The sequence below is a fragment of the Acetobacter oeni genome, from assembly GCF_011516825.1.
Classification (GTDB): Bacteria; Pseudomonadota; Alphaproteobacteria; order Acetobacterales; family Acetobacteraceae; genus Acetobacter; species Acetobacter oeni.
Map to the genome: position 1 here is coordinate 1 of NZ_WOTA01000026.1, position 41,408 is coordinate 41,408.

The 41,408-nt window shown below is 58.1% G+C and carries 37 protein-coding genes and 1 pseudogene; 25 read left to right on the forward strand and 13 right to left on the reverse strand.

The window, feature by feature from the left end; all coding sequences use genetic code 11:
• Positions 1–213 precede the first annotated feature (213 nt).
• Genes GOB90_RS14550 through GOB90_RS14560 form a run of 3 tightly spaced genes read right to left on the reverse strand, consistent with a single transcriptional unit; the run spans position 214 to position 3,673 of the window.
• A complete protein-coding gene (locus GOB90_RS14550) occupies positions 214–1,293 on the reverse strand; it encodes a purine nucleoside permease (protein WP_373322032.1) in 1,080 nt (359 codons plus the stop codon).
• A 46-nt stretch (positions 1,294–1,339) separates the two neighbouring features.
• Positions 1,340–2,905, reverse strand: a complete 1,566-nt coding sequence (locus GOB90_RS14555; RefSeq protein ID WP_146890800.1) for an adenosine deaminase family protein — start codon at positions 2,903–2,905, stop codon at positions 1,340–1,342.
• Between the two features lie 42 nt (positions 2,906–2,947).
• Positions 2,948–3,673 carry a DUF72 domain-containing protein gene (locus GOB90_RS14560; protein WP_146890797.1) on the reverse strand — a complete coding sequence of 242 codons (726 nt, stop codon included), beginning with the start codon at positions 3,671–3,673 and terminating at the stop codon, positions 2,948–2,950.
• 240 nt (positions 3,674–3,913) lie between these two features.
• On the opposite strand from GOB90_RS14560, the gene GOB90_RS14565 reads away from it, so the two are divergent.
• Together GOB90_RS14565 and GOB90_RS14570 are read left to right on the forward strand one after the other, a co-directional pair.
• Positions 3,914–5,989 (forward strand): M1 family metallopeptidase, encoded by a 2,076-nt coding sequence (locus tag GOB90_RS14565; RefSeq protein WP_242012067.1) that lies wholly within the window; start codon positions 3,914–3,916, stop codon positions 5,987–5,989.
• A gap of 382 nt (positions 5,990–6,371) precedes the next feature.
• A complete protein-coding gene (locus tag GOB90_RS14570) occupies positions 6,372–7,640 on the forward strand; it encodes a DUF6250 domain-containing protein (RefSeq protein WP_146890791.1) in 1,269 nt (422 codons plus the stop codon).
• An 809-nt stretch (positions 7,641–8,449) separates the two neighbouring features.
• On the opposite strand, the gene GOB90_RS14575 is transcribed toward GOB90_RS14570, so the two are convergent.
• On the reverse strand, positions 8,450–10,879 hold the full coding sequence (locus tag GOB90_RS14575) for a glucose/quinate/shikimate family membrane-bound PQQ-dependent dehydrogenase (protein WP_146890788.1): 2,430 nt from the start codon (positions 10,877–10,879) through the stop codon (positions 8,450–8,452).
• Between the two features lie 472 nt (positions 10,880–11,351).
• Between GOB90_RS14575 and GOB90_RS14580 the strand changes: the two genes are divergently transcribed.
• The 6 genes from GOB90_RS14580 to GOB90_RS14605 all read left to right on the forward strand — a co-directional run bounded on the left by GOB90_RS14580 (position 11,352) and on the right by GOB90_RS14605 (position 16,584).
• The gene (locus tag GOB90_RS14580) at positions 11,352–12,677 is read left to right on the forward strand and encodes a carbohydrate porin (RefSeq protein ID WP_264812357.1); all 1,326 of its coding nucleotides are present in this window, start codon (positions 11,352–11,354) and stop codon (positions 12,675–12,677) included.
• A 100-nt stretch (positions 12,678–12,777) separates the two neighbouring features.
• A complete protein-coding gene (locus GOB90_RS14585) occupies positions 12,778–13,956 on the forward strand; it encodes an aldose epimerase family protein (protein WP_146890785.1) in 1,179 nt (392 codons plus the stop codon).
• A 230-nt stretch (positions 13,957–14,186) separates the two neighbouring features.
• Positions 14,187–14,405 (forward strand): hypothetical protein, encoded by a 219-nt coding sequence (locus GOB90_RS14590; protein ID WP_146890782.1) that lies wholly within the window; start codon positions 14,187–14,189, stop codon positions 14,403–14,405.
• 60 nt (positions 14,406–14,465) lie between these two features.
• Positions 14,466–14,957 (forward strand): kinase inhibitor, encoded by a 492-nt coding sequence (locus GOB90_RS14595; RefSeq protein WP_146890779.1) that lies wholly within the window; start codon positions 14,466–14,468, stop codon positions 14,955–14,957.
• 102 nt (positions 14,958–15,059) lie between these two features.
• Positions 15,060–15,839, forward strand: a complete 780-nt coding sequence (locus tag GOB90_RS14600) for a DUF2076 domain-containing protein (RefSeq protein WP_146890775.1) — start codon at positions 15,060–15,062, stop codon at positions 15,837–15,839.
• A gap of 505 nt (positions 15,840–16,344) precedes the next feature.
• A complete protein-coding gene (locus GOB90_RS14605; RefSeq protein ID WP_173572116.1) occupies positions 16,345–16,584 on the forward strand; it encodes a (2Fe-2S)-binding protein in 240 nt (79 codons plus the stop codon).
• Positions 16,585–16,747: 163 nt separating this feature from the next.
• Here GOB90_RS14605 and GOB90_RS14610 read toward each other — a convergent pair.
• Both GOB90_RS14610 and guaD read right to left on the reverse strand, forming a co-directional pair.
• Positions 16,748–18,292 (reverse strand): annotated as a pseudogene (locus GOB90_RS14610) (OprO/OprP family phosphate-selective porin).
• Between the two features lie 482 nt (positions 18,293–18,774).
• The gene (gene guaD / locus GOB90_RS14615; protein WP_146890770.1) at positions 18,775–20,109 is read right to left on the reverse strand and encodes a guanine deaminase; all 1,335 of its coding nucleotides are present in this window, start codon (positions 20,107–20,109) and stop codon (positions 18,775–18,777) included.
• Between the two features lie 288 nt (positions 20,110–20,397).
• Here guaD and GOB90_RS14620 point away from each other — a divergent pair, with 288 nt between their 5' ends.
• Complete coding sequence (locus tag GOB90_RS14620; protein ID WP_373322087.1) at positions 20,398–21,399, forward strand: ion channel; 1,002 nt, start codon at positions 20,398–20,400, stop codon at positions 21,397–21,399.
• A gap of 93 nt (positions 21,400–21,492) precedes the next feature.
• Here GOB90_RS14620 and GOB90_RS14625 read toward each other — a convergent pair whose 3' ends face one another.
• From GOB90_RS14625 to GOB90_RS14635, 3 genes are all read right to left on the reverse strand, one after another.
• The gene (locus GOB90_RS14625; RefSeq protein ID WP_146890764.1) at positions 21,493–23,253 is read right to left on the reverse strand and encodes a glycosyltransferase 61 family protein; all 1,761 of its coding nucleotides are present in this window, start codon (positions 23,251–23,253) and stop codon (positions 21,493–21,495) included.
• 155 nt (positions 23,254–23,408) lie between these two features.
• Positions 23,409–23,840, reverse strand: a complete 432-nt coding sequence (locus GOB90_RS14630; protein WP_146890761.1) for an EVE domain-containing protein — start codon at positions 23,838–23,840, stop codon at positions 23,409–23,411.
• Complete coding sequence (locus tag GOB90_RS14635) at positions 23,837–24,130, reverse strand: YciI family protein (RefSeq protein WP_146890758.1); 294 nt, start codon at positions 24,128–24,130, stop codon at positions 23,837–23,839. The genes GOB90_RS14630 and GOB90_RS14635 overlap by 4 nt, the downstream gene beginning before the upstream one ends.
• A gap of 216 nt (positions 24,131–24,346) precedes the next feature.
• Between GOB90_RS14635 and GOB90_RS14640 the strand changes: the two genes are divergently transcribed.
• Genes GOB90_RS14640 through GOB90_RS14675 form a run of 8 tightly spaced genes read left to right on the forward strand, consistent with a single transcriptional unit; the run spans position 24,347 to position 30,048 of the window.
• Positions 24,347–25,153: a heme ABC transporter permease gene (locus tag GOB90_RS14640; RefSeq protein WP_146890754.1), complete on the forward strand. Its 807-nt coding sequence runs from the start codon at positions 24,347–24,349 to the stop codon at positions 25,151–25,153.
• Positions 25,150–25,320, forward strand: coding sequence for a hypothetical protein (locus GOB90_RS14645; protein ID WP_173572117.1), 171 nt, complete (start codon positions 25,150–25,152; stop codon positions 25,318–25,320). The genes GOB90_RS14640 and GOB90_RS14645 overlap by 4 nt, the downstream gene beginning before the upstream one ends.
• Complete coding sequence (gene ccmE / locus GOB90_RS14650) at positions 25,317–25,835, forward strand: cytochrome c maturation protein CcmE (RefSeq protein ID WP_146890751.1); 519 nt, start codon at positions 25,317–25,319, stop codon at positions 25,833–25,835. The genes GOB90_RS14645 and ccmE overlap by 4 nt, the downstream gene beginning before the upstream one ends.
• Before the next feature lie 55 nt (positions 25,836–25,890).
• Positions 25,891–27,870, forward strand: a complete 1,980-nt coding sequence (locus tag GOB90_RS14655; RefSeq protein WP_146890748.1) for a heme lyase CcmF/NrfE family subunit — start codon at positions 25,891–25,893, stop codon at positions 27,868–27,870.
• Positions 27,867–28,466 carry a redoxin domain-containing protein gene (locus GOB90_RS14660; protein WP_146890745.1) on the forward strand — a complete coding sequence of 200 codons (600 nt, stop codon included), beginning with the start codon at positions 27,867–27,869 and terminating at the stop codon, positions 28,464–28,466. The genes GOB90_RS14655 and GOB90_RS14660 overlap by 4 nt, the downstream gene beginning before the upstream one ends.
• Positions 28,463–28,939 carry a cytochrome c-type biogenesis protein gene (locus tag GOB90_RS14665; protein ID WP_146890742.1) on the forward strand — a complete coding sequence of 159 codons (477 nt, stop codon included), beginning with the start codon at positions 28,463–28,465 and terminating at the stop codon, positions 28,937–28,939. The genes GOB90_RS14660 and GOB90_RS14665 overlap by 4 nt, the downstream gene beginning before the upstream one ends.
• Positions 28,940–28,981: 42 nt before the next feature.
• Complete coding sequence (gene ccmI, locus GOB90_RS14670; protein WP_146890739.1) at positions 28,982–29,713, forward strand: c-type cytochrome biogenesis protein CcmI; 732 nt, start codon at positions 28,982–28,984, stop codon at positions 29,711–29,713.
• Entirely contained in the window at positions 29,710–30,048 is a 339-nt protein-coding gene (locus GOB90_RS14675) for a hypothetical protein (RefSeq protein WP_146890736.1), read from the forward strand. Before ccmI ends, GOB90_RS14675 begins: the two co-directional genes overlap by 4 nt.
• A 172-nt stretch (positions 30,049–30,220) precedes the next feature.
• Here GOB90_RS14675 and GOB90_RS14680 read toward each other — a convergent pair whose 3' ends face one another.
• Positions 30,221–31,057: an aldo/keto reductase gene (locus GOB90_RS14680; protein WP_146890733.1), complete on the reverse strand. Its 837-nt coding sequence runs from the start codon at positions 31,055–31,057 to the stop codon at positions 30,221–30,223.
• A 363-nt stretch (positions 31,058–31,420) separates the two neighbouring features.
• Between GOB90_RS14680 and GOB90_RS14685 the strand changes: the two genes are divergently transcribed.
• The gene (locus tag GOB90_RS14685) at positions 31,421–32,059 is read left to right on the forward strand and encodes a cupin domain-containing protein (protein WP_242012064.1); all 639 of its coding nucleotides are present in this window, start codon (positions 31,421–31,423) and stop codon (positions 32,057–32,059) included.
• Positions 32,060–32,815 carry an NADPH-dependent F420 reductase gene (locus GOB90_RS14690; RefSeq protein WP_242012065.1) on the forward strand — a complete coding sequence of 252 codons (756 nt, stop codon included), beginning with the start codon at positions 32,060–32,062 and terminating at the stop codon, positions 32,813–32,815.
• A 37-nt stretch (positions 32,816–32,852) separates the two neighbouring features.
• Here GOB90_RS14690 and GOB90_RS14695 read toward each other — a convergent pair whose 3' ends face one another.
• Entirely contained in the window at positions 32,853–33,140 is a 288-nt protein-coding gene (locus GOB90_RS14695) for a hypothetical protein (RefSeq protein WP_146890730.1), read from the reverse strand.
• A gap of 299 nt (positions 33,141–33,439) precedes the next feature.
• Here GOB90_RS14695 and GOB90_RS14700 point away from each other — a divergent pair, with 299 nt between their 5' ends.
• Together GOB90_RS14700 and GOB90_RS14705 are read left to right on the forward strand one after the other, a co-directional pair.
• Positions 33,440–34,912: a sodium:solute symporter gene (locus tag GOB90_RS14700; RefSeq protein WP_146890727.1), complete on the forward strand. Its 1,473-nt coding sequence runs from the start codon at positions 33,440–33,442 to the stop codon at positions 34,910–34,912.
• A 182-nt stretch (positions 34,913–35,094) separates the two neighbouring features.
• Positions 35,095–35,382: a GNAT family N-acetyltransferase gene (locus GOB90_RS14705; RefSeq protein WP_146890724.1), complete on the forward strand. Its 288-nt coding sequence runs from the start codon at positions 35,095–35,097 to the stop codon at positions 35,380–35,382.
• A gap of 156 nt (positions 35,383–35,538) precedes the next feature.
• On the opposite strand, the gene GOB90_RS14710 is transcribed toward GOB90_RS14705, so the two are convergent.
• On the reverse strand, positions 35,539–35,997 hold the full coding sequence (locus GOB90_RS14710) for a hypothetical protein (protein WP_146890721.1): 459 nt from the start codon (positions 35,995–35,997) through the stop codon (positions 35,539–35,541).
• A gap of 179 nt (positions 35,998–36,176) precedes the next feature.
• Here GOB90_RS14710 and guaA point away from each other — a divergent pair, with 179 nt between their 5' ends.
• Together guaA and GOB90_RS14720 are read left to right on the forward strand one after the other, a co-directional pair.
• A complete protein-coding gene (guaA, locus tag GOB90_RS14715; protein ID WP_146890718.1) occupies positions 36,177–37,781 on the forward strand; it encodes a glutamine-hydrolyzing GMP synthase in 1,605 nt (534 codons plus the stop codon).
• A gap of 305 nt (positions 37,782–38,086) precedes the next feature.
• The gene (locus tag GOB90_RS14720; RefSeq protein ID WP_146890715.1) at positions 38,087–39,283 is read left to right on the forward strand and encodes a tyrosine-type recombinase/integrase; all 1,197 of its coding nucleotides are present in this window, start codon (positions 38,087–38,089) and stop codon (positions 39,281–39,283) included.
• On the opposite strand, the gene GOB90_RS14725 is transcribed toward GOB90_RS14720, so the two are convergent.
• On the reverse strand, positions 39,280–40,122 hold the full coding sequence (locus tag GOB90_RS14725) for a winged helix-turn-helix transcriptional regulator (RefSeq protein ID WP_146890712.1): 843 nt from the start codon (positions 40,120–40,122) through the stop codon (positions 39,280–39,282). The genes GOB90_RS14720 and GOB90_RS14725 overlap by 4 nt on opposite strands.
• Positions 40,123–40,231: 109 nt before the next feature.
• On the opposite strand from GOB90_RS14725, the gene GOB90_RS14730 reads away from it, so the two are divergent.
• Positions 40,232–40,453 (forward strand): helix-turn-helix transcriptional regulator, encoded by a 222-nt coding sequence (locus GOB90_RS14730; RefSeq protein ID WP_146890708.1) that lies wholly within the window; start codon positions 40,232–40,234, stop codon positions 40,451–40,453.
• 24 nt (positions 40,454–40,477) lie between these two features.
• Complete coding sequence (locus GOB90_RS14735; RefSeq protein WP_264812743.1) at positions 40,478–41,320, forward strand: replication initiator protein A; 843 nt, start codon at positions 40,478–40,480, stop codon at positions 41,318–41,320.
• Positions 41,321–41,408: the final 88 nt, after the last annotated feature.

The window sequence follows — 41,408 nt, forward strand, 5'->3', positions numbered from 1 at the left end:
CATCTGATGCTCAGATAGCAAAAACAAATCACTCACTGGCTTACCCTCCGTCGGGAAACCTGTGAATCACAAAGTGCCGGTTACTTCAATGAATTAACAGGTCCTGAGCCTGAAGGTTTGCAAAGGCTAGCCTTTGCCGGGGCTTCGGGGCTGCGCCCCGCTCTGCCGGATTCCCGTGCCCGACGCACTCCCGTTACAGGAACTCTCTGAACTTCAGGGGCTGACCGGCACGTTCGTCTCGTACCGGTCCCATCGGGTGGCCAGTTCACGGACCACCACGCTCCCGACGCGATAGGCCGCGTCGAGCGACGGCATAAATCCCGAGAAACCGGATTCCTGAGATTCTTCCTGCAATAATCCGGCTGCGCTTTGCCCCGGGTGTGGCATGTCATAATTGCTCGCCGTGCGCAGGATCAGGACCCGGTTGATATCCACGCGCCCTGCCCGTGCCTGAGCCGACAGCGCCTGCATGAAGCCGATATCCTCTTCCGCGCTGGTCGCGAACACGCCTTTGCCTTCGGTCCAGTATTTCACCCAGCGTTCCGCCCAGCGGTTCATGCGTTCGCCAACCCAGAATGTCTCTCCGGATACCGTATCCCCGAGCATGACTTTTGGCGGAAGCTGTGCCTGCGGATATCCGCGATAACGCGCCCGGCTGGCCTGCAATCCTTTTGTGTCCGGCAAGAGAACGTCGCGTGTGAGCTGGTATGCCCAGGACACGAGACCTGGGTTGAGCGTGTAGCCCATGTCGCCCCATTGCGAATGCAGCGCCGGGACCGGATGCAGATCCGGCGAGGCGCCCTGAACCGGCAGAAGACCGTCTGGCCAGTTTTTTGGAATCTCACGCGCGTCCACCATATGCGCCAAGCCGCCATTGATGACGCGGGGCGCCCACACAGCCGCGCCGACCGGCCCGAAATTCGGGTCGATTCCGCCGATCCCGGCCAGCACGAAATAGGCTTTCCGCAGGTCAAAACGCGGATCGAGTACCAGCCCCGTCATGGCGGAGGCCATATGCTCCGGTCCTTCTCCGGTCACCAGTCCCAGAACCTGAAGCGAAGGATTGTAGCGCATCACGCCATGATCCGTGCCCGGCGCCGCAATTTCCTGGCTGAGCGGCAGTTTTCCGACCCAGTTCTGAAACTCGCCCGGAATGTCGCCCGTGTCCCTGCCCAGTTCGAATGTCGTTACCACCACGACACGGACCGAGATTTTTGTGTCATCCGCCCATGCCGAAGGAGGCCGGAACAGGCTCAGGGCAACGGTTGCGAGCAGCGGGACAATCCGGCGCACTGGCGGACTCCTTAATCTACGAAACGAAAAAATATTCCTGTGTTTGTCAGTCCGCCGGGGCTGCGCCGGCCGCGATTGCGTGTTCGAATCCGGCGAAATCTCCCTCCAGAGCCCATTGCAGCCGCGCTTTCTCGCTGTGCGCCAGAAAGTCATGACAGGCTCCGTCATGCGGTGCGCTGCCCGGGGCGATGCCGGAGCAGACTGCCGTCACATGATAAGGCTGCGCGGAACTCCACAGACTGTCACCCGGCAGGAAGGCGTGTTCCAGGCCGGTGCGGGAGAGATCGCGGAGATCATCGTAAGAGAGCGGGTATGTCAGCGCAGCCCGCACGTATTCATTGGTGAGATTGCTTCTTGACACGCCTTCGTCGTCTGTCGAAAGCGCGACGGGCACATGTGCCGCGCGATAGGCCATCAGCGGATGCGCTTTGCCCCGCACACCCAGGATCTCGTCATTGCTGGTCAGATTGATTTCGACCATCACTCCGCGCTTCGTCATTTCTGCCAGCAGCCCGTAAGGATCGCGTTCCTGCATGATGTCCACGCCGTGTCCGATCCGTTTTGCGCCGGCGATTTCAACCGCCTGACGGATATGCGCGCGCATGCCTTCCGGCGGAACGAGGCCGCCAGTCAGTTCACCGGCATGCAGTGACAGCTTTACATCGGGCGAATGTGCCGAGAGCGCCCGGAACATCTGCATGTGTAGCGTGTAGTCGCGCATCGCGACCGGATTGTCCTCGGGCGCGACAATGTTGATTCCCACGAAGCGTGTATCTGCCCGTACCAGCGCGTAGCCGAAGCTCAGCTGCGCCATTACCATGCCCGGCGGCATCGTGCGGAGCGTCTGGTAAAGATAGCGGACTGACACGCCACACCCCGGCGTTGCGTCGGGTGTGCCGCATTTCATCAGGGTCCGCGCGCCGTTCTCCATGTTGTCGGTCTCGTTGCGGGCCACCTGGATCATCGGCGCGAAGCGCGGGGAGAAAGTATCGATCGCTCTGGCGAAATCGGCTTCTCCGGCGATCTGTGTTCCGGCACCCAGTCCGGCGACCGGCATGATCTGTGGCGAGATCATCAGTTCGACATACTTCACATGATCGTAGCCCGCCTGATTCAGCGCGTCCGCCAGCATGTCGGCATCGTGGGTCAGGGTCGCGGGCATGAAACGATCGAATGTCGCGAAGAAATGGTCGTGTCCGGACCGGTCGGTTGCGGTCGGAACAAAATTCCGCATCGACAGCAGATCGATCTCATGGCCGTAAAGCGCCGGATCATCGGTGACCGTGCGGGCTGCCACGCCTTCCCGCGTGCTGCGGATTCCCGGCGTGCACCGGGTCGGGCCGATTGCTCCCGTTTCCGGGTTGACGCAGAACTGATCCTGCGTGGCCCAGGCGAGCATGTGCTCGGCATAGATGGCCCCGACCAGGTGATTATGCAGGTCGCTTCCTTTCGGGAAAGCGCGCAGGAACGGCAGAAGCTGCTCGGGATCGGAGCGGATGGCTTCGAAATGACGGGTCGTGGCGTCAAAATCGCTCTGGGTGGCAGCCGTGGCGGCAAGAGCACCGTGCGCGACGGTGAGACTGAAAAGCGCGGTAAGGGCGTGTCGGATCATGGCTTTATGGTGTTCGTTCTGATGTCGGAAGACAATGGCCTTTCAGCGACCCTGAAGGCAATCCTCTGTCAGGCTGAGCGCATCCGGCAGGGCGTGGCCTTCCGCTGTGTTGTCGAAAATGCACCAGACCTCTTCGGCGGGATCGTCCCGCAACATTGTGGCAATCTCCCGCAACTGGCCGGTGGAATAATCCGAGTAATACATCTTCGGCGCGCCATGCAGGCGACGGTAGGTCAGGCCGCGCCACCCGCCAGGGTCTCCGGCTCCTGGCGCGGGCGCCGGATCGGCCGCCACCCGTGCGATGTGCCGGGCGGCAAACAGCGCCTCAGCTTCCTGCCCGAACCACTCTGCATGGCGAGGCTCACAGGCGATCTGCCCGTCAAACCGCTCCCGCAGATCCGTGAAAAAGGCTTCAGCCACTCTGGCATCGAATGTACATCGCGGGGGGAGCTGAATCAGAACCACGCCGAGCTTTTCTCCGAGCCCTCCGGTCTCATCCAGGAACCGCGCGACATCATCGCCTGTTCCGGTCAGACGCTTCTCATGCGTGATGACCCGCGGCATTTTTACTGAAAAGCGAAATTCCGGCGGGACACTTTCCGCCCAGCGTTCATAAGTTGTTCGTCGGTGCGGGCGATAAAAGGAACTGTTGATCTCCGCGCAGGACAGGCGCTTCCCGTAGCGCGCAAGATGCGTGCCCTCACCAGGAAAGGACGCCGCCAGTGGCGAGGCAATCCCCCAGCCTGCGGTGCCGATGTGCCAGACCATGATAAAACAAACCCCGTCTGTTTCAGCCCTGCCACGGAACCCGTGTCTTGACGGGACCCGTCAGTCGGGTAGCACCTTACGCGTAAATAGAGCCGTGTCGCCTGGTCAGGAGTGTATCTGTTGAAGTCCCTGCCTGTTTCCTCCCGCATCTGCCTTCTTCCGGTCGCGCCCCGCACATCGCGATGTCCCGGCCGCGTTGCCCTGCTTCTGGCAGCGACTGCTTTTGGCGGGGCTGTATGGCTGGCGCACACGCCGGCCCGCGCAGCTGATCCGGGCTTCAGCGTGCCGGCGCCCGATCCGGCGCGGATCTTCGCCCCGCTGGCCTATCCCGACGTTTCCGGCGTCTATCGTTCCGCGAGCGGGCTGCGTGGCCCCGCCGCCTGGCAGAACCGCGCTGATTACGACATCCGGGTCACCATCGACCCGGCCAATAAAACTGTTACCGGTAATGAGGTCATTACCTATACCAATAACAGCCCGGACGAGCTTGCCGTTCTCTGGCTCCAGCTCGATCAGAACATCTATCGCGAAGGCTCGCGCGCCGATTTCTCCTCGCCTGAGCGGCATGTTCATCACACTGACGGCATGGTGATCGAAAGTGTCTCCGTTGGTGAGGAAGGGAAGTCCTCTCCTGTCGTGCCGATCCTCTCCGATACCCGGATGCAGGCCGTGCTGCCTCAGCCTCTTCAGAAAGGCAGCAAACTGAAACTGCGGGTGGTCTGGCATTACACCATTCCTGGCCCCTGGGGTGGCCGGACGGCGGTAACGCCGAGTAAAAACGGTGATATTTACGAAATCGCCCAGTTTTATCCCCGGATGGACGTTTATGACGATATTCGCGGGTGGGACACGGCGCCTTATCTCGGGCAGGAATTTTATCTCGACTATGGCGATATCGATTACAGTGTGACGGTGCCGTCGAATTTCATCGTTGCCGGAGCCGGTGCTCTTCTCAATCCGGATGAAGTGCTGACAAAAGAGCAGCAGGAGCGTCTGGCTCAGGCCGGCAAGAGTGACGAGCGCGTTATGATCCGCACTCAGGCTGATGTTGAAGCCGCGACGACGCCGCAGCCTGCACCTGTTCCCGCTCCTGAGGTGGAGACGAAAACAGCGAAACCCGCGGACAACACGCATAAGGACAACTCTGCTGTCACACCGGCGGCGCCCGTTGTGAAAACCTGGCATTTCCGGATGAACAACACCCGCGACGTTGCTTTTATGGCATCCGCGGCCTTTCTCTGGGATGCGGCAAAGCTCGACCTGCCTCCGGTCTCGCCTGCCCCCGACAAACCTGTGGCCCCGCGTCTCGCCATGTCTGTTTATCCGGTTGAAGGCGTGGGCTCTCACGGCTGGGACCGTTCGACGTCCTATGTGAAGCACGCCATCGAGTATTTCTCGGAAAAATGGTATCCATATCCGTGGCCGAACGCGATCAACGCCGCAGGTCATGGGGCCGGGATGGAATATCCTGGGATCGTCTTTGACGGGATGGACGATCGCGATCCCGAATTGTTCTGGATTACCACCCATGAGCTCGGCCACGGGTGGTTCCCGATGATTGTCGGCTCCAATGAACGGCGTAATGCCTTTATGGATGAAGGCTTCAATACTTTCATTGATGCTTTAGCCTCGGATCACTTCAATCACGGGGAGTTTGCACCGAAGCGGGATGCCGAATATGCGCCCGATACGGGGAAACCTGCTGATGATATCATCAAAACTCTGAAAGACCCGGCGGCCCCGGTTCTTATGGCTCCGGTGGAGACCGTTTCTGAAAAATACCGGCATGCGGTTACTTATTTCAAAGGTGCTTATGGTCTTACGCTCCTGCGTGAACAGATCCTCGGACCGGAACGCTTCGACCGCGCTTTTCGTCGCTATATCGCGACCTGGGCATTCCATCACCCGACGCCGTCCGATTTCTTCCGGCTCATGAGCAGTGAGGCCGGTGAGGACCTGTCCTGGTTCTGGCGCGGCTGGTATTTCAACAACTGGTCTCCCGATTACGCGGTCGGGAGTGTCACTTATGTTGATAACGATCCGCACAAGGGTGCTCTTGTCCGGGTTGTGAATAAAGGCTGGCTTCCGTTGCCTGTTACCCTTCAGGTGACATGGATGGACGGCAGTTCGGCCCGCATCATCATCCCGACTGAAACATGGTTGCTGCGCAACGAAATTACTTTGCAGATCGCAGGCAGCCAGTCCATCCGGACGGCCATTCTCGATCCTGACCGTGTCATTCCGGACGTGGATCGCAGCAATAACAGCTTCAGTGAGGTGCCCACGGCTGTTGTCCCCTCTTCTGCTGCACAGTGAGGGATGTCGGGACAGGCTATCAGTTTTATAGTCTGTCCCGACGGGTATTGTCCGGGCCCTCCCGCTTTATTCGGATTTTTCAGATTCGTGAGGGAATGCTTTATTTTATGTAAAGGCACAGGTTTGCATCTGATGCCAAAACTGTGGGTTCGGATTTGAATATAAAAATTAATAGTATTCTACTTCGATTGGCCTGAGGAAATAATTTGTATTGTAATACATCGGATATTTCATAATATTAAAATAATAATATTTCATTGATTTAGGTTTTCTGGCATATTTTTATTTTAGCGTTGCTTTAATCGCATAAACTATTGACTTTTTGTTTTAGTCGAAACTATAGATAAAATTATAAACTTATTGTCTTCGGGGTGATGTCAGCATGGGAAAAGTAATATTAATAACCTTTGCCGGTCGGGAAGATCGCATGGAGTTATTAAGAGTTTATGCGCTGAAACTCATTGAGAAGGGGTTGCTGGATGAATGGCATATCTGGGACTTCACGCGTGCTGCCAGTGATCGTGATTATATTCGGGAAAATTACGGACCTGTAGCCTATATTCGTCCTGCTGCCGGATATCAGAAAATTGCTACAGTTGCGCGGGGGAAATACTTCAAACTTCCCTTTATGATAAAATCAGATTTTCATCTTGCTATTAAAGCGAAAGGTCAGTCGGGGTTTGTCGAATACGTTGCTGGTGGGTGGGCAAACGGCAGGTCTGCTATCCGTCGGCTGGATGATGGTGAGTTCACGACTCAGGAGCGTTCACCCGAAAGCGAGGTTTTCGCGATGGATACACCTGGTATCATGAATTCCTGTCTTGAAAATAACGCCACAATAAATTTCACAGATAAGGGAGAGGTCAGCGTTTCTCTGGATGGATTTAATTTCCCAGACGTCGATTATTTCCGAAAGTCGGGTGAAATTGAAATATATGTCAGAGGTGGATTCGGTCACTCTCTGGAAATGCTGAACACTCCGCCGGGAATTAAACGGTTTATAGGCGATATTGGCCTCAGTGCACCTTATTTTCAGTCATTTAATTATTATGCAGATCGATATTCTACTTACAGAGATGATGTATTTTTGAAGTGTGATGATGATATAGTCTATCTCGACACTGAACATTTTTCCGGATATGTTGACGCTATCAGGAATAATCCACAATACTTTTTGATTTCTGCAAATGTAGTGAATAACGGGATTTGTGCTTACTTGCAGCAGAAGGGCGGGAGCCTTCCTGAAAGCGTGGGAGTTTTTGAAAGCCCTCCAGGCGGACTTTACGGAAGTTTGTGGGAAAGTGGTTATAAAGCGTCCAAACTGCATGAATATTTTGTAGAGCAGCGTGCCAGAATATTTAATCTGGAAAAAGAAGTGGTCGAATGGGATGCGCGAATATTTATCAATTTCGTCGGCTGGCGAGGTGAAAATCTGCGTTATATGAACATACCGCAGGGTGATGACGAAGGTATGATTTCTGTACAGATTCCAAAATATCTCAATAAAAAAATAGCTGTGTATTCAAAATTCATGGTGGGTCATCTGAGTTTCTTCCCGCAGGAATACAAAGAGGATCCGCAGAAGGATGATCCGGGAAAGATCGATCCGAAAAAAATTATTGCGCTTTACAGAACTTTATTGCCGGTATGATTGAAAGAGGTCTGCGGTAAGATGATGTTTTCTTCGTTTGTACTTTTGGGGGTCTCCCGGATTAAGGCTCAGGTGGTAAGCTGATAGTCGTTTCTTCATTGTCTGCTTAACTGTTTTTTGCCTGAACTGAACAGACGTCAGAAACCAGAATCTGACTGACAATCGGACCGGATGATTCACAGAGTGATCCCAGATCGAACTCATGATCAGGGATCACTCTGTGAATATCGTTTTCTACGGCCTCAGGGCATAACGGTGTATCTGGCTATTCAACATCCCTGAAGTTTATGAGGAATGTGTACGGCACCCATGTCCGCAATACATATTGTCGCTGCCCTGAAGATTTTTCTTCGAGCGTTCGGGAATGTATTGTCTGCCTGGAAAACAGCCTCATTATCATGATGTTTTTTTGTCGATGTGCAGACACTATGAGCGCTCTCAGAACTGACCGGCTATCCGAATACTCCGGAATTTGATCTATCCAGAGCCGGAAGATGAAAAAACCACCGTTCGGGAAGCCTCCGGCTGTTCAGATGTGCGTGCTGGTCATTACTGACAAAGAAGGCAGGTTGTCTCATTCCGCCCATCCTTCCCCGGACATAGGAAAGAGTAAATAAAAACTCTGAAATGAGGCATTTTCAGATCGTGCGGAGTTATCCTGTTAGCCGATCTTAGAATGACACATACTATTTCCGTTGGTCATTACATGCTCTGTACAGAAAAGCCCCGATCCGGTTATTCCCATCCGGATCGGGGCTTTTTGATATATTAATCTGTCCGCGAATATGAACAGATTATCGTCAGATACCTCAGTGCGTTGTGTTCTGATCCGGCAGTGCATAGGCGACAACATAATCCCCTAGTCTGGTGCCGAATGATCCGTGGCCACCGTCAACCGTCAGCACATACTGACGGCCGTTCTGCTCATACGTCATCGGTGTGGACTGACCGCCGGCTGGCAGACGGTCTTCCCAGAGCTGCTGGCCTGAAGTCAGGTCATAGGCACGGATATAGTAGTCTGCCGTGGATGTCAGGAACGCGACACCGCCGGCTGTCGTGATCGGGCCTCCAAGCGATGGGATGCCAACTTTAAAGCCGAATGGCAGCGGTGAACTGTCACGTGTCGTTCCGTTCCGATGCATCCACATGATTTTGTTGGTTTTCAGATCGATACCCGCGACGTAACCCCAGCCCGGCTGCTTACATGGTACACCGAACGGCGAGAGGAAAGCGTGGAGGTCGACACCGTAAGGCGTGCCATACTGCGGCTGGACACCGCTTTCCGACCCGGATGGCCCTGCCGTCTGATCCGGGCTGGCCGGGTTGTTCGGGCCGCGCGGGATCAGGTGTGAAACAAACGGGATGGCAATCGGGTTGGCAAACGCCACCTGACGCACCGGATCAACCGCGAGACCACCCCACTCGAACATGCCGAGATTGCCCGGGAAGACCAGCGTTCCCTGGAGAGAAGGCGGGGTGAACGGTCCGTCATAACGCATTGACTTAAACATGATCCGGCAGATCATCTGGTCGAACATCGTGGCGCCCCACATGTCGGCGTCCGTCAGGTTCTTTTTCGGGCGGAATGTCAGCTCTGAGAAAGGCTGCGTGGGTGAAACATGGTCTCCCGGAGCCGCACCCTGCGGCACAGAGGTTTCCGGCGCCTGCACGATCGGCTGACCTGTCCGGCGGTCCAGCACGAAGATATTGCCCGTCTTAGCCGGCGCATAGAGCGCGGGGACAACCGAGCCGTCCGGACGGTGAATATCCACAAGGCTTGGCTGGGCCGGGATATCCATATCCCACAGATCGTGATGAACGGTCTGATAGAACCAGACTTTTTCGCCAGTATCCGCGTTCAGGGCGAGGATGCCGGACGCATAGCGTTCCTGAATCGGAGTCCGCTCACCACCCCAGATGTCCGGAGTGGTCACACCCGTCGGGATGTAGATCAGGTTCAGCTTGCTGTCATAAGACGAGGTAATCCAGGAATTGGGCGAATTTGCCGTGAACTGATGCGTCGCGGACGGCATCTCGTTCGGGTTCGGATTGCCCGGGTCGAATGCCCAGACAAGCTGACCGGTTCGCAGATCGAAAGCCCGTGTCACACCGGATGGCTCATGCGTCGAATAATTATCCGTTACAGCACCGGAGATGATGACGACTTTGCTGGTTACTACTGGCGGTGAAGTCGGCTCATAAAAGCCCGGCTTCTTCATCGGCATGCCCTGACTCAGATCGACAACGCCGTCTTTCCCGAAAGCGTGGCAGAGCTCGCCACTGGCTGCGTTCAGAGCGAACAGCTGTCCGTCATTGGTCGGCAGGAAAATCCGGTCCGGACAGTTGTCCTGTGTCGCGGGGGCGGCCGGTGTGCCATCGGGCGCCGCATCCGGCGTTGCCGCCGCAGTGTCGAGGGGTGTCGATGCGTAAGACACGCCACGGCACGTCATATGCTGAAAAGTCGGGTTGAACGAAATCTTAGGATCAAACTTCCAGCGCTGTGTGCCGGTCGCGGCATCGAGCGCGAACAGCATCTGATGCGCGGAGCAGAGATAAACGGTGTCGCGGATTTTAATCGGCGTCACTTCGTTTGTAATTTCGACGGGGTCCTGCGGCCCCTTGAGGTCATGAGTGCGGAAAACCCATGCTACTTTAAGGTTCTTTACGTTTGCTGGCGTGATCTGATTCAGCGGCGAATAGCGATCACCGAACTGCGTGCGGCCATAAGCCCCCCAGTCCGCGTTCGCGACCTCTCCGGCGTCTCCTGGCGTGACCTGCCCGCTGGCCTGCGGCAGATTGCCTGCCAGATCCTGGGGATCCTGCGTGAGAGCGAAACCGAAGATCACGATTCCGGCAACAATTCCGGCTCCCAGTGGCAGACGGGCCGCGGTGGCGCGCGCGCCCAGATCGCGTGTGACGAAAGGGAGGAGCAGCCACAGGCCGAGCGGCAGGATGATGTCGCCGCGCGGCGCGAGCGTCCAGAAGTCGAAACCGGCTTCTGCGACAGCCCAGATCAGCGTGACGAAAACTATGCCGGCATAAAGCCACCATGCTTCCACGCGCCGCTTCCAGAGAAGGCCTGCTGTCACGAGCAGTGCGATACCGCACAACACATAATAAAAAGATCCGCTCAGTGATGCCAGCCAGGCGCCGCCGCCTGTCAGGATCAGCCCGAGCACTCCTGTTACGATGGCTGTTGCGGCCAGGACAATCCCCGGCCTGTCAGCTCTTGTTGCCATGAAAAATGAACCCATTCAGAATAGTGGTTGCTGGCTGGAAAAAAGATGACCGGTGTATCGTTTGTCAACGAGAACTTTTCAGGCCACTGACTTTGCACGTTTTTGTTTGTTTCGATTGTGAAACGTGATATTCCGGGAACCTGGCACATCGTGCGGGGTTTAATTTTATATCCCGTAGATTATTACAACTTCGCCTTTGTGTCGTGTTCTCATCCTGGTTAGTTCTCCAGTCTGAAAATCAAAATAATGTATAGCGGCGTCTGGAGGTAGTATATTGTTAATAAAATTTGTAAATTTAGCAGTATATACTATTCCATTCTGTTTTATTTACGCAACTTATTCAAGAGCTGATTCGATTGATCCTGACAGTTCCGTGAAATCTCTGCCTCGTAAGGGTGGATATGCTTATCATACCCCTGCGCGCAGGCAGCCTCTCACTGAAAGACCATCTTCCGCGGTCTCTGCTCCTGCCGTGGTGGAAACGTCCCCCGTGCCGGTTCCGAATGACTACCATGGAATTTTTCCGCAGAGTTACGACGAGTGGATTCATGGCAGCACCATGACGGGCGACTGGGGCGGGCTTCGTCAGTGGCTTGAAGATCGCGGAGTCACTATTCTGGGTCATTATCTGGAAGACACATCCGGAAATCCGATTGGCGGGAAAGCGCAGGCTGTGCGGTATGCTCATGAATTCGGGCTCGGAACGGATATCGATTTCAAAAAACTGACCGGTCACGATATCGGCACCATGCATCTTATGATCACGGAACGCGCGGGGCTGGGGCTTGGTTCCTCCATTTTGCCTGCCCTGGACTCCGTGCAGCAGATTTTCGGTTCGGGTGAGACCGTGCGCCTGACGCGGTGGTCCCTGGAGCACCATTTCGGCAGATACGTCGATATGGAGGCAGGCTGGGTCAACACCGAGAACGATTTCGCCCAGTCCACAACGCACTGGGGTATGTCCATCTACTGTCAGTTTCAGACCAACGCGGTCTGCGGCATGCCGCAGTCGCTGGCGATGAACTCGGGTTACGGCTGGTATCCGACTGCTCATCCCGGCGCATATCTCAAGCTTTACCCGCTGGGCACTGAACGTCTTCTGGTATCCGCCGGTATCTACAACGTCGATAATACGATTTCGAATACCCATAATGGCTGGAAACTCGGTCTAGGAGATTCCACCGGCACGTACCTGCCTTTTCAGCTCGGGTGGAAAACAGGCAATACGGACGAGCATGGCGCGCTGCCTGGTAATATCAAGATCGGCGGTTACTGGGACACATCCGAAGTCAAAATCGTCACGACGCGCATCACGACGTTCGAGCCGTCTTCCGTCGATCTGGTCAATCTGCCTGAAGAATCCGTCCGGGGGCGTTATGGCGGATGGTTCGAGGGCGATCAGATGATCCAGCGCGATCATGATGGCAGTTCGCAGGGAACCGTCATCTTCGGCAGTTTCATCTGGGGTGATCCGCGCACCGCGCTCGCGCCTTATTTTGCGACATGGGGCCTTATTCGCAAAGGCACGTTTGCCGGGCGTCCTGACGATACGGTCAGCCTGGGCGGCAAGTTTCTCGTCGTGAATCCAAAGCTGACGGATTATGCGCGTTATCTGCAGTCTCTTGGTGAACAGGCCTATAAACCGTCTCAGGAAAACTCGCTGGAACTGAACTATGGCTGGCGCCCGACACACTGGGCCACGATCCGTCCGGGCATGCAATATCTCTGGCATCCGGGCGGAACGAACCGTTATCCGAATGCTTACATACTCGATTTTGAAACAGGTCTGACCTTCTGAAGGGAAATCTGTCTTCCGATCTGCCGGACACGACAGCGTCAGCGGATGAAACATTTCCTCGCATGCTGCGTCTTCCCTCTGCATCAGAGGATTTCAGTTCATGCGTTTTCCCGGTTTCTCCTCTCCCCGACGCGCTTTTCGCGCTCTGACAGCAATGCTCCTGGGGGGGGCCGCACTCACCGTGCAGGCTGAAGCCGCGTCCCGGTTTGAAAGCGCGGTCTTCGGTAATCTGCCCGACGGAGGGAAGGCCCGGATATTCACACTCCGCAACGCGCATGGTGTTACCGTCAGGTTTACGTCTTATGGCGGCATTATTACCGCGATCGACACACCGGATAAAAACGGAACGATGGCCGATATCGTGCTTGGATTTCCCGACCTGAAGGGCTATGCGGTCGACAGCGCGAAAGGGGGCCTGTTTTTCGGAGCGCTGATCGGGCGTTATGCGAACCGGATCGCAAAAGGCACCTACACGCTGAACGGCGTGGAATATCACGTTCCGGTCACAGCACCGCCGAACTCGCTCCATGGTGGTCTGCACGGGTTCGACAAGAAATTGTGGAAAGTGCGCAGACTGGACGGGCTTTCGCACGCCTCCGGCGCGGAACTGACTCTGGTGAGTCCTGACGGCGATGAAGGGTTCCCCGGTACACTGACAGTCCGTGTCGACTATATTCTGGACGACACAAATCGTCTGACGCTGCATTACCGTGCAACCACGGATAAGCCGACTGTCCTGAATCTGACCAGTCACAGTTATTTCAATCTCGGTGGCGAAGGTTCCGGCAACATCGAGCACCAGATCCTGACGATCAGCGGAGATCACTATACACCGACGGACAGCACCTCGATCCCGACAGGCGAGATCGCGGCCGTTGCGAATACGCCGTTCGATTTTACGACGCCTCATGTGATTGGTGAGCGGCTGCGCAGCAATGTTCCCCAGATGATGTATGCGCGGGGCTATGACCATAACTGGGTAATCAACGGTGAGTATGGAAAAGAGCCGCGTCTGGCCGCGCATCTCACCGATCTGGCCACGGGCCGGACGCTGACGATGTTCACGTCCCAGCCTGGTTTGCAGGTTTATACTTCCAATTCGCTGGATGGCGCTTACGCGGGACCTTCGGGCCGGGCTTATCGTCAGACCGACGCCATCGCGTTTGAGGCGGAACATTATCCGGATTCACCGAACCATCCGGAGTTTCCGACCACCACACTCCAGCCGGGGCAGACGTTTGATTATACGACGGAGTTCCGGTTTGGGGTGGCGCAGTAACAGCGGCAGACCGGCGGGCTGTGTCACTCTATCACCGTGCTGTGCGGTGAAAGATTAAGGTCAGAAGTCGGTGTGGCGATCCTGTCCGGCGCGGGTCGTCATGGTCGGATCGCAACTTTACCTGTGCGCCCTGCGTCGATCCGCATTCCGGTAAACGGGGTTGAACCTCTTCCTTCGCGGGGCCATTTTCGCACATGGACGGAATAATCCGGACATGAAGAGGAAAAACTATGTCTTATGCCCTGCTTGACGCTGCACGGGTTGCAAAAGCGGCGAAAACGTCTCTGGACGTGCTGAAAGCCGCTAAGGAGTCATCTGAGGCCCATCAGCGCAAGATGATCATGGTTGAACGCATTGCCGCTCTGGCCGTTGCCGCCTCGGAGTCTCCTCAGAACGACGGTGTCACTCTGACTTCGGAAGAGTTCTGGCTCATCAGTCTGAACTGGTAACAGACAGAGCGCGTTCCACGGCGGAGCCGGTCTCGCGGTGCAGGAAAGGAACTGGGTGTTATGGCGTTTACTCTGACCAGTACAGCTTTTGTCAACGGCGCGACTTTGCCGCCGGCACAGGTTTATTCCGGTATGGGCCAGACGGGTGGTAATCTGTCGCCGCCGCTGCGGTGGGACGGCGCTCCTGCGGGAACAAGGAGCTTTGTGGTGACGCTCTATGACCCGGATGCTCCGACGGGGTCGGGGTGGTGGCACTGGGTCGTCATCAATATTCCGGCGGATGTGGCGTCTCTGCCGGAAGGCGCGGGCTCGGGGAAAGCCGGGCTTCCTGATGGCGCATTGCAGATACGCACCGATTTCGGGGTGGCCGGGTATGGTGGCGCCGCTCCTCCGCCGGGGCGTGTTCATCGGTATATCTTTACAGTGACGGCGCTCGATGTTCCGAAACTTGAGGTGCCTGCCGATGCGTCCCCTGCTCTGATCGGCTTCATGCTCAATCATCACCGACTGTCCTCAGCGCAGCTGACGGCGCTTTACGGAACATCGCGATAACGCTGTGCTGGCGGGGCCTTATGAGACCAGCCTTGCGGTTTACCGGGTGCAGCGCCACATTGTGATATAAGCCGTTTTTTCACGGGCTTGAGGGGTAAACAGATGAACACCGAAGAACGCGATCTGATCGCTAAATTCATCGCCCGGGTTGGCGGCGCGCCTCAGGCCGGGTTCGGCAGCGTGCCAGCTACCAATCCGTCTCTGCCGCCGGTTGATCCTCAGGCAGATCAGTTTATCGCGGAGAACTTCCAGAAATATCCGGAAGCTCGTTATCGCATCACCCAGATGGCTGTTGTGCAGGAAGCAGCTCTGGTCGAGGCTCAGAACCGTATTCGCGAACTTCAGTTCCAGTTGCAGCAGGCTCAGCAGGCGCTTCAGCAGCAGTCGCAGCAGAAAGGTTCCGGCGGTGGTTTTCTGGGAGGCCTCTTTGGCGGGGGACAGCAGCGTTCTCAGGCTGCTCCTCCTCCGGGATGGGGCGGGCAGGGGCAGCAGCAGGGTTACGCCCAGCCGCCTCAGATGCAGCCCATGCCGCCCGGGTTTCAGCCCGGCATGTTTCAGCAGCGCGGCACCGGTTTTCTGGGCTCGGCGCTTACCACGGCCGCGGGTGTTGCCGGAGGCATGATGGCGGCGAACGCTCTGACGGATCTTTTTAGCGGTCATCATGGCGGGGCCGATGCGGGTGGCTGGGGTGCGGGCACCCCGGGCGAGACCGTTATCAATAATAACTATGGCACTGATCCTTCCGTGACATCTGATCCGTTCGCGGGGCAGGGCACGACAGCCGATCCGAACTTCGATGCCGGCGGCGACTCGGGTGGCGACTGGGGCGGCGGCGGTGGTGGCGATGACTGGGGTGGCGGCGGGGACGATCAGTCCTTCTGAGGTTCCGGGCCTGGTGTCTGCTCCGCCGGAGCAGACACCAGGCGGTTACAGGATTTTCCCCCGTGTCAGCCCGGCCGTGATTTTCCGCCGCTCGGGCTGAATAGCGCGTTGTTCCAGGGCCGTTAATACTCTGCGACGCTACTGTTCAGGCGGGATCTGCATTCTCCCGCGCAGAGAAAAAATAATCTTAATTCATGTGATGTACGGATCTGTTTCATCAGAGGCGGACGTATGTCCGGCTTCATGGAAGAGATTCGGCTCTCATGCCGGAGTCAGGCTTTGCTGCCGAACCCTGGTCTGATTTCCGGAAGTCCGGGCGGCCTGGCTGGCGCCCGTCTGGCTGAAAGGTGGCTCCGCTGCCGTGTGCCGATTGCCCCCGACAGATTGTAAAATCAGTATCCGCCATAAACAGAGCCAGCGTCACAGCGTCGTGTTGAGAATAGGATTGCGAAGCGTTCTCATTTGTGGTTGTTTGCCGTGTACCGGTTCGGCAAGAGGCATTTGGATGTTCATCTGTTCCTGTAATGGTCTGACTGACAAAGATATTCACGCAGCGGTTGATGCGGGAGCGACGCGTCCGCAGGAAGTCTATGCGGCGAAGAAATGCCGCGCCAGGTGCGGTAACTGCGTGCCGGGTGTTGTGTGTATGCTGCGACAGGCTCTCCGGGATCAGAAGGCGCTGGTGGCTCTGAGCAATGCTGTGGAGATGGCCGACAGGGGAGGCCATCTGCGGGCTGTGGCCTGAGAATGGCGTGGCCTGCTTTTTATCCGTGGCGGAGAGAACTGATTAAGACAGCGGCGACATTGCTGATCTGCTGAACGGGGCGGATTATCCCGTGAGACGGCAGATCAGAGGCATCGCGGAGGAGATAAATCCGCGATGCTGATATCGGGAGCGGGCCGCAGGCTCAGAATGTGGCCTGCACGCGCGCGGCGAGCGAGTTGCCGTTCCGCCCGAAGATATCCACTGAACCGTCGTTGCTGTTACGGCTGACGATGAAGTGGTTGAAATCAACCATCACACGGAAATGCCGGTTGGGATACCAGTTCACGCCGCCCGACCAGACGGTTTGCTGACCGCCGCGAAGACCGTTCACGCTGTCAGGATGGCTGTTGAGATCCGAGACGCTGTAACGTCCGGAGATTTCAAGCGCTCCCCAGTGTCCTGTCGCCGGGTTGAATTCCTCCGCCTCGGGGACGCCCGGTGCGGCGAAGGCGCCCTCTTTGATGTTCTAGGCGCGGGGCTTGCCGAACAGGGTATAGTTCGCGGCCGCATACCAGCCCTGGAAGCCCAGAGTCGGCATGGAGGCGCCTCCGTTCTGGCGGGCGCGATCAACGCCGATGTGGTAATATTCACCTTTGAGCAGCAGATTTCTCCAGCGCAGCCCGACTTCGGGACCCGCTGCCCACACATTCGCGACGTTTGTGATGGTTCCCGTGGAGAGAAGACTGTCTTCTCCGAGATTAACTTCCGGACGCTGGCTCAGCTTGATGGTGCGGCCACTGGTGCCGTCACCTGGCTTAATGGACGACAGGGCCGAGATGCCGAGATGCAGATCCCAGTTTCTGGTCGCCACCGGACGGCCTGCGGCGCGGATCATTCCGCCGGTCTGGCTGTCGCCGACATTGCCGTCGCCGCCATAATAACCGCTGGCGTTACGTCCGCCGAACTGCTGCCCGGTAAAGTAAGCGGCGACCCACCAGCGTTTCTCGTAATGCAGCCCGCCCACCGAGAACCGCGCATCACCTGCGGCGATGCCACGTACGATATCGGTGATACCCGGACGTTCCATCATTTCGAAGTCGTTGGAACTCTCTGAATCTTCTTCTGTCACGCGCGGCTGGAAATAGCCGACTGTCAGGATCGTGTTTTTCAGACCGGCATAGTTGAGGTTGGCTTCATAAAGCCCGACCACACCGTCATTGTTGCTGCCTCCGTAATCAGGCGTGACGTTTGCAACCCAGTCCTTGTAGCGCCAGGTCAGCGGCACGCGCAGACGGCGGGCATTGGAGGTGAAGCTGTTGAATTTACCCTTCTGTTCGCTGCCACGCGGCGTAACGCCGATGAATCCGCCGAAATCCTCATGGAAGGCAAGGCCGATCGAGAAGGCGTATTTGCCGTCTTCGGACTGGATCGTCGGGCGACCGTTGGGGAAGCCGATCCGCATACCGCCGACATGTACTTCTTCGCTGTCAGTGGATGAATGCTGGAAGTCCTGCCAGGAGCTGACGATGCCGCGATCCGAGACGGGGCGTCCGTCGCCGGAGGCGTGATACGAGGCTGTCTGTGCCACGGGTTGCCCGAACTGAATTCCGGCATCCGGTTTGCCACTGTAGTTCGGCTCCACTGGCGTGGAGGACGCGACTGAATGGCGTCCCGGAACGTATTTCTGCCGTGGCTGTTTGTGGAGTTCGGTGCGCATCACCGCCATCTCGCGCCGCATATCCGCCATTTCGCGACGAAGTTCGGTCACTTCGGTATCGCTTGCGGCGGCCTGTGCGAGGGAAGGGCAAAAGATGGAAGCGCTGGTGAGGATGGTGACAGAAAGCAGTTGTAAGCGGGTTTTTACGGGCATCGACCTCTGTCCGGCGCGGTTTGGATGACGGTCTGTTAATCCGTTGTGATGCCGGACGGGGTGAAGCTTGGGTGACAGTGTCGTTGCAGTTTTATGACGCTCTGTTTTCCCGGGTTTCAGCTGAAAACCCGGGAGTTTGTCTGTTGTGCAAACAACACAGATTTAAAGTGGGTTTTTTCAGAATGTTGTCCTGAATGCATCGGCGGGAACCGCAGGTTCCTGCGGCCTGTTCCGTTGATCGGCAGACAGGTTTCCGGAGGCCGTCAGCCTTTGGCGGGTTTCAGGGCAGAGCCCTGGGAAAGGCTGCAATATTTACCGGGAACAGAATGCAGGATGACAGAAATCTGTCAGGTATAGCCTCAGGCGAAGGTATTACTGTCACGGTCGTAGACGCACCGGCCATCTGACCATGTGGCCCGCACGCAGCGCTCATCGCCGAGGGTCATCAGCACGAAGAGAAGCTCTTCCATGCTTTCGCAGCGCTCCGTACGATAAGTCAGCAAAGGCGTGGCGCGCGGATCGAGGATGCAGAGATCGGCCTCGAACCCTGGGGCAACCGTGCCGATGGTCTCGCCAAGATGCAGCGAACGGGCCGCACCGGCCGTGGCAAGCCAGAGGGCCTGCGCGGCATGCAGACGATGGCCGGTCATCAGCGCGACCTTATAGGCTTCTCCCATTGTGCGCAGTTGTGAGAGTGAGGTTCCGGCGCCGATATCGGTGCCGAGACCGACCCTGACCGGGCGACGCGGGTCCAGGGCATCGAACAGGCGGAACGCGCCGCTGCCGAGAAAGAGATTCGAGGTGGGGCAATGTGACAGCGCCGCGCCGGTCTCATGGCAGCGACAGAATTCGGTTTCGCCGACATGGATCGCATGGCCGAAGATACTGCGCGGCCTGACGAGCCCGGCGTGGTCGTAAACATCAAGATAGGATGAGCGATCGGGATAAAGCCGGCGTACCGCTTCGATCTCATCCGTGTTTTCGGCGAGATGGGTCTGCATGAAGACATCCGGCCGGGTGCGCAGCAGATCTCCGGCGGCCTCAAGCTGTTCGGGCGTGCTGGTGATCGCGAAACGGGGCGTGACGGCATAGAGTTGGCGCCCGTTTCCGTGCCATCGTTCGATCAGAGTCTGCGAGTCATCGTACCCCTGTTTCACGGTGTCGCGCAGGGCATCGGGCGCGTTCCTGTCCATCAGAACCTTGCCCGCGATCATACGCGTGCCGATCCGCGCGGACTCAGCGAGGAACGCATCGACGGAATGGGCGTGGACCGTGCAGTAAACCGCGGCTGTGGTCGTGCCGACGCGGAGCAGTTCGGTCATGAAGCGCTTTGCCGTATCTTTTGCGATCTCCGGGTCCGCGAAGGCGGCCTCGGCCGGGAAGACATACCGTTCCAGCCATTCGAGAAGCTGTTCGCCCCAGGATGCGATGACGGGAAGCTGCGGGTAGTGGACGTGGGTGTCGATAAAACCGGCTGAAATCAGAGAGTCGCCGTAGCTGATGATTTCGGTGTCCGGGGGCAGGGTTTCGCGCAGTGTCGCGGCCGGGCCGGCCGCGATGATTTTGCCGTCCCTGAGCAGGACTAGGCCGTCCTCTTCGATCAGCAGGCTTTCAGAGGGCGCCACTTCAAAGGGGCTGGCGCGAAATGTAATCACGCGGCCCCGGAGAGCAACCGGAGGGGATGATGGGTTCACGACAGGTATGCTCCATGAAAAAACGGTGTGCCGGCAGAGTACCCGGGGACACAATACGTTGAGTCCTGCCTGTTAACCCGAACAAACGCGGGGGTTCCATGCATAAACGACCTGTGGTCGTCATTTTCCTTGCCGCTTATTGGGGGTGATGACTAAAGCAGGCCCGCCGGACGAGGCTCTGCAGCGACGGGAGACGAGGCAGTGAAACGGATCTGGCGGCGCCTGAATACCCAGCAGGCTCCTGCTCATGGCAGGACATGGGGGCAGTCCGATGAACCGGACCGGGACGTGGAAAAACCTGCCGATGCGGAGGACGAGAAGCTTGGTTCTTCTGAGGGGAAGAATAAAAAAGCGCGCTCAATCAGCACGAAGGAGGCGGTGCGGCGTTTCAGGAAGCATGCCCTCGATGAGAAAGAGCACGGCGATGTTGTCCGTGTCGGGCTGAAGGATGCTCTCTGGTCCGATCTTTATCATCATGCCCTGACTGCCAACTGGTTTATGTTTACGCTGTGGGCGGTCGGATTCTATATCGCGATCAATCTGTTTTTCGCCGTGCTGTTCGCAATGGTTCCGGATCAGGTGACGGCGCCGCATCCACCGTCCCTGCTCGATCTGTTTTTCTTCAGCGTCCAGACGCTGTCCACCGTGGGATATGGCGTTATGGCGCCGTCCGGTCCCGTGGCGAATACGATTGTCTCGCTGGAAGTGCTGATCGGCATGATGATCAATGCGCTTGCCACAGGCGCTGTTTTCGCAAGGATCGCCCGGCCCCGCGCCCGGATCATTTTCAGCAACAAGGCTGTGATTTCGGATGAAAACGGTGTGCCGGCGCTGTGCATCCGGATCGCCAACTGTCGTCGCAGCGTGATCCTTTCGCTTGATGTGGAGGTGGCTCTTTCCCGTCTGACGGTCACCCATGACGGGCACCTTGTGCGGCAGTTCGAGCCGCTGCTTCTGGTTCAGGCGCATGTGCCGGTCCTGCGCTTTGCGTTCGTCCTCGCGCATGTCATCACCGAGGCGAGTCCGCTGCATAAGCACACGGTCAGAGAACTCGATGCTGAAGAAGGCGAGATTATCGTGACCGTGACCGGAACGGATGAGGCCATGGGGCAAACCGTTTTCGCGCGGACCTCCTATGCTTTCGATCGGGTGATGAACAATCATCGCTTTGTCGATATCGTTGCCAGTCACCCGAATGGCGGGATCTCCGTGGATTATTCCCGTTTCCACGACATCGAGACCCATGCTCCGAAGGATGCGGCCGCTGCGGAAGCGGCGCATGCTGAATGACGCCCGGCTCCCCCTGCCGGCGCATCTGAAACTCAGGTAAGGGCGGGTTTCCGGCGGGCCGGCATTTCGTAACGGTGGCTCATGCGGGCATCGTCAGAAAACATCATCGGGCAGCAGCCCGGAGAGCGGGCCTGTCTGCCGGGGTTCCGATGACGTTGAAGTGCCGGCCGGAGTGCCATAGACTTGGACCTGGCCGAGGCTCAGAAGATCCTTGCTCTCCAGAAAAACCTTTACCAGGCTCGCCGTTATTTCGTCGCCCTGGCGGCCGGTCTCAGGATCGCGGAAGTCCGCTGCCTGCCAGATAAGCGGGTCACCGTCCGCGCCGCCGAAAATCCCGTGATCCGCAGGACCCATGATCTTCCGCCAGGTGATTCCGTCCGTTGACAGAGCGATCCCCAGCGCCGCGACGCGTGCCATTACGTCCGTGGTGCCGGTCCGGTTGAAAATCCGGATGCTGTAGAGTGTGAACTGCGCGCCCAGATCGACCTGCCACCAGGGCTGGTCTTCCAGCTTTGTCTGAAACCAGTTTTTCGCGTCCACGATGCCGTTGACGCCCCGTTCGGCCTCGCGTTCAGGCGTTGTCTCGGCGGACCAGACCGATATGGAACTCTGCGTGGCCGGCCGGTTGAGGGCGATATTGACCGGGCTTTTCGTCATGTCCGGTTTCGGAGGGACGGGCTTCAGAAAATTGGGGTGGCTGAACTGTTCGGCCAGGCATGTGCGGAAGGCGGTTTCCTCGAAACCGATGCTCTCCGGATCATCAGGGAGGGACTGGCCGAAGATATACCCGGCAGGCTGACCGAGGCGTTCGCCGATACCGGACTGAAGGGCATCGAATGCGTGCGGGAGCTGTCCGTGGATGGCGGCGATTTTTACGCCCGGACGACAGAAGATCGAAGCGTGAAGGGCCGATCCGTATGATCCGAGGATTTCCCGCGCGCCTCTGAACAGGGCGATCTGGCTGGTGATCGGCAGTTGTTCGGGACGAATGGCCGTGAAGTCGTGTTGCGTGGCAATGGTTTCAGCCTGCTCGCCACCGAGTAGCCTGCGGCCGAAGCGGGGGTCGCGCGCGATATAAATACGTCGCAGGGGAGAGGCCGGCACGGCGCCTGTCCGGTCGATCATCTCGTTGAGCGTTGCAACTGCGTCGGCGAAGATCGGGTGGCATCGGCCCGCCCGCCGAAGCATCGTGGGCACGATCAGCGTCCGGCAGCGGAGAGTTTCTTTTTCGGGGTCGTGGAGCAGGATCTGCTCATCGCCAATGTCCAGAGCCCGCAGCAGGTCCCTGCCGAACGGTCCCATATTGGCTGGCAGGAGGATACGCACCGATTTAAGGCTGATTCCGGCGAGGCTCAGGAGGTGGAGCTTCGGCAGGAAGTCCACCATCCAGTGGCCGAAGATCTGATGGCCGTTCGTCGCCAGCAGGATGACAGGCTCATCGATCTGCCGGAGCACGCGGGCACCGGCCTTTCGTTCGGCGGTATCCTCGGTGAACCGTGCAACGGAGGGCGCGTCTTCAGGGTTCAGGGCGAGATCGTCGCATTTCAGCCGGATGCCGTTCTGCACGAGCAAGGCGCCGGACTGAAACCAGGGTCCGATTACGGTGACGTCGCGCAGCCCGTAGACACAGACCTGCGGCAGGACATCCTGTCTGCGAAAATATTGCAGCGAATCCCACGGGCAGTAACCATAGGTAAAATCCGGATCGGGACGCGAGGCGCGCAGTCCTGCAGCCAGCATCAGGCCTTCGGCAGCAGGCGGTTCCGCCGTAACGGGCGGGCAGGTACCGAAATGGATCATGTTGTCGCCGACGATCTCGCGGATGTCGGCAACACCATTAAAACCCTCCGTCACGACTTTCTCCCTGACAGGCTGTTTATGGACCCCGGGCCTGTGGGAGGCCGTTCGGGCATTACGCTTCGGACACAATCCGGCGGCGGAGGCATGCCCGGTTTAAGGCAGCCTGTCACGCCATGTCTTCGTAACAGATGATGCTATAGTCCGGCTGTTCAGCCTTTCCATCCGGCCGCCCGGCAGAGATGGTCCCAGTGTCCGGCGGACACCGGCACGACCGACAGACGTGACTGGCGCACAAGTCCGAAATCGGCGAGAGCCGGATCGGCTTTGATTTCCGCCAGGGTGACCGGGCGGGGCATCGGCCCGACGGCTTTTACATCCACGCACACCCACGAGCCGCTTTCCGCGGTCGGATCGGGATAGCCTTCGCGCACGATTTCCACCACGCCGACAATTTCGCGCCCTTTATTCGAATGGTAGAAGAAGGCGAGGTCGCCCATCTTCATTGTCGCGAGGTTTTTTTTCGCCTGATGGTTCCGGACCCCGGTCCAGGGTTCGATATCACTGGCGACCTGCTCGTCCCATGAGAACGCATCGGGTTCCGATTTGACCAGCCAGTATGAGCGTGTGGCGGGCTGGCTCATTCGACAAGTGCTCCGTCCCGGAAGACTGTACGCAGCGGGCGGACGATCACGCTCTCGAACAGGCCGACCTTCGCGTAAGGATCGCTTTCGGCGAAACCATCCGCCGTGGCGCGGTCCGGCACATCGACAAGGATCATGCTGCCGGAGGGTTTTCCGTCCGGTCCCATCATGGGGCCGGCGAACTGAATCTGCGTGGCAAAGGTCCTGAGATAGGCCAGATGCTCCCCACGTGTGGCCGACCTGGTTTCGAACAGGCCGGGTTTATCGGTGCAGATGATCGCGAACAGCATGCGGGACTCCATAACATAAGTGCTGGGGTTGAGATCACGGAGGGCCGCCTATGCGCCGGACGACCCGTGCCAAACGTTTCATGATAGTGTAGTAGAAGCCTCCGCACGACCCCGGCCCTGTTCAACGTTCCGTCTTTCGCGCATGGCGGCGGTTTGTCATACAGGAGCAATTTTCTAACGGGCGTCCTCTCTCGCCCTGGCAGGAACGGACAGAATTTGAGCGCGACGCCGACACTGACGGAGCGGGCCGGAGCCCTGTTTCACCGCTATGCCAATCCCGGTCGTTTTCTGCGTCTGGGCGTGAAGCTGCAGCCGTGGCTGACCTGGCCGGCCCTGATCCTCAGCCTGACCGGTCTCGTCTGGGGGCTGTTTTTCTCGCCGGCGGACTGGCAGCAGGGTGATTCCGTGCGGATCATGTATGTTCATGTTCCCTGCGCCTGGCTTGCGTCCTCCGGCTATTTCGCCCTGGCCGTCTGTTCGGTTCTGTCTCTGGTCTGGCGCCATCCGCTGGCTGATCTGGCGGCGGTGGAGATCGGGCCGGTCGGTGCCTGTATTACCGCAACATGTCTGGCGACCGGTTCCCTCTGGGGCAAGCCGATGTGGGGGACATGGTGGGTCTGGGATGCCAGGCTGACCTCTGTGCTGGTTCTTTTCTTTCTTTATCTCGGTCATATCGCGCTGATCCGCGCTTTTGATGACCCTCAGCGCGGCTATCGGGCCGCCGCGATCCTGGCGCTTGCCGGGGCTGTCGATCTGCCGATTATCAAATTCAGTGTCCAGTGGTGGAACACGCTCCATCAGCCGGACAGCATCGGCCTGCGCGGGGCGCCGACCATGTCGCACGCCATGCTCTGGCCGCTGCTGGTCTGCACGCTCGGGTTCACGCTCGGGTTCGCTGCCATTGTTGTGGCCCGTTTGCGGGCCGGGGTGATGGAGAGCCGTATTCGCAGCCTGCTCTCCGGTCAGCATCGGGGCGAGCCGTCTCCGGCTGACGGAACGCCCGTCGGGGAGTACGCCGCGTGACGCATCTGCCGTATATTATTGCGTCTTACGGTCTGGCTTTCGGGCTGGCGCTGTTTCTTTCCGTTGGCGCGGCACTTCGGCTCCGGCGGGACAGGGCGCGTCTGGCGGCGCTTGAATGCGCGCGGGGCAGGCGAGACCGTGTAACGCGTCGCGGAGAGACGGCATGAAGCGCAAGACCCGTCGTCTCTGGCTTGTCATTGCGTGCGTGGGCGCGCTGGGGGGAGCCGCCGCGCTGACCCTGTCGGCTTTCTCCTCCAATATTCAGCTCTTCATGACGCCCTCGCAGATTGACGCGAAACCCCCGCCGGCTGACCGGACCGTGCGTCTGGGCGGCATGGTCGTGGCCGGGTCGGTAAAGCAGGAGCGTAAGGGCGATACACCGATCAATCGCTTTGAAGTCACGGACGGTCAGTCCGCCGTGACTGTCAGTTTCGAAGGGATTTTGCCGGATCTGTTCCGGGAAGGACAGAGCGTGGTGGCGGTTGGCTCCATGGTTCCTGGCGGTGGTTTTGTCGCGTCCGAAGTGCTGGCCAAACATGATGAGACTTACATGCCGAAGGAAGTGGCCGAGGCGCTGCAGAAGTCGGGCAAATGGGATCCGAAATTCGGGCCGCCGCCGAATGCTGCGAGCTGGAATGCAATGACACAGAAAGAGGCTTCGGCTGCGGTGCAGGGTAAATGAGTGTGATGAGGGCGTTTTTCGCTAACCCTGTACCCGTCAGGCGGAGTTCGGCTGTATGAGTCCTGAACTTGGTCGGTTCGCCCTGTCTCTGGCCTGCGTGTTCGCGCTGGCCCAGACCATATTGCCGCTGATTGGTGCTCAGCGCCGGGACCGGCGTCTGATGACTCTCGCGCCGGGGCTTGCCCTGGGGCAGCTGGTTGCGCTCGCGGCCTCGTTCCTTTGCCTCGTCAACGCGGCGATTACGAACGATTTTTCTGTTTCGAATATTCTTGAGAACAGCGCCGTTGCGAAGCCGCTGCTATATAAAATTACAGGTGTGTGGGGCAACCACGAAGGCTCGATCCTGCTCTGGGCCATGATCCTCGGGATCTGTGGCGCGGCGGTCGCGGCTTTTGGGCGCAATCTTCCGTCCGCCCTGAAAGCCCGCGTTCTCGCCGTTCTTGGCGGTGTGGCCGCCGGATTCGAACTGTTCTGTCTCACCACCTCCGATCCGTTCGACCGTGTCTGGCCCGCGCCGCTGGACGGGCAGGGTATGAACCCGCTGCTTCAGGACCCGGGCCTCGCCTTCCATCCGCCTATTCTCTACACCGGCTATGTCGGGTTCGCAGTTCCTTTTGCGTTCGCGATCGCGGCTCTGATCGAAGGCCGGGTCGATGCTGCCTGGGGGCGCTGGGTGCGTCCATGGGCCGTGGCAGCCTGGGCTTTCCTGACCTGCGGCATCGCGCTGGGGTCGTGGTGGTCTTATTATGTGTTGGGCTGGGGTGGATACTGGTTCTGGGACCCGGTGGAAAACGCATCGCTGATTCCGTGGCTGTCCGGAACGGCGCTGATGCATTCGGCTGTTGTGGTGGAGAAGCGTGAGGCTCTGAAGATCTGGACGGTGCTGCTTGCGATCGGCACGTTCTCATTTTCGCTGTCCGGCACGTTCCTGGTCCGCTCGGGCATTCTCAATTCTGTTCATGCCTTCGCGCAGGATCCGGCCCGGGGCATCTTCATTCTCGGTCTGCTTGGTCTCGTGATCGGTGGTTCGCTGGTGCTGTTCGCCTGGCGGGCACCCGCGCTGACGGCGGGCGGTCTTTTCGCGCCGGTTTCGCGTGAAGGCGCGCTGGTGCTGAACAATATTCTGCTCTGTTCGCTCTGCGCCGTGGTGCTGACCGGCACGATGTATCCGCCGTTTATGTCGCTGCTGTTTGGCAAGACGATCTCAGTTGGTAAGCCGTTCTTCGACGCCGCCACGATCCCGCTGGCCATTCCGCTTTTTGCGTTTATGGGTTTCGGCCCGATGCTGCCCTGGAAGCGGGCGCAGCTCTGGCCGGTGCTGCGTCGACTCTGGGTTGCCGCGCTCATCACGCTCGTGGCGTTCGGGATCAATCTGTGGGGGCTTTCCGGTGTGCTGCCGGTACTGTGCGCGACCTTCGCTGTCTGGGTGATCGCTTCGAGCGCGACGGATATCGCCAGCCGTATCGCTCTGTTTCGTGTTCCTCTGTCACAGAGTCTTCAGCGGGCGCGCTCCCTGCCCCGTTCGGCGTTCGGTGCCGCGCTTGCTCATGCCGGTGTTGGTGTGACGGTCCTTGGTCTGGCGGCGATGTCTCAGGCACAGCATCGCATTGTGGAGGTGCATGTCGGGCAGACCGAGCGCCTGGCGGGCTATGACTGGACGCTGACCGGCGTGAAAACCGAGCCCGGCCCGAATTATACAGCGATGGTGGCGACGATTGAGATTCGTCACAACGGGCACATCGTCACGGTGATGCACCCGTCCAAACGCAGTTTCAATTCGCAGAATCAGACCACGACGGAGGTGTCGATTCACACCAATGGCCTGTCCGATCTGTATGGAGTGATCGGTGACCGGCATGGTCCCGCCGCAAATCCGACCTATGTACTGCGCCTGCATTATAATCCGCTGGCACCATGGATGTGGTTCGGTGCTCTGATTATGGCGATGGGCGGGGCGTTGTCGCTCTCCGATCGCCGGATGCGTGTCGGCGCTCCCCGACGGGCGCCTCTGCCTGACGCGGTGGCCGCGGAATGAGCGACGAACTGGCCTCCCGCCCCTCCGCTGACGAACGACGTGCGGTGACGCGGCGACGGCTCATGATGGGGCTGCCGCTTGCGGGCGCCGGCGTCTGCGGTATTGCATTCTGGAAGATGCTTGCGGGCATGCAGAGCGGATCGTTCAACCCGCACGACATCAATGCGCCGGTGACGGGCCGTCCGGTGCCGGTTTTCACACTGGCCGATCAGACGCCCGGCACGGGGTTTTCGGCGGAGGATCTCCGGGCTTTGTCGAAGCCTGTGCTGATTAATTTCTTCGCGTCATGGTGCATCCCGTGCATTGCGGAAATGCAGGCTCTGCTGTCCCTGCAAAAACGTCTGCCGATATGGGGTGTGGCGTATAAGGACAAGCCGGAGAACGCGGCCGGGCTTCTGAAGCATGCTGGCAATCCTTATGCGAGGATTGGCAGCGACCGCGAAGGACGGGTTGCGATCGACTGGGGGGTGTCCGGGGTGCCGGAGAGTTTCCTCATCGCGCCCGGAGGCACGATTGTCTGGCATAGCGCCGCCGGTCTGGACGGGGACGAGGTGATGGCCGGTCTGGATAATGTTCTGAAGAGAATCGGCGCATGAATCTCGGGTCTCTCTGTCGTCGGATCGCGATGGCGCTGTTCGTTGCCGCTTGTGCCGCCGGGCCGGTTGTCGCGTTCGCGGTCGATGATCCGTCTGAAATGCTTCCTGATCCGAAGCAGGAGGCGCGGGCCGAAGCGATTGGCGCTCAGCTCCGGTGTCTCGTGTGTCAGAACGAGTCGATTGAGGACAGCAGCGCCGGGCTTGCGCGGGATCTGCGTAAAGTGGTTCGTGAGCATGTTGCGTCAGGTGAGAGCAACCGCCAGGTGATCGACTGGATGGTGGCCCGTTACGGCAATTTCATCCGCCTCAGCCCACCCGTCACGGCCGCGACTTTGCTTCTGTGGGGGATGCCGGTTCTGGCCCTTCTCATCGGTCTTGCTGCCGCGTTCCTGGTCTTTCGCCGTCGTCCCCAGGTGGCACCGCTCAGCGATGCGGAACGTGTGCGCCTTGATGAGCTGACGCGTGGCAGCTGATCGTCTTCGGCTTCTGTTGTTTCCTGTTTTCCGGACTGTTTCATGATCTGGCTTAGTATCGCCTGCCTGAGTGTTTTTGCCCTGCTGCCTTCAGCCTTTGCGCTCTGGCGGCGTGCTGTGGCGCGGGATGAGCGGAGCGCCGCGCTGGAACTGCACGACGCGCAGCTCATCGAGCTCGACAGGGATCTGTCTTCGGGCATGATTGCTCCGGCGGAACATGGCGTGGCTCAACTGGAAATTCAGCGCCGGATTCTTATCGCCGATCATGCGCCTGCGGAGATGGCTGACCGGGCCGCCCGGAACCGGATTTTTATCGCTCTGGCGCTGGTGCCGGCGGTTGCGGTCGGACTTTATCTTTCGGGCGGCGGGCATCCGGGTTTTCCGGCTCAGCCGCTGGCGCCCCGTCTGAAAGACGTGCAGGCGCATGATGAGCGGACGGCGAAGGCCGTTGCTCAGCTGAAGCAAACGCTCGATGTGCTTCCGGCTGGCGATCCGAGCCTGCGTCAGGGGTATCTGCTGCTGGGTCAGGCCGAGGCTTCGCGTGGTCATGATGCCGATGCCGCGGTCGCCTGGCGGAAGGCGCTCGATCTGGGCTTTGCGCCTGACCTTGCCTTGCAGGTGGCGGAGGAACAGGTCCGGTCCGAACAGCACATCAGTGCCGATAGTCTGGAGCTTTACCGGCGGGCTCTTGAGGCGGCTCCGAAAAATGCTCCCTGGCGGCAGGCCGTGGAACAGCGGATTGCTCAGGGCGAGCATGAGCAGGAGCAGCCATGACAACAGATCAGTCCGGATCGGGTGGCGATAAAAGGAGTGAGTCTGTCTCGCTGCCCATGAAGGATCCTGAGATGTCCGGGATTCAGCTGTGTCCGGTCTGTCATGGGAAGATGCGGCAGACGGCGGAGATCTGTCCGCATTGCGGCGCGGAGAAGCATTTTGGCGCTACGCACTGGGAAATGATACGCTTTACGCTTGGCGGCCTGGTGCTCGGGATTTTGTTTACCGTTGTGACGCGGGCCGGCTGGGCTGTGGGCGCTGTGGCCTGTGCGGCCTGTGTGACGATTGCGTTTATTGTCGGTCAGAGCCGTCACGGGCATCGCTGGCTGAAGTGATCCTGAATTGTTTAATTGCGGATATCGGGCTTTACCCGAACCCGGCGGGGGACCACAGCCCCCGCACCCCGAGTGGTGATGTCTGAAAGGTTTCCGGAGCCTGCCGGCCTTTGATGGGTTTCAGGGGAACACCCTGAAAAAGCAGCTTTTTAAAAAGCTGCTGAGGCAGTCATCAGAATTCTTCATAAACCGCCGGGTCCTGGTTTTTCGTGCGACCATCCGGTCTTGCCAGTGTTGCGATCCGGGCCATGTCTTCATCGGTCAGAGAGAAATCGAAAATCGACATATTTTCGATCTGCCGGTCCCGGGACGACGATTTCGGGATCGGTACACATTCCAGCTGATGGTGCCAGCGAAGGATGACCTGTCCGACGGATCTGCCGGTCCGTTTCGCGATTTTCTCCAGAACGGGGTTTGTCAGCAGGTCATTCGCGCGTCCCAGCGGGCTCCATGACTGCGTAATGATGTTGTGTTCTCTGTTCCATTTTCGCATTGCGTCCTGAGGAAAATACGGATGCAGTTCGATCTGGTTGATCGTTGGCAAAATGCCGGTTTCTTTCTTCAGGCGTTCCAGATGTTCAGGAAGAAAATTACACACCGCGATCGACCGGACATACCCGCGGCTCCGGGCTTCGATCAGCGCTTTCCAGGCTTCTGCGTAACGCCCTTCCTTCGGGTTGGGCCAGTGTATGTAATACAGATCGTAATAATCCAGCTGCGCGCGATATAAGGACTCTTCAATCGTGGCCAGCGTCTCGTCATAAGCGTGATGCCGGCCGGGAAGTTTGGAGGCGAGCCTTAATGCGCTTCGCGGGCGGTCGCTTTTATGAACCGCGTGACCGACCGCTCCTTCGTTCTCATAATTAAAAGCACTGTCGAGCGCATCGTAGCCCACTTCCAGCGCGCTTAGTATGGTTTCCGCGCCGGCCCGGCCGTTCAGCTTATAGGTGCCGAACGTAACAGCCGGAATGGTTGTGTCATCGCTGAGTGTAATGTCCGGAATTGTCATATGTTCTGGTCTTCCTTCTCAAAGCCTCTTCTCGCCGTCTTATGCTGCGAGGAGTGGAGGCGGACTAATGATTACTGTCAGATTTAATACGCTTCGGAACGTCTGATGTTGCTCTGTCATTTGCAAAAATGAGCAGCCTGCATCCACAGCTTCGGAACAAAACCGCTTATTTTCAGATTGTTTTTACAAATATCAGTTTTTCAGGAAATGGAAGCGTCAGAAGCTTCGGACACACTGGTTTCCGCGTAACCGGGAACAATATTCCGTGAGCAGCGAACCTGCATGTCGTGCATTGTGTAGGTTCATTAAAGTCACTTCTGTTTCCATCGAGTATGAAATCCTGTCGCGCGAAGGAGAAGCCGGATGTCCACACATCAGAATCCGGTGTCGGCCCTGTTACGGACCGATATCAGTCGGCGGATCGCCTTCGCTTTCCTCACCGCACCAGGCCTGCTTTTCAGCGGAGGCAAAATCATGGCTTCCTCCACGTCTGCTGCCGTCACCCCGAACGCATTCAGACTTCAGCCGCATGACTGGGTGCCCAACAATCCGAATTTACCGGTTTTGCACTACAGAGGGGTTATTGATCCGGACGTTGCCGATCCGGCGGTCGCGTTCGAGGAGATGCTGACCCGGAACGGCTGGACGCCCCTCTGGCGCTGGGGTGTTTATACTTTTCATCATTTCCACAGTACTGCTCACGAGGTGCTGGGTGTTGCCAGAGGCTCGGCGACGCTCACCATCGGAGGGCCGGGCGGAAAAGAAATGAAGGTCGAGGCTGGTGACCTCATCGTTCTTCCGGCCGGAACAGGACATAAGAACGAAGGTTCCAGCGAGGATTTTCTTGTTGTGGGCGCTTACCCGCCTGATCAGGATTTCGATTTGCAGCGTCAGGCAATATCCGCGGACACGATCGCGCAGATGGACCGTCTTGCGTTTCCGCACAGCGATCCCGTTTCAGGTGCGAACGGACCTCTGACTGCTCTCTGGAGATATAGCTGAATGGTGCAGCCGGACCGGACGCGAAGAAAGTTTCTTGCTGCTATTCCTCTGCTCGCGGCGATGCCTTTCCTCCCTCGTCGCGCGAATGCCGCCGGAAAGCAGGCGCTGGTCTCCGGGACTGTACAGCCCCTTAAGATCGGGTTCATCGGTTCGGGGCAGGTTGGCAGCACGCTCGCGTCATTCTGGGTGAAAGCCAATCATCCCGTCATGCTTTCGGCCCGCAGCCTGAGTGAAGCGCAGAGCGTTGCCACCAGGCTGGGCGGGGGCGCCACGGCCGGCATACCGCAGCAGGCTGCCGCCTTTGCGGATGTCATTGTTCTGGCTGTTCCCTATGGGGCTCTGCCGGCCGTTGCAAAGGATCTCGGTGCTGCTGTTTCCGGCAAGATCGTGCTCGACGTGACCAACCCTTATGCCTGGCGTGACGGAGGGATTGCGACGGAAGCGGGTCGTGAGGGAGCGGGCGCTGTCACCGCGCGCTATTTCCCTCAGGCGCGGATTGTTCGTGGTTTTAATTCCATCGCCATGACCGCTCTCCGCGCCGGGGCGCGGGAGACGCCGCCGATCGCGGTACCGCTGGCCGGGAACGACCAGGATGCCCTGGCTGTTATCTGTGGGCTCGCACGAGAAGCCGGGTTTGAGCCGGTTGTGACCGGAGACCTCGCGACGGCAAAGCTCTTTCAGCCTGGCAATCCCGGCTTTGAAGCTGTGACGACCGCGCCTGCGTTGCGGGCAGTTCTGGGACTGAAAGCGTCTTAACGCGGGCGGCCGGATGCTACGGCGTCGGGCCTGATGTTCACCGTGTCCGGATTAGCAGTCTGGGCGGGGGGATCACTACGGGTGCCGGTGTCTCCATCCGCGGCCGGAGTGCGGGAGGCGCCGGAACGCGTTGTTTCCATTTCACCACATCCACCGGGATTGTCACGATCTGAGGTGGCAGCTTTCGCGCCGGCCAGTGGCTTACGATCTGGTAGCCGCCGACATAGACCACGAGGAGCCCGACAAGCACGATGATCTTTGTCGTCCGTGTTCCGGGCGGTTTGGGAAAGTTTGGGGGCGGATCATAACGGTAGGATGGTCTCATGAAAGCTCACGTCAGGGCATTTCCCATTCAGGCGCCATTACCTGAGCGGCTGCGAACACTCGCAAAAAACAAAATATTAAAGAGCAGACCGTAAGCGGATCTTACGGACCGGATGCCGGCTTCTGATGTGCAGCATAGACTGCCTGCCGCCGTACGACACCCCCTGATCCTTTCGCCTGCGGCACGGTCTTCCTTTTTCCGGCCAGTCAGGCACAGTGTTTCGTTTTCTTCAGGATACGGGACGCCATTGTGACCAGGATGATCTGTTTCAGACACATTATTGCCGGTCCCGCCTCCCGATGACCGGTTTTATCGATCCCGTCGTTATTCTGCTCTGGCTTACCGCTCTTACTTTTGGCTCTCTGTATCTTTCGGGTGCTGCCCCCTGGTCGCGGAGAAAATCGCGTTCTGCTGAAGACGTGCTGGACGCGCATCACGATCTTCCAGCCTGGGCTATCTGTCTGTCCATTGTTGCCACCGAGACCTCCACCCTGACGGTCATCAGCGTTCCAGGCATCGCGTATCAGCAGGGCATGGTGTTTGTCGGGCTTGGCGGGGGCTATCTGCTCGGGCGCATTGCCGTGGCCCGTTTTTTGCTCCCGCTTTACATGCGGGGCGATCTTACCAGCGCGTATCAGTATCTTGCGCTGCGTTTTGGCCGCCGGATGCAACGGCTGGCGTCTGTCACCTTTCTGGTGACACGGCTGCTTGCGGAGAGTGTGCGGCTCTTTGCCTCGACTATTCCCATCTGTGCGTTGCTTGCGGCGCGCGGGATGCCGCTTTCGCCGCTCTCCGTTCTGATCGGACTGACGGCACTGACGGCGCTTTATACCGGCATTGGTGGGCTGAGGGCCGTTGTGTGGTCGGATGCGGCTCAGTTCCTGCTCTACACGTCCGGCGCGGCGCTTTGCGTCATTCTGGTGTGGCATCAGCTCAGCCCGCAACAGGTTGAGTCTGTTCATCTGTCGGGGCGTCTTCTGCCTTTCGCCTTCAACGTCTCTGATCTGACCAGCCCCTATACGCCGCTGACCGCCCTGGTCGGCGGAGCTGTTCTTGCCATGGCTTCTCATGGCGCCGATCAGCTTATGGTTCAGAGAGCTCTGGCCGCCCGTTCCCTGCGGGATGCGCAGCGGGCCATGGTCGGGAGCGCCTTTGTCGTGACGCTGCTTTTTGCTCTTCTGTCCCTGGTCGGCGTTTTTCTGTGGGCGCGTCATGACGGGCAGTCGCTGGAGGCGCTGGGTTTCCATAGTCCGGACGGGCTCTTTCCCCGCTATATTGTCGATGAACTGCCTGCCGGGCTGTCCGGTCTGCTTGTCGCGGGCATTATCAGCGCAACCATGGGATCTCTGTCCTCGGCTCTGAATGCCATGACGGCCTCGACGTTTTCGGATCTGCTCGGGCGTGTAATGTCCAGAGTTCCGGTCAGTCGCATCGCCTCTGTTTTTGTAACGGTTCTCTGGGCGCTGGCGCTCATCGGCGCGGCCTGTGCCTTTTCGACATCTTCCCGGTCGGCGCTTGTGTTTGGTTTCCAGATCGCGGGGTATTCCTATGGTGCGCTGCTGGGAGCTTTTCTGCTTGGCATGATCGTTTCCGGCGCGGATGAAGCTGTGGCCATGACGGCGTTTCTGGCGACGGTTATCGGGGTCGCTTTGATCATCGGATTTGTCCATCCTGGCGGGGCGCCGATTGCGTTTCCCTGGCTTGTGCCGATCGGGGTGGCGATCAGTTTTCTTGTCGGGGTTCCGTTAAGTCTGGTCCGGAAAGCTTTCTGATTTTTCCGGATTATCCGTTTTTGTCGTCTGTTTGGGGAAGGTCAGGCCCGGTGCCCGCTGATCGGGGCCGTCGTCCGTAAACGACGGGGCTGCGCTCATAATGTCGCCAACCTTTGTTGTTATCCGGCGTTGTATCTGACCGGCGGATTGCCGGTATCGCGACAGACAGAAGGTCGTGTCTTATGCAGATTAAAGATAAGCCGATTATCGACAACAGGGCGGCCAGGCGTTTTGAGCTTCATACGGAACGTCATGTCGCCTGGCTTGATTATGAACGAGGCAAGGGAACGCTGGATATTTTGCATACGGATGTTCCCTCTGTGCTGAGCGGTCAGGGGATTGGAACGGCGCTGGTCCGGCATGCGATAAAGGTTGCACGGGAAGAGCATCGCACGCTTCTGTCGCACTGTTCTTTTTCGACGGTCTATATGCAGAAGCACGGATTGTTGCCGGCTGCCAGGGGCGGGTGAAGCGGCGGGTTTCTGTGTGCTCAGGGGGGCGGCTCCTGAGGTTCAGGGCTCTGCCCGGACCGGGAAGGGACACAGGTCCCTGTACCCTGATTTGTTAATAAAAGGCCCCGGCCTCTGGTGGGTTTCAGGGCAAGGCCCCGGGGAAAAACAGCAGCCTCAACGTCCCAGAAAATTATCCAGTGTGTGGCTCTCTGGTCTTTTCATGACGATATGCGCGCGGCAGGTAGGAGTGCCGAATTCTCCTGTAATAGTCTGGCCGTCAGGATGTCCTTCGAAGACCATGGGAAGGGGTTTCTTTTTCATATCGGTCAGCATGAGCTGGGCATGAAAATGTTTGTGGTCCTTGTCGGGCTTGCCGTGCAGGATGAGGGCGCCGGTTCCGGGAGTAAAGGCGATACGGGAAGGTTCGATCTGGAGAGTGGATTCCATCTGATCTGGGCAGTTGCCCTGGTCCGTCACCAGCGTGCCGGTCCACAGGCCGGTAGGATCGCTCTGTGCATCGGAGGCGGCGCGGGCTGACGGCGCGAAATGCAGAGCCGCACCCAGGGCGATGAAAGTGGTCAGGGCGAGGCGGCGGGCGTGGCCGGTCCGGGGAAGATGGGGGCTGTGGCGCATCGGTCTGACCTTCCAGAAAAAAGAGGTGTCCGGGTCCCCTGATCCGGTTTCCGTGCAGGGAGACGGGTGACGACAGGCTTCAGCCGTCCTATACACCCGCAGATCAATGCCGCAATGTTGCCCGCCGACCGGATGCCCTGCCGCCACGGTCAGGCGCGCCCCGTCTGAAGGAGCCCGTCATGTCCGGTAAGGACCAGGAAACAGCCCCCGCTGAATCGCTTGATTCCACTCTGCACGCTGACCGGATTCTGATTCTCGATTTCGGGTCGCAGGTGACGCAGCTTATTGCCCGCCGCGTGCGCGAAAGTGGCGTGTATTGCGAAATCTGGCCGTTTACCGCCGATGAAGCCCGCATCCGGACGTTTGCGCCGCGTGGGATCATTCTCTCGGGTGGCCCGGCGAGTGTTCATGACGACGGAGCGCCACGCATTCCGGATGTGGTGTTTGCGCTGAATATCCCGGTGCTGGGCATCTGCTACGGCGAGCAGGCGATGTGCAACCAGCTTGGCGGAAAGGTCGAGGGTTCGGACCATCGGGAGTTTGGCCGGGCCTTTGTCGATATCACTGAAGATTGCGCGCTGTTCCGGGGCGCATGGGCGCGTGGCGGTCGTGAGCAGGTCTGGATGAGCCATGGCGATCGGGTAACGAAGCTGCCGCCTGGATTCCGGGCCGTTGCAACGTCCGAGGGGGCACCTTATGCGGTGATCGCGGATGAGGGACGGCGTCTGTATGGCGTGCAGTTCCATCCGGAGGTGGTGCATACGCCGCACGGGGCGGCGCTGCTGAAGAATTTCACGCATAATGTGGCGGGCTGCACAGGCACCTGGACGATGGCGGGTTTCCGCGATGTCGAGATTGAGAAAATCCGTGCGCAGGTCGGAAAGAAGAGGGTGATCTGCGGGCTTTCGGGCGGTGTGGATTCTTCTGTGGCGGCGGTGCTGATTCATGAGGCGATCGGGGATCAGCTGACCTGCATTTTCGTGGATCACGGGATGCTGCGGACAGGGGAAGCGGAGGAGGTCGTCACTACGTTCCGCGGGCGCTTCAACATCCGGCTGGTGCATCGGGATGCGTCGGAACTGTTCCTGTCGGAGCTGAAGGACGTTGTCGATCCCGAGCAGAAACGGAAGATCATCGGGCGTCTGTTCATTGAGGTCTTCGAGGAAGAGGCCGCGAAGATTGGCGGAGCGGCTTTCCTGGCGCAGGGCACGCTGTATCCGGATGTGATTGAGAGTGTGAGTTTTACGGGCGGGCCGTCTGTGACGATCAAGTCTCACCATAATGTGGGGGGACTGCCGGACCGGATGAACATGAAGCTGGTCGAGCCGCTTCGTGAGCTGTTCAAGGATGAGGTCCGCGACCTGGGGCGTGAGCTGGGTCTGCCGGAGAGCATTGTCGGGCGGCATCCGTTTCCGGGGCCAGGGCTGGCAATCCGCATTCCGAGTGCGTCGATCACGCGGGAGAAGCTGGATCTGCTGCGCAAAGTGGATGCGATTTATCTCGAAGAGATCCGCAATGCAGGGCTTTACGATGCGATCTGGCAGGCGTTCGCGGTGCTGTTGCCGGTCCGCACGGTTGGTGTGATGGGCGACGGGCGGACGTATGACCAGGCCTGTGCGCTCCGGGCTGTGACGAGCACGGACGGGATGACGGCGGATGTGTATCCGTTCGACATGGGCTTTCTGACACGGGTTGCTGGTCGGATCGTCAACGAGGTTCGGGGCGTGAACCGGGTGACGTATGACATTACGTCGAAGCCTCCGGGGACGATTGAGTGGGAATGATCCCGCGTCTGGCATAGGGTGGCATCACCCGGTATGAAAGTGCCTTAAAGCCCGCAGAAATGCGGGCTTTTTTGTTTTTTGGTCCGGCATTGTCTGGCACCGAACGGTATCGCCAAGCAGTTATTTTTTATGGCATAGTGCGTGGCACTGACTGAGTCTGATGCCATGATTTTTGTTGATACCATGTCGGACACTTTGTGGGTGTCATGGTATTAATTTACCATAACTGATTGAATAAAAAGATATTTTTCTGATTATTCTGGCGGTTTTTGATCATGGTATCGTTATGTGGGTGCCACGAACCGATGCTGACCGATACCAAACTGCGCAACCTCAAGCCGATGGATAAGCTCTACAAGGTGAATGACCGCGATGGGTTGTACGTTGCGGTTACGCCTGCGGGGAGCATTTCGTTTCGCTACAACTACGCGATCCATGGAAGGCAGGAGACCCTGACCTTCGGGCGGTATGGCGTTGGGGGGATCACCCTCGCCGAAGCTCGTGAGCAGTTGGGAGAGGCTAAAAAGCTGGTCGCCGCCGGAAAGTCCCCAGCCAAGGAGAAGGCGCGCGACAAGGCACGGATCAAGGGCGTGGAGACGTTCGGAGCGTGGGCCGAGAAGTGGCTGCGCGGATATCAGATGGCGGACTCCACCCGTGATATGCGCAAATCTGTCTACGAGCGTGAACTGAAGCCTAAATTTGCCAGTCAGAAGCTTGTTGAAATCACCCACGAAGACCTGCGGGCGCTGACCGATGCCATCGTCGAACGTGGCGCTCCAGCGACAGCCGTCCACGCAAGAGAGGTGATGTTCCAAGTCTACCGGTGGGCTATCGAACGGGGGCAGAAGGTCGAAAATCCGGCTGAATTGGTCCGGCCTACCTCCATTGCGAAATTCGAGCCAAGGGACCGGGCGCTAACGCCGGAAGAGATTGGGCTGATGTACCAGTACGTGGAGCGCATCGGGACAACCCCTTCGATCAGGGCCGCCGCCAAATTGCTGCTGCTAACGATGGTCCGAAAGAGCGAGCTAACCAACGCCACTTGGAGCGAGGTTAATTTCAGTCAGGCGCTATGGACCATCCCCAAGGAGCGGATGAAGCGGCGCAATCCCCATTTGGTGTTTTTGTCCCGACAGGCGCTCGATATATTCATTGCCTTGAAAACCTTCGCGGGCGGCTCCGAATACATTTTGCCATCGCGGTATGACATCGATCAGCCGATGAGCAGTGCGACGCTGAACCAAGTCCTGACGTTGACTTACAGGCTTGCGCAGAAAGAGGGGAAGTCGCTTGCGAAGTTCGGGCCGCATGATTTGCGCAGGACGGCAAGTACTTTGTTGCATGAGGCAGGTTACAATACTGACTGGATCGAGAAGTGTCTTGCTCATGAGCAGAAAGGCGTAAGAGCTGTTTATAACAAAGCGGAATACCGCGAGCAGCGCACCGCTATGCTACAAGACTGGGCTGATATGATTGACGAATGGACGATCAAGCCACGTTAACGATCGCTTTCTTGACGTTTTTTTAGGGCGCGTCGTTTGATGGCTGCTGAAACGGCTTGGCGGGAAATGCCGAGTTGCCGAGCTATTTCAGCCTGCGTCATTGTGCCTTTTGAGAGAAAATCATCAAGCATGCTTGTGGGAGATCGTAAGGCTTTGACTTGCCTATAAGCTTCTCTCCGTACGTCCGCATGATCTTCAATGTCCCAGCCGGAGAGGGTCAAATTGTTGAAACCATGGGTCCAAATCTGTTCCATCAGGGCACGGTATTCCCAAATGAATCTTCGATCACGGTGATAGGCTCTTCTTGAAGAATCACTTCTGCTGGGATGGTGTTTCTCACAATATAACTTACTAGGTTTAGGGCCATCAGAGGCAGAGCCTGCCAAGCGAGTTGTCCACGCAAGGTCACTAGGACGTGCATGCTCCCGTAACTTCATTTTTGGTTCGATGTATTCGTGGAAACTCTCTACGGAACAATCTGCACGCATCTCGACTAGATCGCCATAACGAGCGATCATTTGGCTCGCTTTATGAGGGCCATATTTTCCTGACAAGGCCTCTGAATAATGTTTAGCTAGTTTCTTTGCTCTCTCCAGCCCTAACGAAATCATTTTTTCTGTTAGAGGAACAAGCTTGGCGTTTTCGTTCTTCAGCTTTTTTACTACAACTGGATTGAAGCGTATTGCTGAATATTCAGTGAGATTTCCACAAAGCTCACAAAAACACCATGTCAGATTGTCTGCAAGCTTGGCCTCAATGCGACCGGTGGCTTCCCGTTTGGTAACTACGCGCTCGAGGATCGGATCGAAAGCAAGGTGGGTTTCGTAATCTTTGGCCATGGTCAATTTATGTCTGCAGTGTCAACCAAATTCAATCTTTTTCCCAGCCGCAGCAGGCAGCAGCAGGTAGCCTCAAGCACATTGTCATAAGGGTGCAGAGGGAAGAGAAATGGGAAACACGGCTAGGGTTCTTATTGACCGCAAAAAGCTTCACGCGATGATCCCGCTAGCCGAAAGAACCATCTTCAATATGGAGCGGCGTGGCGAGTTTCCACGCCGTATCGCGCTGACCAGCAGAAACGTGGCGTGGGATCTCGAAGAGGTCATAGAGTGGATTGAGGCGCGCAAGGCACAGGGTGCTCAGGCGCAGCGTCCTGGTATGCGCTTCTGATCTCAGAGCTTGTTTGTAACGCCTGTGTCTTCCATTCGCTGGGAACAGCATGCCGTCAGCAAGGCATCAAAATGTTCCCCAGCAGAACTCTGCCATCGGGAAGGTTTTTTCGTTGCAGACATTCTGGCCGCTGCACCAAAGGGTGACGCGGTTAGCATGGAGCATCCACTGTTTGCGTTAAAAGCGGGCGATAGGCGTGTAAGAACCTATGAGCGCAACGGTCTCGTGGTGACCGTGAAGCCCGGGGCGGATGGCTGTGCAACCATACATGACAAGGACCTATGGATTTATTGCATCAGTCAGTTGGTGGAGGCCAAGAACCGTGGGCGCCCCATAACACCAACAGTGCGTTTTACGGCCTATGATTTTCTCCGTAGTACGAACCGCTCAACAGGGGGTGTCGGCTACCGCCGTGTAGTCGGTATGCTTGCAAGGCTGAGAGGGACTGGCATCGAGACTAACATTGAGACGAACGGACAGCGTGAGCGACGCGGCTTTGGACTGATTGATTCATGGCGCATTGTAGAAAAGTCGCCAACAGATGATCGTGTGACCGCCATTGAGGTGGATTTGCCTCACTGGCTATTCCGTTCTGTTGCGACCATGCGGGTTCTGACCCTTTCACGGGACTATTTCAAACTCCGCAAGCCGCTTGAGCGGCGCATATATGAACTTGCCCGCAAACATTGTGGTCTTCAGCCAAAATGGCGCGTGTCTGTGACGGTCCTGTACGCGAAAAGCGGCAGTACTGCGACGTTGAGAGAGTTTCGACGGCAGATAAAGGAACTGTCTGTTATCAACCTGCTACCTGATTATCAGATATCGCTCGATACAGAGCGTGACCCTCAGGCATCCCCTCATTTCTGAGATGACGTAGGGCGGGAAAGATGATTCTGCATTTCCGTGTCGAACGGAGATCAGATTAGCATGAGCGGGAAGACGGCGTTTTCTTCTG

Bases quoted from the DNA above. Each gene is read 5' to 3' on its own strand.
- GOB90_RS14700 (WP_146890727.1), top strand. From the start codon at position 33,440: ATGACCGGTTTTATCGATCCCGTCGTTATTCTGCTCTGGCTTACCGCT.
- GOB90_RS14570 (WP_146890791.1), top strand. From the start codon at position 6,372: ATGGGAAAAGTAATATTAATAACCTTTGCCGGTCGGGAAGATCGCATG.
- guaA (WP_146890718.1), top strand. From the start codon at position 36,177: ATGTCCGGTAAGGACCAGGAAACAGCCCCCGCTGAATCGCTTGATTCC.
- GOB90_RS14685 (WP_242012064.1), top strand. From the start codon at position 31,421: ATGTCCACACATCAGAATCCGGTGTCGGCCCTGTTACGGACCGATATC.
- GOB90_RS14630 (WP_146890761.1), bottom strand. From the start codon at position 23,840: ATGAGCCAGCCCGCCACACGCTCATACTGGCTGGTCAAATCGGAACCC.
- GOB90_RS14695 (WP_146890730.1), bottom strand. From the start codon at position 33,140: ATGAGACCATCCTACCGTTATGATCCGCCCCCAAACTTTCCCAAACCG.
- GOB90_RS14660 (WP_146890745.1), top strand. From the start codon at position 27,867: ATGAGCGACGAACTGGCCTCCCGCCCCTCCGCTGACGAACGACGTGCG.
- GOB90_RS14590 (WP_146890782.1), top strand. From the start codon at position 14,187: ATGTCTTATGCCCTGCTTGACGCTGCACGGGTTGCAAAAGCGGCGAAA.
- GOB90_RS14655 (WP_146890748.1), top strand. From the start codon at position 25,891: ATGAGTCCTGAACTTGGTCGGTTCGCCCTGTCTCTGGCCTGCGTGTTC.
- GOB90_RS14605 (WP_173572116.1), top strand. From the start codon at position 16,345: ATGTTCATCTGTTCCTGTAATGGTCTGACTGACAAAGATATTCACGCA.
- GOB90_RS14575 (WP_146890788.1), bottom strand. From the start codon at position 10,879: ATGGCAACAAGAGCTGACAGGCCGGGGATTGTCCTGGCCGCAACAGCC.
- GOB90_RS14560 (WP_146890797.1), bottom strand. From the start codon at position 3,673: ATGGTCTGGCACATCGGCACCGCAGGCTGGGGGATTGCCTCGCCACTG.
- GOB90_RS14665 (WP_146890742.1), top strand. From the start codon at position 28,463: ATGAATCTCGGGTCTCTCTGTCGTCGGATCGCGATGGCGCTGTTCGTT.
- GOB90_RS14585 (WP_146890785.1), top strand. From the start codon at position 12,778: ATGCGTTTTCCCGGTTTCTCCTCTCCCCGACGCGCTTTTCGCGCTCTG.
- GOB90_RS14595 (WP_146890779.1), top strand. From the start codon at position 14,466: ATGGCGTTTACTCTGACCAGTACAGCTTTTGTCAACGGCGCGACTTTG.
- GOB90_RS14690 (WP_242012065.1), top strand. From the start codon at position 32,060: ATGGTGCAGCCGGACCGGACGCGAAGAAAGTTTCTTGCTGCTATTCCT.
- GOB90_RS14710 (WP_146890721.1), bottom strand. From the start codon at position 35,997: ATGCGCCACAGCCCCCATCTTCCCCGGACCGGCCACGCCCGCCGCCTC.
- GOB90_RS14680 (WP_146890733.1), bottom strand. From the start codon at position 31,057: ATGACAATTCCGGACATTACACTCAGCGATGACACAACCATTCCGGCT.
- GOB90_RS14720 (WP_146890715.1), top strand. From the start codon at position 38,087: ATGCTGACCGATACCAAACTGCGCAACCTCAAGCCGATGGATAAGCTC.
- GOB90_RS14730 (WP_146890708.1), top strand. From the start codon at position 40,232: ATGGGAAACACGGCTAGGGTTCTTATTGACCGCAAAAAGCTTCACGCG.
- ccmE (WP_146890751.1), top strand. From the start codon at position 25,317: ATGAAGCGCAAGACCCGTCGTCTCTGGCTTGTCATTGCGTGCGTGGGC.
- GOB90_RS14725 (WP_146890712.1), bottom strand. From the start codon at position 40,122: ATGGCCAAAGATTACGAAACCCACCTTGCTTTCGATCCGATCCTCGAG.
- GOB90_RS14555 (WP_146890800.1), bottom strand. From the start codon at position 2,905: ATGATCCGACACGCCCTTACCGCGCTTTTCAGTCTCACCGTCGCGCAC.
- ccmI (WP_146890739.1), top strand. From the start codon at position 28,982: ATGATCTGGCTTAGTATCGCCTGCCTGAGTGTTTTTGCCCTGCTGCCT.
- GOB90_RS14675 (WP_146890736.1), top strand. From the start codon at position 29,710: ATGACAACAGATCAGTCCGGATCGGGTGGCGATAAAAGGAGTGAGTCT.
- GOB90_RS14705 (WP_146890724.1), top strand. From the start codon at position 35,095: ATGCAGATTAAAGATAAGCCGATTATCGACAACAGGGCGGCCAGGCGT.
- GOB90_RS14635 (WP_146890758.1), bottom strand. From the start codon at position 24,130: ATGCTGTTCGCGATCATCTGCACCGATAAACCCGGCCTGTTCGAAACC.
- GOB90_RS14600 (WP_146890775.1), top strand. From the start codon at position 15,060: ATGAACACCGAAGAACGCGATCTGATCGCTAAATTCATCGCCCGGGTT.